Raw genomic sequence first — 41,927 nt, 5'->3', positions numbered from 1 at the left:
AAATAGTGGTGCCCATTAAGGTCCTTCTTTCTAATGGAATGTTGTGGTAACACCATTAAAGACCTTGATGGGTTTTTCTGTCTACTTAAATGTTCAACTTAAATTTTACAATCTGCCTTAAAAAATAAAATTAAAGTAATTTTACGTTATTACTAGTTGGAGGCAAAAAACATGAATGCAGAAATTATTTCAGTTGGTGATGAACTGCAGCGTGGTGAAATTGCGAATACTAATTCAGCGTTTTTAGCAAAAAAGCTCAATTCGTTAGGTATTACGGTGGCAACACAAGTAACAGTCGGGGATGATCCAACTGCCATTATTAACTGTGTGCGGGATGCGCAGGATCGCGCGGAGATTATTTTTGTTTGTGGCGGGTTAGGACCAACAGCAGATGATGTTACCTTGTCAGCTGTTGCACGGGGTGTTGGAGCACTGGTAAAGACTGATGATCAAACCTGGCACCACCTCTTGGGGATCTTTGCACAGCGACAAATTCCGGTTCAACCTGAAAATAAGCGACAGGCTCAATATATTGGTGAGCTGATTCCAAACTCGCGGGGACTCGCTTTAGGAAGCTGGTTTAAAGCGGAAAAGCACCGAGTGGTAATTCTTCCCGGACCCCCTGCCGAATTTCAAGCAATGGTGAATCAGGAGGTCCTTCCACGAATTATCAAGGAGTTTAGTATTCAAAAAACGATCAAAACACGAGCACTCCATTTTCTTGGTCGACCTGAATCGACCTTGATGAACGAGTTAAAGCCGATAATGGCAGACTACCCTAACGTTGCTATTACCTCCTATGTCAAACCAACTAATATCGAACTGCGGTTGACGATAATTACAGATGCACAAGCAGATATTAAGGCAATGTTTGATCAGGTGACTGAGGCAATTCTGAAAAAGGAGCAACAATACTATTTGGGAATGGGAAATGACTTTAATTTAGCGAATGAAGTTGTAGGTCTCCTGAAGCAGCAAAAGTTAAAAATTACGGGAGCTGAAAGCTTAACTGGCGGGCTCTTTCAAAGTACGGTTTGTTCAGTTCCTGGAGCTTCAGCAATCTTTGATGGCGGCTTTGTTACCTATGCTGCTGAAGCAAAAATCAGCTTGCTCGGTATCCCAGCTTCACTGATTAAACAAAACGGGGTTGTAAGTAGCGCAACTGCTCAGGCAATGGCAGATTACTCACGAAAAAAACTTGATGCAGATTTTGGAATCGGCTTTACAGGTGTAGCAGGACCCGATGAGCTAGAAGGACAACCAGCCGGAACGGTGTGGATTGGACTAGCACGCAAAGGACAACCTACTATCTCTAAGCAGTTGCGATTGGCTGGATATTTGGGACGACAAGAAATTCGGTTGTTGAGTGTCCAATATGGTCTACAGATGCTTTTACAAGAATTAAAAAAATAACCGAACTATTGTTTGCTAAAATTCTTGTTTTTTTGTCTAAAACTGTTATGATTATTAACGGATATTCCGTTTCAAAGGAGGAATTATTTTGGCTGATCAACGAAAAGCAGCACTTGATGTCGCAATTCGTAAAATTGAAAAGAATTTCGGTAAGGGCTCCATCATGCGAATGGGTGACGCTGCCGATATGAAGATTGCTACAGTTTCAAGTGGTTCATTAGCAATTGATAAGGCCCTTGGTGTAGGTGGTTATCCTCGTGGTCGAATTGTAGAAATCTATGGTCCTGAAAGTTCAGGTAAGACGACCGTAGCTTTACAGGCGGTCGCTGAAGTACAGCGTCAAGGCGGAACGGCTGCCTATATTGACGCGGAAAACGCCCTTGATCCTCAATATGCAGAGGCATTGGGTGTAAATGTCGATGACTTGCTTCTTTCCCAACCTGATACTGGGGAAGAAGGGCTAGAGATTGCAGATGCATTAATTTCCAGTGGAGCAGTTGATTTGGTGGTTGTTGACTCCGTGGCTGCGCTTGTTCCCCGTGCCGAAATTGAGGGTGAGATGGGTGATGCCCATGTTGGTCTTCAAGCACGATTAATGTCGCAAGCATTGCGGAAGCTTTCTGGAGAAATTAATAAGACGAAGACGATTGCCATTTTTATTAACCAAATTCGTGAAAAAGTTGGTGTGATGTTCGGTAATCCAGAAACTACTACTGGTGGTCGAGCATTAAAGTTCTACTCAACAATTCGGATGGAAATTCGTCGGTCTGAACAGATTAAAAACGGGACTAATGTTATTGGTAACCGGACTAAGATTAAAATCGTCAAAAATAAGGTTGCTCCACCATTTAAACGTGCTGAAGTTGACATTATGTATGGTGAGGGAATCTCTAAGACTGGTGAACTTCTTGACATGGCTGTTGAGCAAGATCTTGTTAAGAAATCTGGCGCATGGTACTCATATGGCGATGAACGGATTGGTCAGGGACGTGAAAATGCTAAGAAGTGGTTAGCTGAACACCCTGATAGTATGACCGAGCTGATGAACAAGGTTCGCGAAGCCAATGGAATGGAACCATTAAAGGATACTGCAAATAAGACTCAGAATGAGAAGCAAAGCGCTAATTCTGAAGCAAAGCAAGAAACCATTGAAGAAGCAAGCAAAAAGTAAGAAGTTAAATACTAAGAATTAGATTCTTTAAGTTTAATAACTATTGGTAATAGATAAAGACCGAGAAAATCATTTTGTTTTTCTCGGCCTTCTTTAATTATTGAAAGAATGGTTGACACTAATTAATGGCAAGCTTAAAATTTAATTTGTGTGGTATTTAATTTATCATACGGTTAAATTAAACTAATTAATTGAACCAATAATAAAAATAGTGAAAGCGGAGGTGAAATGATGGAAGCTTTCGGCTTAGTTTTCGCCGCGCTTGCTATGATTATCGGTATTATTATTGGATATGCAATTCATAAAGTTTCTGTTGAAAAGCAACTTAAAGCTGCTAATCAAAGTGCAGAGCAAATTCTTTCCACTGCAAAACAAGATGCAGCGACGGCGAAAAAAGAGGCTATTTTAGAGGCCAAGGAAGAAAGCCATCGTTACCGGGAAAGTGTTGAACAAGAACTGAAACAACGACGGAATGAGGTTCAAAAGCAAGAAGATCGTCTCTTACAACGGGAAACCTCATTAGATCGTAAAGATGATGCTCTTGAAAAGCGAGAAGGTGCTGTTGGTAAACGGGAACACCAACTTGAACAGCAAACTAACCAGTTAAAAGTATCTCAAGAAAAGGCAGATTCATTGATTGAACAGCGACAACAAGAATTGGAAAAAGTTGCTCAACTGTCTCATGATGAAGCGAAGACACAGGTTTTAGATCAGGTTAAGGAAGAGCTAAAGACCGAGCGGGCAATTATGATTCGTGATAGTGAACAAAATGCTGAATTAGTTGCTGATAAGACGGCAAAGAAGTTAATTGTTGAAGCAATTCAACGAAGTGCTGCGGATGTTGTTTCTGAAGCAACGGTTTCGGTTGTTAACTTACCAAACGATGATATGAAAGGGAGAATTATTGGTCGAGAAGGACGGAATATTCGGACCCTGGAAACGTTAACGGGAATTGACTTGATTATCGATGATACTCCTGAAGCCGTTGTGCTAAGTGGCTTTGATCCGGTTCGGCGTGAAATTGCTAAGATTGCCTTGGAAAAGTTGATTCAGGATGGACGGATTCATCCGGCAAGAATTGAAGAGGCTGTTGATAAAGCGCGTCAAGAAATGGATGCTAACCTTCGGGAAACTGGAGAACAGGCTCTGTTTGATCTCGGAATTCATTCAATGCATCCAGACTTGATTAAGACAATTGGACGAATGAAGTACCGGACTAGTTATGGTCAAAACGTTCTTGATCATTCGATTGAGGTTGCTAAGCTTGCTGGAATAATGGCAGCAGAATTAGGAGAAGATGTAACCCTTGCTAAACGGGCAGGTCTTCTTCATGATATTGGAAAAGCAATTGACCACGAAGTTGATGGTTCGCATGTTGAGCTAGGTGTTGAATTAACTACCAAATATAAAGAAAATAAAGTAGTAATCAACACGATTGCTTCACACCACGGTGACGTTCCGGCAAAATCAGTAATTGCTGCGCTGGTTCAGGCTGCTGATGCTATTTCTGGTGCACGTCCTGGTGCGCGGAGTGAATCGCTTGAACAATATATTCAACGCTTAAAGAAACTAGAAAGTATTGCAAATGACCATAATGGTGTCGATCATAGTTACGCAATTCAGGCAGGTCGTGAACTGCGAGTAATAGTCAAACCAAAGAAAATTTCAGATCTTCAAGCAGTTGCTTTGTCCCATGATATTAAACATGAGATTGAACAGGAGCTTGAATACCCTGGTCATATTAAGGTAACTGTTATTCGAGAAACTCGTGCGATCGACTACGCAAAGTAAATAACATGTTAGGGAAAATACTTTAATATGGTAAAGAGACTAGGTTATCTCCTGGCCTCTTTCTTTATTTTGGCGATTCTCTTTCTTGCACTTGAATTACGCAAAAAATATAATAAATAAAGTAAAGATAGGGTAAAAAAACGTTCTAAATTATATAGAGAGAAAATTTACGGGGTGAAATTAGGTGGCAAAGAAAACAACGCCAATGATGGAACAATACCAAAAGGTCAAGGATCAATACCCAGACGCATTTTTATTTTACCGGTTAGGGGACTTTTATGAGCTCTTTAACGATGATGCAATTAAGGGTGCTCAATTGCTTGAGTTAACGCTAACAACAAGAAATCATAGTGCTAAGAACCCCATTCCAATGTGTGGTGTTCCGCATCGAGCCGTAAATAGCTACATTGATGTACTGATTGATAAAGGGTATAAAGTTGCAATTTGCGAGCAAATGGAAGACCCTAAAAAGGCAAAAGGAATGGTTAAGCGGGCAGTTATCCGGTTAATTACTCCGGGAACTCAAATGGATCTGAATGGTGATCAGGCTAAAAATAACAACTACTTAGCGGGAATCATTCGTCAAAATGGTCATTATTATCTGGCTTATACTGATTTATCAACTGGGGAGTTAAAAACAACTGATTTTGCAAGTGAGGACGAAACGATTAACGAGTTGATTAATTTGCAGAGTCGGGAAGTTGTCCTTGATGATTCAGTTGAGGATGATTTTAAGCAGCAGCTAACTAAACGGAATATTTTACAATCACATCAGCCGGAAATTGTGAATGAAGCAGAAGTGAGTTACTTAACTCAAGACTTAACTGATGAGGGGCAGCAAACTGTTGTTTCGCTCCTGGTTTCATATTTGTTAACAACACAAAAACGGTCACTAGCTCATTTGCAAAAAGCAATTTCCTACCGGCCTAGCTCTTTTATGAAGATTGATCATTATTCAAAAACTAACCTTGAATTAATGACCAACATGCGGAGCGGTAAACGACAGGGAACGTTAGCCTGGTTACTTGACGAAACAAAAACAGCAATGGGCAGCCGGCTATTAAAACGGTGGCTAGATCGACCATTAATTGATCCAAAGCAAATTAGTGCTCGCCAGGATAAGGTTCAAGAACTTCTTGAACACTATTTTGAGCGAAATAATATTCAGCAAGAATTGATCAAAGTTTATGACTTAGAGCGCCTTGCTGGTCGTGTGGCATATGGAAGTGTTAACGGTCGAGATCTAATTCAGTTAAAGACTTCATTGCTCCAGGTACCAAAAATTAAATATACCTTAGAGACACTTGACGCACCGGCATTTGCTGACTTAGAAAAGCAGCTTGATCCGTTGAGTGACGTGGCATCCTTGATCGAAAAATCAATTGTTGAAGATCCGCCAATTAGCGTGACTGATGGTGGTGTAATTAAGGATGGTTATGATCAGCAGCTTGATGAGTATCGTGACGCGATGAATAACGGTAAGCAATGGATCGCAGATCTACAAAAGCACGAACGAGAGGTAACGGGAATTAATAACCTCAAGATCGGCTATAACCATGTTTTTGGTTACTACATCGAAGTGACCAAAGTTAACCTCAATAAAATTCCCCGTGACCGCTATGAACGGAAGCAAACACTGGTAAACGCAGAACGGTTCTCAACGCCTGAATTAAAGGAAAAAGAAGCATTGATTTTGGGAGCGCAAGAAAAATCAACCGCACTTGAATATGATGTCTTTGTTAAAATTCGTGAGAAAGTGAAGGGACAAATTAAACGGTTACAAAGCTTGGCTCAAGCGTTGTCGGAATTAGATGTTCTCCAAAGCTTTGCAGTTGTCAGTGAGGATTATCATTTTGTCCGTCCACAAATGAACACGGGGCACGTATTGAAAATCAAGGATGGGCGGCACCCTGTTGTTGAAAAGTTTATGGGGCATCAAGAATATGTTCCTAATGATGTACTGATGGATGAATCAACGGATATTCTTTTGATTACTGGACCGAACATGTCTGGTAAGAGTACCTATATGCGTCAATTAGCATTGACAGCAGTGATGGCTCAAATGGGATGCTTTGTCCCAGCGGAACAGGCAGAATTACCGATTTTTGACCAAATCTTTACCCGGATTGGGGCAGCTGATGACTTAATTTCTGGTGAAAGTACTTTTATGGTTGAAATGATGGAAGCTAATAATGCCTTAGTGCACGCCACTGATCGCAGTTTAATCTTATTTGATGAAATTGGTCGGGGGACTGCTACTTATGATGGGATGGCGTTAGCTCAAGCAATTATTGAATACATTCACGAACATTTGCGGGCTAAAACACTTTTTTCGACTCACTATCATGAGTTAACTGCTCTTGAAACGACTTTGTCGAGGCTAAAAAACGTCCATGTTGGTGCAACAGAAAAGAATGGCGAATTGGTTTTCTTGCATAAGGTGAGCGCCGGACCAGCAGATAAGTCATATGGGATTCACGTTGCTAAATTGGCTGGCATGCCTGAGACTCTACTTAAGCGTGCCGACAAAATTCTTAGCTCTTTAGAAAAAAAGGATGTGAAGTTGCCGACAATTTCTGACTCCGTTGAGCAGCAACCTGAGACAAGTAAGGTTAAAGAAAAGACTACTCATTCTGCTCCTCAGCCGCCATTAGTTGATCCAAATGGGCAACTAGAACTATTTGGATCTCCTACGCCAAAGGCAAAGGATCCGGCAGCTGCAAAAATTATTAAGCAATTAAAGAACCTTAACTTGATGGGGATGACACCGATGGACGTTATGAACCAAATTTATCAATGGCAGCAAAAGTTAAAGTAAGGTGGCATAGATGGGAAAGATCCATGAATTAACTAATGTCTTAGCGGATCAAATTGCCGCTGGGGAAGTAATTGAACGGCCAGCGTCAATTGTTAAGGAACTGGTCGAAAATTCGTTAGACGCCAACAGTAAGAGAATTGACATTATTGTAGAAAATTCTGGCCTAGATAGTATTAGAGTGATTGACGATGGATCTGGAATTGCGGATGATGATGTTGAAATTGCATTTAAACGTCATGCTACTAGTAAGATTACAACTCGGCGTGATCTTTTTAAGGTCCGGACGATGGGGTTCCGTGGCGAAGCTTTGCCAAGTATCGCCTCAGTCGCTGATGTTACTTTAACAACAGCGACACCAGGTAGTACGACTGGTTCCTTAATCCATATTCATGGTGGTGAATTAGTTGATGTAAAGCCAGGACCAGCGCGTCAAGGAACTGACGTGGTTGTTCGTGAGCTTTTCTTTAATACCCCAGCACGGTTAAAATATTTGAAATCACCCCAAACTGAATTAGCACGAATTACCGATATCGTGAATCGTTTGGCTCTGGCTAATCCGCAAGTAGCGTTTAGCCTGACGCATAATAATAAGGAACTATTCCGAACTGCGGGGAATGATAATTTGCAACAGGTTGTTGCTGCAATTTACGGGATTCAGGTCGGCAAGAAAATGCTTCCCTTTGCGGGAGAAGATAATGATTTTAAGATTAGTGGCCTAGTTTCCTTACCTGAACTTACGCGCGCATCACGTCAGTACATCACGATCACGATTAACCATCGTTATATTCGTAATTTTGAATTAACGAAAGCAATTATCAATGGCTACGAATCAAAATTGATGGTTGGTCGTTACCCAATTGCTGTCCTTAATATTCAGCTGGATCCAGTATTAGTTGATGTTAATGTGCATCCAGCAAAACGTGAGGTCCGGTTGAGTAAAGAACCGCAGCTGGCGGGGCTAATTGCTAAGGTTATTCGCCAACGGATATCAACAGAAAATTTAATTCCCGATGTGGACGCTAAGCAATTTATTCCTGACGAACCAGATGTGGACGATTTGGAACGACAACTGAATGAGGCAGCTAAACAGTACGAAACCCCATCGACTAGTTTTACTCATTCATCTACCGCTTCGTCTTCTGCAACTGTAATTACAAATGGGGGACCAGCGGATGTTGATGCAGCCGATAGCATTGTTCACGAACCAGTTGTTATCCATAAGAAAGGTGAACTGGTAAGTTTGCAGATGCAAAAATTTGATCAACGCTATCATGACGAGGGAATTGCTTATCCGTTTGGTAGTCCAGATGAGCAGGCTCCCCAGAAACCTACCCGGGCGGAAAGTATTGAACTAGATGTGCACGATAAAAGTGATCAATCGCAAAAACGTTTTCCTGATTTACAATATATTGGCCAGTTGCAAGGAACTTTCCTCTTAGCACAGGCGGGGGATGGGTTATATATTGTTGATCAACATGCTGCTCAAGAACGAATTAATTATGAAAAGTTTCGTAAAGAGATTGGTCAAGTAAGCGATGATCAACAAACCTTTTTAGTGCCATTAGTGTTAAATTATTCAACAGTTGATACGATGACCATTACTCAACACTTGGATACGCTTGAAGCAGTTGGTCTTCACTTAGAATCCTTTGGCCCGAATAGTTTTATTTTACGTTCTCATCCAACCTGGTTTGCAGAAGGGCAGGAAGAAGCAACTGCTAAGGAAATGATTGAATGGTTAATTAATGATGGAAAAATTTCAGTTCACGATTTTCGTCAGCGGACTGCAATTATGATGAGTTGTAAACGGGCGATTAAAGCTAATCATCACCTTGATGATCGTGAAGCTAAGGCACTTTTACAGCGATTGCCAAAATGTGAAAATCCCTTTAATTGTCCACACGGTAGGCCAGTGACGGTTCACTTTAACGACCGTGACTTAGAAAAAATGTTTAAGCGGATTCAAGATTCACATGTCCCATTTGCTCAAGATTTTGATGAACATGAATTTTAAAAGAGGAGTACAAGAGAATGTATGAATACCTAACCGGACTAGTTACAGTAGTCGAACCGCGTTACATTGTGGTCGAAGTAAACGGGATCGGCTACCGACTATTAGTTGCTAATCCTTACCGTTATCATATTGACAAGCAACAAAAAGTAACCGTCTATGTTTACCAAGCTGTTCGTGATGATGATATTTCGTTATTTGGCTTTAGTGATGAAGACGAGAAACAGTTGTTTATGCAGTTGATTAATGTTTCTGGAATTGGCCCCAAAAGCGCTTTGGCAATTTTGGCCAATCCGGATCATGAAGGGTTAATTAATGCAATTGCCAACGATGATGTTAAATACCTGACTAAATTTCCGGGAATTGGCAAGAAAACTGCTTCACAGATTTGCTTAGATCTTAAGGATAAGATTGAACGTTTGACACCGAGTGAGGCAAACCTGTTAAAGCCGCTATTGCCAGAGGGTGAAGATGGTAATGAGGCTTTACAGGATGCTCTAGAAGCGTTGACTGCTTTAGGTTATAAAGAACGGGAAGTTAAACGAATTAAAAAAGAACTGGCAAAAGAAGCAGAAACTTCTACGGAAGAATATCTTCGTCATGCTTTAAGGCTACTAAACTAGAGGAAGGGGGTTAGAGAAGATGGCAGATCAAGATGAACATGAACTAGTTTCCGGTAAGACAACAGGAAAAGCGGAGTCGGCGTTTGAATTAACTCTTCGTCCACAAAATTTAGCTGATTATATTGGTCAAGCCAAGATCAAGCATGAATTAAATATCTATATTAAGGCCGCAAAAGAACGGGAAGAAGCATTGGATCATGTTCTTCTATACGGCCCACCTGGTTTGGGAAAGACTACTCTCGCAATGGTAATTACCAATGAACTGGGAGTAAATATCAAAACAACGAGTGGCCCGGCAATTGAAAAGCCAGGAGACCTTGTAGCCTTGCTGAATGAATTGAAGCCAGGAGATGTCTTGTTTATTGATGAAATTCATCGCTTGCCCAAAGTAGTTGAGGAAATGCTATACTCCGCAATGGAAGATTACTATATTGATATTGTAATTGGTGAGGGTCCAACAGCCCACCCCGTTCATTTTCCCCTACCGCCCTTTACTTTAATTGGTGCAACAACTCGTGCTGGAATGCTATCTGCCCCGCTGCGAGATCGTTTCGGAATTGTAGAACATATGAGTTACTATAACCAAGATGAATTAACAAGGATTATTTTTCGTTCAGCTGGTATTTTTCAAACAAAAATTGAAGATGGGGGAGCGCATGAATTAGCCTTACGTTCACGAGGAACGCCACGAATTGCTAATCGCTTATTGAAACGGGTTCGTGATTTTGCTCAAGTGGCTGGAAAGGGCTCGATCGATTTAGTGAGTGTCCGTCAGGCATTAAAACTCCTTCAAATTGATGATCAGGGTCTTGACGAAATTGACCGGAAGCTTCTTTTGACAATGATTAACTATTATCATGGTGGTCCAGTAGGGCTAAAAACAATCGCAGCTAACATTGGTGAAGAAAAGTCAACAATTGAAGAAATGTACGAACCGTACCTTCTGCAAATCGGTTATTTGACGCGAACTGCACGGGGAAGAATGGTTACAGCAGCTGCCTATAAGCATTTAGGTTTGGAGTACCCGGCAAAGTGAGGTTGTTATGAATAGGTATTTTGAAATTAAGCAGACTGAGGAGGGATTACGCACCGGGAAATTGGTGGTTAATGGGCTAGAACTGAGGACGCCACTGCTTGTTCACTCGGAAAACGTAATTCGATACTTAAGGCCAGAACAAGTCCGCGCTACTAATACTAAGGCTTTATATTATGATCCAATAGTTCTTGCAAAAGAACTGGGCAAAAGAGATCTTGCCGATTTGCCTGATTTACACCGGGTACTCGGTTGGCAAGGGGTCCTTTTTACAACTTCTGGTGCTACTGAAATTGGTAAACTTGCCAAGCCACGAGGATACAAGGCTAATGGGGTTAATTTTCGACTGCCCAATCAGGGACAATTAATTAGCTTATCACCGAAAAAGGCAATCCAGCTTCAAGAACAATCGGGAGCAGACATAACTGAACAACTATATCGTGACGTAAATTATTATGCTCCGGTTGATGACTTAGCTGCCGCGGTGGAATTAACGGGACGTTGGCATTCAGCTAATCAGAATGAATTATTTCCAATTACTGGTGGCGGCTTGGAAAAGCTTCATCGGCAAAGTGTTGATTCTGTAACCGGACAGCAACCGTTTGGCTATTTTGTTACCCAAACTGAACAGATTGATTCACTTGCTGAAATTAAGCGTAATCTTGCAGCAATAATAAAGTTACTGCCGTTTGAAAGTCTGCGGGTAACGAAGACAAAGGCTAATTTCGAACAATTAATAACGGTAATTCGTTCAGGGATTGATGTAGTTTACTCTGATGTTGCTGTTCACGAAGCAGTAATGGGCAATGCGTTGGTGGATAAGGGAAAGCGCCTTGATTTTACTCGGGACTCCTTTAGTGATGACTGGGAAACTATTGATTCAGGATGTCAGTGTCCTGTATGTACCAGTCGCTATTCACGCGCTTATCTTCATTACCTTGCCAGAACAAATTCGCCACAATACACCAGTGTAATCTCGGAACATAATCTCTTCTGGCTAAACCAATTTGTAGCTAACCTTAGTTCGAAAATTAATTGATTTTGATCACTATTCTACCTAGTAGTGAGTAGCTTTTTACCGTGTTTTTTGTTACAGTTAAACTTGAAGAATTTTGAAGGGATGGATATTCAGTGAACGGGTTACAATTTATGAACCTTGGCGCTGCATCAAGCAGTGCTAGTAGTTATTCTGGAATGATTTTAATCATTCTAATGATTGCTTTAATGTATTTCTTTATGATTCGCCCACAACAAAAGCAACGGAAACAACATCAAGATATGATGAGTCAGTTGCACAAGGGTGATGAAGTTGTCACAATTGGTCGGATGCACGGTAAAATTGATTCAATTAACCGTGAAGACCGGACAGTTACTTTGGACTGTGAAGGAATTTACTTAACTTTTGATATGGTAGCAATTGCGCGGGTTGTTAAACCAGCGGATACTGCAGAAACTAAGGCTGAAGATAAGCCAGCCGAGGAAGCTACTGAAAAAGAAGAAACTAGCTCTGACACTAAGGAAGAACTAGCTGCTTCTGATTCAGCCAAGTCTGAAGCGCCAGCATCAGATGACAATAATGATGAAAAGTAATTGACACGTATAGCGAAACGTGGGAAACTTTTAAAGAACGTTATTGCAAGCCTTTTAGTTTGTAATTTCATAATGACAATAAGCTATTGCCATTATTATTGTTGAGTGTTCGCATTTTCGCTCATCACGACTGTAAAACAGGAGGGAATTTTAGAATGCAAATTGGATTGATTGGTTTAGGTAAGATGGGTATTCACCTTGCTCAAAACATGATGAACAATGGTAACGATGTTGTTGCCTTTGATTTGGATCAAGACCTTGTTGATGAAGCTGCATCTTATGGTGCAACTAAGTCAAGTAGTCTTGAAGACATGGTTGCTAAGCTTGACAAGCCACGTACTGTATGGGTAATGGTTCCAGCCGGAAAGCCAACTGACAGCACCATGGAAAAGTTAGCTGAATTGCTTGATGCTGATGATGTTGTTATTGATGGTGGTAATACTTTCTGGAAAGATTCTATGGGTCACAACCGTATGTTTACCGAAAAGGGTATTCACTACTTTGACTGCGGTTCCTCCGGTGGTTGGAAGGGTGCCCTTAAGGATGGTAACTTCATGATCGGTGGGGATGACAAGAAGGTCTTTGACGAACGTCTTGCTCCACTTTATGATGGTATCGCTGAAAAGGATGGTTACCTTTACACTGGTAAGGCTGGTTCTGGTCACTACCTTAAGATGGTTCACAACGCAATTGAATACGGTATGATGGAAGCCATGGGTGAAGGTTTCGAAGTTCTTGAAGCTTCTGACTTTGACTACGACAACGCAGCTGTTGCTAAGATGTGGAACCACGGTTCTGTTATCCGTTCATGGCTGATGGAATTGGCTCAAGAAGCCTTTGAAAAGGATCCTCACCTTGATAAGATTGCTGGCCGGATGCACAGTTCTGGTGAAACTCACTGGACTTTGATGGATGCTATGGACAAGCAAGTTCCAACTCCAGTTATCTACGAAGCATTAAGTCAACGGTTCCGTTCAATGCAAGATGACAGCTTTGATGGTAAGGTTGTTTCTGCATTACGGAATGGCTTCGGTGGCCACGCAATGGACAAGGCTAAGTAAACCTTAAATAATAATACAGAGTAGGAAGTTTAGTTTAATTATATAAATTTCCTAATCACAATGGGTCAGGCATTCACACTGTGAGTGCTTTGACCCATTTATTTTATTGGTTTAGTGGCAGTAGCCTAGACATTTAATTAACTTATCGGTAAAATTAATATTTTAATCAAACTGGTTAGCAGTGCTATAATTTTAAAGAGTACTAATTTAGAAACGGAGATATGACATGGCTGATCAATTAGAAGCAATTCTTGAACAAATCAAAAAATATAATAAGATTATTATTCATCGTCATCAACGACCGGATCCTGATGCTATTGGGTCGCAGATCGGTTTGGCTGAGATCCTTAAAGCATCATTTCCCTATAAGCAAATTTACGTTGTGGGGAAAGATATTCCTGGCTTAGATTGGATTGGTCAAATGGATGAAATTGACGGGCAAACTTTTGATGGCGCCTTAGTAATTGTTACTGATACAGCGAATGCTCCCCGAATCGATGATCGCCGCTTCGATAACGGTGACAAGTTAATAAAAATTGATCACCATCCGAATGATGAACCATATGGCGACTTAATGTGGGTTGAACCAGAAGCATCGAGTTGTTCAGAAATGATTTATTCTTTCTATCAACATTTTGCAAAGGATTTAAAGTTGCCAAAGAAGGCTGCTTCGGCGCTTTATGCAGGAATTATTGGGGATACAGGACGGTTCTTATATCCCGCCACTACCCCACGGACAATGTTGGTAGCGGGTGCACTAATGGCTGCGGGTGCTGATGCCTCAGCAATTAGTCAGCGAGAAAATGAAATTTCCGAACCAGTGGCGCGCTTATCAGCCTATGTTTATGAAAACTTAACGATCAATGAGAGTGGCGCAGCTTACATTGTTTTGGACAATGACACCTTGACCAAGTTTGGTCTTACTGAAGCTGGCACTTCAGCTGTCGTTTCACTTCCTGGACGAATTCAAAATGTTTTAGCGTGGGCAATATTCGTAGAACAAGAGGATGGCCATTTTCGGATTCGTTTACGTTCAAAGGGCCCGGTAATTAATGAGCTTGCTAAGAATCATGATGGTGGCGGACATCCACTAGCAAGTGGTGCTAAGGCGGCAGATCACGCTGAAATTAGTCAAGTTATAAAAGAATTAGATACATTGGTAAGTGAATACCAAAAGTAACGAAGGGAGGCCAATGATGGGTCAAACAAAAACATTTGCTGATTTTAATTTGCAACCATACCTTTTAGACGCGATTAAAGAGATTAACTTTCACCAACCAACTCCGGTTCAGGAAAAGGTGATTCCATTAATTCTAAAAGGTGAAAGTGTTGTTGGACAGTCAGCAACTGGTAGTGGAAAAACACATGCCTTTCTATTGCCGATCTTTTCTCAATTAGATCCTGCTAAACAAGAGGTTCAAGCAGTAATAACTACTCCAAGTCGTGAACTTGCCTACCAGATATATGCAGCCGCAAAGCAATTAAACAAGCATTTGCCTACACCAGTAACAATTCATAATTATGTTGGTGGAACTGATAAGCAACACCAGATTGAGCAACTGAAGCGTCAGCAACCACAATTAGTAATTGGAACTCCAGGACGAGTATTAGACTTGATCAAGAGTCAAGCACTTGATATTCATACCGCAACTAAGTTTGTTGTTGATGAAGCAGATATGACACTTGATATGGGATTTCTGGATCAAGCTGATCAAATTGCTAGTCATTTTCCTGATGATCTTCAGATGATGGTCTTTTCTGCTACGATACCGCAAAAATTGCGACCATTTTTGAAAAAATATATGGAAAATCCGGTAATGGAGGAAATCCCAACAGAGACCGTAATTAATCCTGACGTTAAAAACTGGTTAATGTCGACTAAGGGTCGGGATAAAAACCAGTTAATATACCAATTACTAACAATGGGCGAACCTTACTTGGCATTGGTTTTTGCGAATACTAAAGAGCGGGCAATTGAGCTGGCTACGTATTTAGGTGAGCAGGGATTGAAGGTTGCCTTAATTCATGGTGGCTTAGAAGCGCGGCGGCGGAAGAGAACGATGCGTCAGATTCGTGATCTTGACTTTCAATATGTTGTTGCAACAGATTTAGCAGCACGGGGAATCGATATTGATGGGGTTTCTTTGGTAATTAACGATGATATTCCAAGCGACTTGGAATACTTTATTCACCGTGTTGGCCGGACTGGCCGAAACGGAATGCCGGGAACTGCAATTACCCTTTATGCTCCTTCTGAGGATGAATTAATTGCTAAATTGGAAGACCGCGGAATTAAGTTTGTGCCAAAAGAAATTCGTCATGGTCGAATTGTTACAACTCATGATCGTAACCGTCGGCAAAATTATAGTCGCCGCCAAGCAAAACTTGATCCTTCAATGAAGGGCTTTGTGAAGAAGACAAAGAAGAAGATTAAGCCGGGTTATAAAAAACGAATTAAGCGGGCAATTCGTGAGGATGAGCAGCAAAAGAAAAAACAAGAATTAAGACATAAAATCCGGAAAGCTAAACGGGCACGACAACGACAACATCGTCGTGAACGAAATAGCCGTTGATTTTGCGATTATTATTCGTTATAATATGATTCGTCTGGGACATATTAGTCAAGGCCTGCATTCCAGAGACAACTGGGGTGGTGCGACAGTTGATGCGGTTTTAGCTAATGCTACCCATTCAGAAAATTTAATATTAAACTTACTTTTAAGTAAGAAATAAGAGGTTAACGAAATCCATCGTTGCAATCAGAGTGGTACCGCGTCTGTTCGGCGTCTCTGAAAGCAGGGATGGATTTTGTTTTTGAAAGGGAGATATTATGAAGCAGTTAAAGAAGCTGAACAGTGCCCAAGTACGACGAATGTACTTGAAGTTCTTTGAAGAACATGGTCACAAGATTATGCCAAGTGCTTCCCTTGTGCCGGTTAATGATCCAACCTTATTATGGATTAACTCTGGTGTTGCAACGATGAAGAAGTACTTTGATGGTAAGGTTGTTCCTGAAAATCCCCGAATGACTAGTTCACAAAAGAGTATTCGGACCAATGATATTGAAAATGTTGGGAAGACTGCGCGGCACCATACGATGTTTGAAATGCTCGGTAACTTTTCAGTTGGTGATTATTTCAAGAATGAAGTTATTCCATGGGCCTGGGAATTACTAACGAGTGATGACTGGTTTGGCTTTGACCCAGAACGGCTTTATATTACATACTACCCAAAGGATCATGATGCTTATAACAAGTGGCGTGAAGTTGGTGTGGCAAAGGATCACCTTATTCCTGATGAAGATAACTTCTGGGATATTGGTCAGGGTCCTTCTGGTCCGGATACCGAAATCTTCTACGACCGTGGTCAAGAATTTAACAATTTGGCTGACGACGATCCTGAAAATTATCCGGGTGGCGAAAACGAACGGTACCTTGAAATTTGGAACATCGTGTTTAGTCAATTTAACCACACTCCTGAAGACACCTATGAACCACTTCCACATAAGAACATTGATACCGGGATGGGACTTGAACGGGTTGTTTCAATTTTTGAAAACGCGCCAACTAACTTTGAAACTGACCTCTTTATGCCATTGATCAAGCAAACTGAAAAGTTTAGCGGTAGTAAAAAGTATGGCGAAAGCAAGGAAGATGATATTCAGTTCAAGATCATTGCTGATCATATTCGGACCATTACCTTTGCTATCGGTGATGGCGCACTTCCTTCGAATGTTGGTCGAGGCTACGTTATTCGGCGGCTTCTTCGGCGAGCAGTTGTTGCTGGAAAGAAGCTGGGCATTGACGAACCATTCCTTGCTAAGATGGTTCCAACCGTTGGTAAGATCATGGAAGATTACTACCCAGATGTACTAGAAAATGCTGACTACATTGCATCAGTAATCAAGTCTGAAGAGGATCGTTTCAGTGCAACGTTAAACGGTGGACTAAACCTTTTGAACAACGTGATCGCAAATGCCAAGAAAGATGGCAGCAATGAAATTGACGGCCGGACTGCCTTCAAACTTTATGATACTTATGGCTTCCCAATCGAACTTACTAAGGAATATGCAAGCGATGAGGGCTTAACAGTTGATGAAGATGGTTTCCAAGCTGCAATGACTGAACAGCAAAATCGGGCACGGAATGCTCGTGATATGGATAACGGAATGGGTGTTCAAACGGATCTGTGGACAGACTTTAAGGAAGCAAGTCGTTATGTTGGCTACACTGATTTAACTGTTGATGATGCTAAGGTAATTGGGTTGGCTCATGATGGCAAACAGGCTGACGATGCGCAACCGGGTGATAAGAACATTGAAGTAATCTTTGATGTAACTCCGTTCTATGCTGAGATGGGTGGACAAGTTGCTGATACTGGTGACATTATTGACAATTATGGAAAGAAAGTTGGTCGGGTTGTTGATGTTCAACATGCTCCTAACCAACAAAATCTTCACCGAGTTGAATTAAATGCTCCATTGAAAAAGGGTGCCCGTTACAAATTAGTTGTTGACCGGATTCGTCACTTAAAGATCGAAAAGAACCATACTGCTACACACTTGCTTGATCAAGCATTGCGGAATGTTCTTGGTGGTCATACTCAACAAGCCGGTTCCCTAGTTGAAGAACATTACCTTCGTTTTGACTTTAACCACTTTGGTCAAGTTACCGCTAAGGATCTAAAGGCAGTTGAACAAATGGTTAATGAACAAATCTGGAAGGAAATTCCGGTTAAAACTGTTGAGACCGATATTGATTCTGCTAAGGAAATGGGAGCGATCGCCCTCTTCTCTGATAAGTACGGTGATAAGGTTCGGGTTGTTAAGATTGGTGATTACAACACTGAATTCTGTGGTGGTGATCACGTTAAGAATACGAACGAGCTTGGCCTCTTTAAGATCGTTTCTGAAGGAGGTGTTGGTGCTGGAGTACGGCGAATTGAAGCGGTAACTTCAAGCGATGCCTTTAACTTCCTCCAGGATCGGGACGACCTTCTTAATAAGGTGGCTGCTGATTTGAAGGTTGCCCAAATTAAGGAAGTTCCTCACCAAGTTGAAGCTTTGCAAAGTGAGCTTAAAGATGCGCAAAAGCAAAGCACTGCACTTCAAGCTAAAATTGCTGCTCAACAAGCTAACAATGTCTTCGAAAATGTTCAGAAGACGGCTAATGGTAGTTTAATCGCTGCTGAAGTTCAGGTAGCTGGTATGGGTCAGCTTCGTCAATTAGCTGATAGTTGGCGGGCAAAGAGCCTTTCAGATGTTCTTGTCTTAGGAACCGCTAATGATGGTAAAGCTAATTTATTAGTTGCTGTTAGTGATGACAAGGTTAAGGACGGCTTAAAGGCCGGTGATTTAATTAAAGCAATTGCTCCTGCTATTAACGGGGGCGGTGGTGGACGACCAAACCTTGCACAAGCAGGTGGAAAGAAGCCAGAGGGAATCCAAGACGCCCTTAAGCAAGCAGCTGATTATCTGAATAATTAAATAGGTAACTGAAGCCTTCATTAATACTTGTTAATGGGCTACAGTTAACTTTAAGAGAGAGTGACCATTAAAAAGCCAGGAATGACTTTGGATGGTTGCTCCCTTTATTTTTCGAGCGAGTGAATTGTGATTTACCAATGATTATAGTAAAATTGAACTATGAATAGTCACTGGAGGTGATAAGTGTGTCAGGGAATAATGATAAGACGATGTTTTTTGATTTTGGTCAAAATGGTCAAGAAGATATCAAACAAACATTAAAAACTGTTTATGAAGCACTAGAAGAAAAGGGATATAATCCCATTAACCAAATTGTTGGTTACCTTCTTTCAGGTGATCCAGCTTATATTCCACGGTTAAATGATGCGCGGAACCTTATTCGTCAGCATGAACGTGATGAAATTATTGAGGAGTTAGTACGGTCATATCTTAAAAATAATGGGGAAACCAAATGAGGTTATTAGGATTAGATGTTGGTTCGAAAACTGTTGGAATTGCGGTTAGTGATCCCCTTGGCTGGACCGCTCAAGCAGTTGAAATTATCCCTATTAATGAAGATGAAGAAATCTTCGGAATTGATCGGGTTGCTGAAATCGTTAAGCAAAAGCAAGTTGCGGGATTTGTTGTTGGTTTACCGAAAAATATGAATAACACTGAAGGTCCCCGTGTCGAGGCTTCGCACCATTATGGTGAATTGCTCAAGAAGCGTTTTCCATCAATTCCGGTTGATTTTCAGGATGAACGGTTAACAACAGTGGAGGCTCACCGGATGTTAGTTGAAGAGGCTGATATTTCGCGGGCTAAGCAGAAGAAGGTAATTGATGAAGTGGCTGCCACCTTTATTTTGCAAAGTTACTTAGATCGACACGGCAAACTTGTCCAAGTATTGAAATGAGGTAAAGATTAATGAGTAAGCAACAAAATATAGATGACCAAATGATTACTCTAGTTGATGAGAACGGTAATGAACAGCTTTTTAAGGAATTGTTTACGTTTGATTCAGATGATTGGGGAAAATCATATATTTTTATTTATCCAGCTGAACAAGAAAATGATGATTCGGTAGATATTCAGGCCTATATCATTGCTGATAACCAAGATGGTGATGGTGAAGACTTGGTACCGATTGAAGACGATAAAGAATGGGATATGGTTGAAGAAGTTTTAAATACCTTCTTGGATAATGATGGAAACTTTAAGGCTTAAAGCTAACTGTATTCTATAAAGGGCTGGGTGGTAACCTGGTCTTTTTTCGATCTTAAATATCTTAAATTTTGATCTTGCTTAGAGGGGAAGCATTAGAAGCGTGACAGTTACTGTTCATAGCTTCGTTTTTTATCTATGGAATAGAAGAAATATCATAGCATTTGGCCTCTTGATTACCTTTAACGGGGGATTGACGATTGATTCTTTCAACAATTATTTTATTACTACTGATAGTTAGCATTATTCGTGGCTATCGAAATGGCTTACTGTCAATGATTATTACGGGATTAACGTTCTTTATTAGTTATTTTGGTGCTAAGTTTTTAGCACCAGTAATTGGCGACTGGTTGACAAACTTTTTTCCTGAAATTAATCATGGGACAACAATTTTGGGAGAAGTCCTGGCGAGTTTAAACCTTAGCCAATTCTTTTATCGGGGGATCGCTTTTACTAGCTGTTTTATTATCTTAATGATAGTTATTCGACTCTTGTTACGACGGTTAAAATGGTTTGCAAAGCTACCGATTTTAGGAACAGTTGATCGCTGGATTGGTGCAATATTAGATTTTATTATTTGCTATGTAATTATTTTTATTTTACTAATGGTTTTTCAGTTATGTCCCGTTGGTTGGTGGCAAGTTCAGTTAGCAAATTCGGAAATTGCTCAACTAATGATTAAGGAGACACCATTTTTGACGCAGACACTTATTAATTTTTTAGGTTAGAAAGGAAAGAAAAGTGGATCAAAAAACAATTTCAACAATGGAATTTGATCAGGTTAAGCATGAGCTGGGACGCTATCTGGTCTCAGCAGCAGGTAAACACGAACTATCAACGTTAACACCATCAGCCGATCATGATCAAATTCAGTATTGGTTAGATGAAACAACCGATGGTGCTGATATCTTACGCTTAACGGGTAGTATTCCTATTCCAAAATTAAAAAATATTCAGCCTCAGTTAAAACGGTTACGAATCAATGCCAATTTAAACGGAACCGAACTTGCGCAAATTACTAAGGTCCTTCAGACTAGTATGAGTGTCAAAAACTTCTTTGCTGAGTTTAAGGAACAACAAAAAATTGAATTACGAGTAATTAATGAATCTGTTCAGCAACTAATAACAATTCCAACAATTACCAAACGGTTAATTCAATCAATTGATCCTGATGGTCGAGTCACAGACGAAGCCTCAACCAAACTTCATGGGATTCGGCAACTGATTAGCAAGACTGAAGCAGAGATCCACCAACGGATGGAACGGTTTACCCAAGGGAAAAATGCCAAGTATTTGAGTGATGCAATTGTAACTGTCCGGAATGATCGATATGTTGTCCCAGTATTAGCACGTTACCGGAACAAGTTTGGCGGTGTCGTTCATGACCAAAGTGCAAGTGGGCAAACATTATATATTGAACCGGCCGCAGTTGTTGAGTATAATAACCGGCTGCGTCAGGCTCAAATAGAGGAAAAACAGGCCATTTTAGAAGTATTAGCGGAGTTATCAGCTCTTATTTCCCCATACCGAAGCGAGATTGCTGCAAATGCAAAAATCTTGGGGCACCTTGACTTTATCAATGCTAAGGCTCGTTTTGCCCGCGACCATAAGGATAGTTTGCCATTACTCAGTACGGATAATCAGGTAATTATTCGTCAGGCTCGACATCCTTTAATTGATCCGCAAAAAGTTGTTGCTAATGATATTAAAATCGGGGACGAATACCAGTCAATTGTAATTACCGGACCAAATACTGGTGGGAAGACAATTACACTTAAAACTTTTGGCTTGATTCAAATGATGGGTCAGGCAGGGCTGTTCATTCCAGCCCAAGAGGGAAGTACGATTGCGGTCTTCGATAATATCTATGCGGACATTGGTGATGAGCAATCGCTTGAACAAAACCTGAGTACGTTTTCCGGTCATATGGAGAACGTGAAGTCGATTCTTGAACGAATTACTAGTCGAAGTTTAGTTCTTCTTGATGAACTAGGTGCCGGAACTGATCCTAAGGAAGGGGCCGCTCTTGCAATGTCCATTCTTGACTATATTGCAAGTAAGGGGAGTACCGTAGTGATCACGACTCACTATCCAGAGTTAAAGGTTTATGGCTATGATCGTCCGGAAACAATTAATGCTAGTATGGAATTTGATCAGGAGACCCTTAAGCCAACCTATCACCTTCTTCTAGGTATTCCTGGGCGCTCAAACGGGATTGAAATTGCTCAACGGCTAGGAATTAATCAAATGATCATTGATGAATCTAAGTCCCTAGTGAGTGAAGATAGTCAGGATCTTAACCAAATGATTGGGGAGTTAGTTGAACAACGGAAAGCTGCTCGTGAAGAAAAGGAACGGTTAGAGAAACTATTAGTAGCTAACCGTAAAAAGCAAACCGATTTAACAACTAAGTTAGAGCGGTTTAACGAACAACGCGATTCGCTATTGGCAAAAGCGCGGAATGAAGCTAATCACGAAGTATCAGTGGCTAAGAAGAAAGCTGACCGGATTATCCACCGCCTGCGTCAGTTAGAAATTAGTCAAGCCGGAAATGTTAAGGAAAATGAATTAATTGATGCACAAGGAGCATTAAATGCCCTTCACCGTGAAGATCCGCGTTTGAAGAGAAATGCAGTACTGCGAAGAGCAAAGGAGAAGCACGATCTTCACGTTGGGGATGCAGTCCTTGTTAAATCTTATGGTCAACAGGGCGAACTACTGTCGAAACGTGGTAAACATAAGTGGGAAGTTCAAATTGGAATTCTGCGGATGGAAATTGATGAAAATGATCTTGAAAAAATTAGCCATAAGCAGTTACGAAAAGAAGAACGGGCAAAGGAAAAGGTTAGCTCTGGGGTTAGAACAACCCAAACTCGACAGACCAGTGCGCGGTTAGATCTTCGTGGTCATCGCTATGAACAGGCAATGAGTGAATTATCCGCTTTTATTGATCACGCATTATTGAATAACCTTTCAAGTGTAACAATCATCCATGGTAAAGGAACAGGTGCTTTACGGAAGGGAACCCAGGAGTATCTTCGGTCCAATCCGCGGGTAAAATCGTTTGATTATGCGGCACCAAATAATGGCGGTGATGGAGCAACAATTGTTAATTTATAAATACTTCTAAAAAGTAAGCATATTGTCTGACAAGATCGTAAGAGTTTGATACACTATGAGTAAATCAATCGAGGAGGAATTTGATATGACTGTTAAAGTAACAACGGATCAAACCTTTGAACAAGATACTTCTACTGGTGTAAGCTTAACTGATTTTTGGGCAACTTGGTGCGGCCCATGTCGGATGCAGTCACCAGTAATTGAAAACTTATCTGCAGAAATGCCAAATGTTCACTTTACGAAGATGGATGTTGACCAGAATCGTCAGGTACCTCAAGAGTTTCAAATTATGAGTATTCCAACCTTGCTGATTAAGAAAGATGGTAAGGTAGTGGATAAAGTAGTGGGTTATCACTCAAAGGAGCAATTGAAGCAATTGCTTGAACAATATGAGAATGCTTAAGTGAAGTATTCATTTAAAGAAGTTTTTTGCTTACCCATTCCTAAATAAGTCTATTCGAATTTCCGTGATTAAAATCGGTAAGTCCGAAGAATAATAAAAAGTCGGCTGAGAAAATTTTCTCAGCCGGCTTTCTTTAGCTTTTAATTATCCTGCTTCTTGTCGTTTGTGGATTGATGATTGTGAAGATCAAGGAACGTTATTAATTCTGTTCGTTCACTATCAGCTTTATTTTGTGGATCGTTTTTGACTTCGATGAAGATACAGTCCTTTTTTCGCTCACTAAGTTCAGCTTCAGCAACGGTCATTAATTGGAACTCAATTTCTTGGGCGATGAATCCAATTTCAAGACCAAAGGATGTCTGTTCGCCATTTTGCTTGATCCGCTCTTGAACAATGGGACCGCTTAGTTTCCATTGTTGACTAGTAGTGGTTTTCTTTTGTAGCGATAGTTCACCGAATCCCAATTGTCTGGTGATTAGTTGCAGATCCTCAAGCGAGCCAACGGGGAATTGCCTGGCGACATCTTTTCCAATCCAGTAAAGCATTTCATCGGTTTCTTTACCAAGAATTGCGGGGAGAATAACATCGCGAAGACTTCCGTTCATTAGTCCCCTGTGACTATTTAGCAGTGAATCATATAACTTTTGGCTCATTGATTAATACTCCTTTTGATAAATCACTACTATTATACTGAATAATCAGGGAAAAGACGGTGATTTTACTCGAAAACTTGCAAAAGATTTGAGAAAATTAAATAATATAGTTTCAAGGATTTCTAAAGAATGAGGTGCATAAAATGGATAATCGACCAATCGGGGTTATGGATTCAGGATTAGGGGGGCTTTCTGTTGTCCGAGTCATTCAACAAGAACTTCCAAATGAATCTGTTATTTTTGTTGGGGATGAAGGGCATTTTCCTTACGGTACTAAACCACAAGAGCTTGTCCGCCTACTAGTTTTAAGAATTGGCCGTTTTTTAGCAGCACAGCCAGTAAAATTAATGGTAATTGCCTGTAACACCGCCACGGCAGCTGCTTTATCAACGGTACAAAAAGAGTTGCCAATTCCAGTTATTGGCGTAATTAATCCCGGAGCAACCGCTGCAATTGAAAGTAAAGCAAAACGGATTGGTGTTATCGCAACTGAATCGACTACTAATGATGGTGCGTATGTACGAGAGTTACAGAAACTTAATCCTCGCGTTAAAGTGATTAGTAAGGCAACACAACCGTTAGTAGCAATTGTTGAGCACGGTAAGACCGGAACCGTGGAAGCACAGAAAACAGTAGATCAACAATTAGCATCCTTTGATCAGGAACCAGTAGATGCGTTAATCTTAGGGTGTACTCATTTCCCGTTTCTTACCCATGAAATTAATCAAAAGATGGGGAACAAAGTAAAGTTAATCGATCCCGCACTAGAAACGGTTAATCAAGTAAAAAAATTATTGACCACCGAGCACCGATTGGCACAACAAACTGCCAGCTATCAGCTCTATTCTACTGGAGACCGTAATGATTTGATTGCTGGTGCGGATAAGTGGTTGCATGGTCAATATGATAGTTGTAATAATTTGAATTTAGAAGGAGATAATTAATGGATTCCCTAGTAATCGCAACTAAAAATCAAGGAAAAGCACGTGAATATCGTGAAATGTTTGCTCCCTACAACATTGATGTGAAAACGCTAGCTGATTTTTCAGTACCGATTAAGATCAATGAAAATGGGACAACCTTTTTAGAAAATGCCACAATTAAGGCACAAACTGTGATGGCAAAGCTGGGCGTCCCTGTAATGGCGGATGATTCCGGGCTAGTAGTTGATGCGCTGAATGGTGCTCCAGGAGTTCATTCAGCTCGTTATGCTGGTGACCATGATGATCAAGCAAATAATGAAAAGTTGCTTCGTGAATTAGCAGAAGTACCTCCAATGAAGCGGACAGCTCACTTTCATACTACGATTGTTGCTTTAAAACCAGATGGTGCTAAGTTAATTGCTAATGGTCGAGTTGACGGACGAATCTTAACAAGTCCCCGTGGCAAAAATGGTTTCGGTTATGATCCATTATTCTATGTCGAAAAATTTGACTGTTCGATGGCAGAACTAACTGCTGAACAGAAAAATTCGATTAGTCATCGTGGACAAGCGTTAGAAGAATTTCTTCAACATTTTGCAGAATGGTGGAATAAATAATGAAAGCACTAATTGTTAGTGATAATCACGGTGATCAAAAAATCTTGAAGGATATCCAGGATCAGTTTGCTAAGCAGGTTGATGTTTTAATCCATTGCGGTGATTCTGAATTACCAAATGACTCTACCGAGATGACCCATTTTCAGGCAGTTAAGGGAAATAATGATTGGGGGCTAAATTACCCGCCACAGCTAACTTTGACGGTTAAAGACACTAAATTCCTAGTTGTTCATAGTGATCGCGATCGGGTTAATTATTCATTAACACCGCTAATGCTTAAAGCTCAGTCACTTGGTGTACAAGTAGTTTGTTATGGTCATACTCACCAGTTAGCAGTCTCAATGGATGCAGGAACCCTCTTCATTAATCCTGGGAGCATTAGTCTTCCTCGTGGTGAATACTCACGAATTGGGGGGCACATTTGCAATTGTAGGGATTACAAAGAAGCAATTTGTTGTTGATTACTATAACCGTAATTGTTCGCCAATTTCTGAATTACATTTTGAATTTAATCGTTCCTGAAATTAATTAAAGATGAAGGGTGGGCTAGTTAATGATTGAAGAACATCTCCAAAAGTTACTACTTCAGCGTCGGGGGAAATTTATGATTCCTGCAAGTTTGGTAGCAACGGTGAACGTTAATAACAGTCTTGATCATGCATTCTTAGTATTGACGAAGGATCGTTATGCGAAGATTATCGTGGTTGATAATGAAAATCATTATCGTGGTCAGCTGTCTTTAGCAATGATTACTGATCGGCTGTTAGAAACGGAGCAAATTAACGTTAATAAGCTGAATGAATTAACGGTTGCCGACGTAATGCAAACTAATACCCCTGTAATTCAGGATCCGTTTGATGTTGAAGAAAACCTTCGTTTAATGATTGATCAGTCATTTTTGGCGGTTGTTGATCGCCAAGATCAGTTTTGTGGGATTGTAACACGGCGAGAATTATTAAAGGCAGTTAGTTATACCTTGCATGAATTTGGAAAAAACTATGAGGTTATGTCCAAAAAACAGTTGGATAATAAATAGTAATATTTGGAAAAGAAGAGAGCGCAAAATAGGTCTCTAGAGTTTGAAATACCTTAAAATTGTTAGACAAACCTAACAATTTAAGATAATTCATTTTAGAGACCTATTGCATTATCTTTAGTTATTTGGATTTGGATTAGAATCATTAACCCAGCCTAGTGGAATTTTGTTTTTTCGTAATGCCTTTAAGTAATCTGAAAGAAAGCGGCTAGCAATTTTATCCTGAACACCGTTTTGGGTGGTAATTGTAACACGAAAAACTAGTTGACCACCGACATTAACGGGACCAACAATTACCGGTGTAGAACGAAGCTCAGGGATGGTGGCCACCAACTTTTTGTTTTCTGCACTAATAATTTCAGCAATTTTTTCTAATGGTGCCTTAGCAGAAATACGAATATCAACGTTAGCAACCATGTTATTTCGTGAAAAATTTTGCACGGTTGTAATATTTCGATTTGGAATGTAGTTAAGTGTTCCATCACTACTTGTAATTTGGGTCGTCCGAAGCCCGAGCGCGGTGACTGTTCCTTTGATTGAATCAACCTTTACAACATCACCAACGTCTAGCTGCTGTTCTAAAAGAATGAAGAAACCGGTAACCATATCACTGACAAATCCTTGAGCACCTAGCCCTAAAGCAATACTAAAGATTCCGGCTCCAGCAATTAATGTCCCGACTGGAACACCAATTTCCGATAAAATGGCGTAGAGTAGAAAAAAGTAACAGGTATAACGATAGATGTTTAGGGTAAGGGCATGGATAGTAGCAACCCGGTTACTTGATTGGAGAAATTTAACATGGTTTGATTCAACGAATAAGTGATCGATAATTAACCGTCCTAACCAGAGTAGGACACAAAATAATAAAAGGGTAACCACGATTAAGAGTAATCGACTGAAAAAATGTTGTGAAATTTCATGCCATGATAAATCAGTAAAAACTTTAGTAACTTGTTGGACTTGCTTGTTAAGCACCGAATTCATTATTTTCCTCCTTAAAAAGACTTATTTTATTGTACAAGCCATTGGATCAATTGTCGAATGGGAGTTAGGTATGCTATTCTACTAATGTGGGTAGAATTATCGAGATTTCTTGATAGGAAGGGGATAAATAATGACAATTGGTGAATTAGCTGGTCTTATTGCAGCAATTGCATTTGTTATTTTGGTTATTTTTGCTTGCATTTCACTTAGTCGAGTAAGTAAAGTTCTTAAGGAGACTAATGAATCAGTTAAAGTCTTATCGGATGATGTTGATACTTTGAGCAAAGAAACCGAAAAGCTGCTAGGAAATACTAATAGTTTATTGGAAGATTTGAATAAGAAATCTATTGAACTTGATCCGGCAGTGAAAGCAGTTGCTGATGTTGGTCAAAGCGTTTCAAATGTTAACGAAGCGGTTAATAACTTTGTTGAACGTCATGAAGAACGCCAAAGTAAATTTTCTGGACTTACTAAATTGGCAACTCAAGCTGTTGCCATGAGCGCATGGCGAAAAATACGTCAACACCGACAAACAAAAAAGGCAAAGGAGATGGATGAATAATGAGTAAGAATTTATTATTAGGAACCATCCTTGGTGGTGCCGCTACTTATGTTGTATGGAAGTGTTTATCTGATAAGCAAAAGAATGATATTAAGAAAAATGTTAATTCATATGTAAATGAAGTTGCTGACGCTTCCACTGACTATGCATTAAATGCTCTTGATATTATTGATGAGAAGCTAGCTGAACATGACGCAAGTGAAAAGTTAGATGATTTAAGCAGTCGTTTTAGCAAGACAGCAGATAAGGTTAAGAGCAAGGCAAACCACGTAGTTGATCACTTTACTAATGATGATTTTGATAAGGAAACGGCAGAAATTCGGCAACAACTTGCTAAAAGCGCCGATCCTGATATTATCATTGATGCTACAAGCCAGACCGATGCAGCAGCTAAACCAGACACTCAAGATTCTAAGGATGCCTCAGCTGAAGAAAGTAAAACTGATAAGGATTAGCCAGTGGCTTTTAAATTTAACGAAGAATTAATTAGCAATAAAGGTGATTAAGACTGATGATATCAAGAAGTGATGTTGTCGGCCTTTTTAGATCTGATAATTCTGCATAATTAATTAATTGAGATTTTAAAATTTTTTTATGATAACGTTTGCCAAAAGAATATTGATCTGCTATATTAATGTGGTTATGAAAAAATATGAAAACAAATAAAAACAGTAAAGAAAGGGCTATCAATATGGAGAAACAAGCAGTTACCATTTATACTGTAGCGCGAGAAGCACGAGTCTCAATGGCTACCGTTTCACGGGTGGTAAATGGGAACCCAAACGTTAAGCCGGAAACTCGTCAAAAGGTTCTTGATGTTATTAAAAAGTTAAACTATCGGCCTAATGCCGTTGCTCGTGGTTTAGCTTCAAAGAAGACAACAACGGTTGGGGTAATCATTCCTAGTGTTACTAACCCCTACTTTGCCGAACTTGCCTTAGGAATTGATGATATTGCAACCATGTACAAGTACAATATTATCTTAACTAATTCAGACTTTAACGACGATAAGATTCTAAAGGTTGCTCGTGGCTTGCTTGCAAAGCAGGTTGATGGGATTATCTTCATGGGTCATGATATGTCTGCTGAGTTACAGCAAGAATTTGCAGCTTCTAATACTCCGGTAGTTGTTGCTGGCTCTATTGTTAACGATGATAAGCTTGCTACAGTTCGGATTGACTACCAGAACGCTGCTAAAGAAGCAACAAACTATCTGTTAGATCATAACGATGATCGAGTTGCCTTTGTTGTTAGTTCCCTTGACTACTCAATTAACTCTAAGTACCGATTGGCCGGATATAAAGAGGCATTGGCAGAACATGGGATCCCATTTGAATCTAAATACGTAATTGAGACAAACGGTGATTATAATCGTGCTTATCAACAAGCTGATCACTTAATTGAGCAGGGAATTAAAGCTGCTTACGTTAGTGATGATGATTTAGCTGCCGGGCTCTTAAATGGCTTAACTGATAATGGGGTTAAAGTTCCCGATGATTTTGAAATTGTTACCTCGAATGATACAACATATGCCAAGATCACTCGGCCAACTTTAACTTCGATTACACAACCCCTTTATGATATTGGTGCAATTTCAATGCGCCTCTTAACGAAAATGATGGATGGCGAGGTTAGTGACACTGACGATGTAATTCTTGATCACGGAATTATTGAACGGCAATCCACGCGACGGGGTTAATAAGATCGTGGAAACGCGAAGTGCAATTCGGCGTAAACAGCAAAAATCGCTAAGTAGTGGTTCGGAACAGCCACACCGTCATCCGCTAGTGATTGTTTGGGGGACAATTTTAGTTGTCTTGTTAATGCTTTCGTTAATTTTAAACCAAACACTCCTGAATGCGCGGTTTGTTAACCACGAAATTTCTCGCTCAAACTTATCCTCAACGGTAATGGAAACCGTGAACAGTAACCTATCGCAGTATGGAATATCAACGACGGCTTTATCCGATAAGGAAGCAAATAAACTTGTTACTCAAGCTGTTGATCAGATTTATTCAGGAAAAGAGATTAACCTTAACTTGCAACCAGTAATAAATAATGTTGGCAACTCAGCCTCACAAACAGCTGCAAGGTATGGAATATCTGCTGAGGTTACTGATTCAATGACCGCTGGTGTTAGCGATGAAGTTGCGAATGCAATTAATAGTCAGTTAAATACTTCACAGGTTAAGCAATTTACTAGTATGATCTCAATTGCTAAAACGGTTGATCATGTAATTGCCTTAATTTCCGTAATCGGCTTAGGAATTATGGCCCTAGTTGCGGTTTTGAGGAAGTATTTTATTCGCTCGTTTTCGTGGGTTGGCTTGTGGAGTTCGTTAATTACTTATGCTTTAATCCTTGGTCTGGGAGCACTTATCAACCAGATCGGTAGTAATTATCCGGATTTTAGCTCCTTTACAGCTCAATTAGGGACGGATTTCCATTCTCAAGCAATTAGTTCTTGGTTAGTTATCCTAATATTCACGGTTATTTTATTTGGTTGGCGAATAGTTAGGGGAGTCCTAAAAAGACGGTGACCTTGAATTTCAGAAGGAGATCTGCTAAAATCTACCTGTTTATCACATTAATTAAGAAAAGAGGAGTCAGTAATGTCAGGACATTCAAAATGGCATAACATTCAGGGACGGAAAAACGCCCAAGATGCTAAGCGTGGTAAGATTTTCCAAAAGATTTCACGTGACTTATACCAAGCAGCTAAAGCAGGTGACCCTGATCCAGCGAACAACGCTCAATTACGTTTGGTAATTGATAAGGCCCACGCTGCTAACATGCCAAAGAAGAACATTGATCGGGCAATTGCTAAGGCTTCTGGTATTGATGGCGCGAAGTTTGAAGAAGTTACCTATGAAGGTTACGCTCCAGGTGGTGTTGCCGTAATGGTATCTGCCTTGACTGATAACAAGAACCGGACTGCTGCAGCGGTACGTTCAGCATTTACCCATGCAGGCGGTTCACTTGGCGCTAGCGGTTCAGTTTCATACATGTTTGACCGGAAAGGATTAATTGAAGTCCTTCGTGATGGTCTTGATAAGAGTGAAGATGATATGTTAATGGATGCACTTGATGCGGGTGCAGATGACATGAAGGCAACTGACGAAAAGTTCCAAATCTTCACAGATCCAAGTAATATGACTAGTGTTCGTGATGCCTTGCAAGAAAAGGGTTACGAGTTAGATACTGCTGAAGTAACCATGATTCCACAAAACCGGACTGCAGTTCCAGAAGATAAGGTTAAGCAATATAATCACCTTATTGACGAATTAACTGCTAATGATGATGTTGCGGATATCTATGAAGCTGGTCAGCTACCAGAAGATGCTGAATAGTAGTAATAAAGAGATTGGTATTCCCAATCTCTTTATTACTTTAAATAATTTCTTAATTTAATATGGGCTGTAGAGAAAAAGTCGACGATCAAGATTGAGAAGAGAAAATCTTGATCGTTTTTTCTTTTAAAAAATAGAATTTGAATTAAATTCCGTTCTTTTATATTGGAGGTGACTAAATGGAAAAGTTTCGAAAACTAATAAATAATGCGATTGAAAACCAGAGTTCTGATCTATTCATTCTTCCCTACCAGAATCGTTACCGGATCCTAACCTGTGTTCAAGGTAAAAAAAGTGTGGTTGAGGAATTAACGGCAAATGAGGGACATCAGATGATCGCCTACTTTAAATACCGCGGCAATATGATTATGAGTGAACATCGTCGTCCGCAAATTGGAGCACTCAAATGGTGGATTAGCCGTAATGAAGCAATTGATATGCGCTTATCGACTGTCGGAAATTATCAAGCGCAAGAATCAATGGTTATTCGTTTTATTTATTCATTAAAAGACATTAATTACCGGGTAAATCGACCGGAACAGTGGAACCTGATCACCAAATTAACTCAGTCACGTGGCTTAATATTATTTGCGGGACCAATGGGATCGGGAAAAACAACGACAATGTACCGGTTGGCTAAGGAACTTGCAAAGGAAGAACTTGTGATGACGATTGAAGATCCCGTAGAAATTGAGGAAGCAACATTTTTGCAGTTACAGGTCAATGATAAGGCAGCAATGGGATATCAAGAGTTATTAAAAGTCGGTTTACGGCATCGTCCAGATGATTTTGTTATTGGTGAGATTCGTGATCGGGAAACGGCAAAGCTAGCGATTCAAGCGGCTCTTAGTGGACACCTTGTCTTAGCAACGGTCCATGCGGCAAATGCTTACGGAGTAGTTGCTAGGATGCAACAATTAGGAATTGAAAAATATTATCTTCATCAAGGATTAACGGGAATTTGTTATCAGAGATTGCTTCCTCTCTGTGATGGAGCGGCTGTTTTATTTGATGTATTGAGTGGAAAAGAATTATCGACAGTAATTGAAGAACAGAAAATGCAGGGGATGAGTAATGCTTGGCGGCAACAACTCAAAAAATTACGAGAAGAAGGGAGAATCACGGTAGCAAACTATGAAAAACTTAAAAACGGGTAAATTTAATTATCGTGCTCAAGCAGAGTGGTTATTATTAGTTGCTGACTTATTAAAAAGCGGCTTCTCCCTACGCCATGCGGTTGAGTTTTCAGGAGCAATCTTAAAAAGATACCAATTTATTTTTCAGGAAATCAATTTGGCAATGCAAGATGGAAAATCATTTGCAGAGTGCTTAAAACCGCATATAAAGACAAATTTATATTACCAGTTGCTTTTTGCAGAACAGCACGGAAGCTTAGAAGAATGTTTGCAAGAAATTGGTAAGCTGATGCTCCATCAAGAAAAGCAACGACAAAAATTAATGACGTTATTGCAATACCCATTAATCTTACTGGGATTATTGGTAAGTTTAATGGTGACATTAAAAATGTTCATTTTTCCTGAACTATCTCAATGGGGAACGGTAAATCCACAGAATAAGACTGATTATTACTTGTTAGAAGTAGTTGCCTATCTTAGTGGGGGAATATTAGCTGGAAGCCTTTTAGTAGGACTACGGTGGCTGAAGTTAGATCAGTTGCAAAGGATCAATACATTATGTTCATTACCGGTAATTGGCAAATGCTATCAACTGTTTTACGGCTACTATGTGGTTACCAATCTTGCAATGATGATTCGCCATGGATTAACGATTAAAGAAATTTGCGCAATTGTTAGCGAAGGTGCTGAGCAAAGCTTCTTATCAATACTAGGAAATCTTACAAAAACTGCGGTTAATCAAGGACACGGATTAACAGAACCGTTTAAGCGTGCACGATTTCTGCCAGGAGAACTTAAAATAATTGTGGCAAAGGGATCGACCTTATCAGATCTAGGTAGTGATTTAACAGCCTTAGCTAATATTTTGTTTACTCGCTTAACTAGACGAATTGAGCGCTTATTAGCACTTATTCAGCCAATTATTTTTAGCATAATTGCGTTAATTATTATTGGACTTTATTTACGATTATTATTGCCGATTTATCATTCAGTGCAGGGGGTAATTTAATGTTACGAAAGCGAGAAGCATTTACTTTATTAGAAATGTCAATTGTCCTTTTTATTATTAGTTTGTTAATTTTGATCGTTTTGCCTAATTTAACGGCTCAACGAAAAAGTGCTAAAAGGATTCACCGTGATGCAATGGTTTCGGTTGTGCAGACCCAAGTTGATGAATACGCAAATGATGGTGGTAATGAGAATGTTAGTTTAGAAGAACTAAGGGATGCCAAGTACTTGACGGCTGCCCAAGTAAAGAAGGCTCATGAGCAACACATTGTAATTGTGGACGGAAAGGTTATTAAGCGGTGAAAAAAGAGGCTTTTACCATGCTTGAAGCAATTATTGTTTTGATATTAACTGCTATAATCATTACCTTTTCTTTTCCTAACTTGACGCGTAGTCGACGGGTAGTAGTGGAACACGAATTTTGGAATGATTTTCGTCAATCATGGCAAGCGGCCCAGGTTCGCTCCAAAACAAAACACATTGAAACGCTGGTGACTTTTGACCCCGTAAGTTATCAAATAGAATTTGATTGGCGCGAACAACGCAAGCTGGTTAAAGACAAGCTGGACATACCAGAAACCATCCTTGTTAGAAAATTTGATGACTTTAAAATACACGAAAATGGCTATACAAAGCCACGGACGCAGGAGTTTCAATCGTCAATTAATGGGCGGAAATATTTAATGCGAATTCAGTTGGCTTGGGGAGGGTATCGGATTGAAGAGAAATAAGCACTATGCATTTGTTTTAGCGGACAGTTTAATTGCGTTGACGATTATTTCCTTAGGGATCACGTTTACCTTAATTTGTCATCAGTGCCTGGTACGTCAATCTAAAAAACAATGCATTGATTTAGCAGCATATAGAATTGCTAAGGAAGCTACTGATGAATTAATAACGACTCACCGGCCGGTTTATATAAGGCGTGACAAGCTTAGTGCGGTTGCTTCTGAAGAGAAAGTAATAGTATCCCTTGGTGGTCAAACAATTTTAGAGGTTAGAAAATGATAAGGGAAAAGGGCTTTACCCTATTAGAGTGCTTAATTGCATTGATGATTATGGCGTTGATTACTACCCTGGTCTCACTTCAGATAAGAGTTATTAAATCGACTACTGTTAAATCGAGTAATCAGCCTCTTGATTGGTATGTTTGTTTGACAGAGTTGGAATCCACTGATCATCAATTTATGCTTGAGCGGGTTGAACGACAAAAATTATGGTTAACAAGCCAGCATTCCGGATTAACGTATGAATTACATGCAACGGATCGTTTATACCTGAGTCGTGAAAATCGTGGTGGCTATTTGCTACTTTTTGATGATATAAAGCCAGGATCAGTAATGTTTAGTAAGTTAGCTGGCTCACGAGTTGCAGTAAAGGCGCAACGCAAAAATGGATAAACGATATTAGGAGTAGTGAGGTTCTATGAAAAAACGAACTATCAGAATGAGGGCGGGGTATGCAATATTAATTAGTCTGATTTTATTGGCACTTTCAACTGGAGTGGTAGTGTTTGAATTTCAGTATCAAAAAAATCAATTAGCAGTTAATCGTGAATTAATGTTAAAACTGCAGGATCAAATTAGAGAAAACTTAAATGGAACAGCTGATTATGCAAAGGAAAAAGTTCACAATTTTAAGAACAAATAGGGCTATTTTAGCTTAAATGGTTAAATAATGTTCGTTAGTAAAGCGTTACCTTGAATTTAATAGACAGAATCGTTAAACTTAAAGATGATTGTAATGTAATGGAGGTGACCTACACTGTCACAGCAATCAGTTCAAAAACTATTTGAGTTGTTTGATCAGGGAACGATGCTTTTACAATCTGCATTAAATTGTTCCTACTTAGACGCAATGCTAGAGAATGCAGAGAATATTATTGATGACAATACTGTTCGGGTAGAGGATGGCGTTCCTGATAAGGAGACTCAAGAAAAACTGAAGAAGATCTACCAGCAACTTGATCTTCAAAATGTTAAAGCAGAGGCAATTCGTCAATTAATTCAGTTGAGTTTTTTGAAAGTTATTCGAAAAGATGCAATTCAAGCAAACCACCAAATGACGCCAGATACAATTGGTCTTTTGATGGCATTCTTGATCGAAAAGGTAACTCAAAACACAAAGCTTGAAACAATTTTTGATCCCGCGGTTGGGACAGCTAATTTATTAACGACTGTTATTAACCAGCTTGATAAAGATGAACATGATAACATTAAAGGCTTTGGGATTGACAATGATGATTCAATGCTTAGTGTCGCCAGTGTCAACGTTGCGTTGCAGCATGCTAATGTGGATTTATTCCATCAAGATTCCGTTAGCGCTTTAGATATTCCACAGTGTGATTTAGCAGTTAGTGATTTACCAATTGGTTATTACCCGCTTGATAACAATACTAAGGATTATCAGACGCGTGCGAAAGATGGGCACTCGTATGTTCATCACCTGTTAATTGAACAATCGATGAATTATTTAAAACCAGGTAGCTTTGGCGTTTTTCTTGTTCCAAGTAGTTTATTTCAAACGAAGGAAACTGAAGGATTTGTTAAGTGGATTCATTCAGTTGCTTATCTTCAAGGATTCGTTAATTTGCCAAGTGAATTATTTGCTAACCCAGCTGCACAAAAATCAATTTTACTATTGCAGCGTCATGGAGGAAACGGTAAACAAGCCGCCAAAGTTCTCCTTGGCGAATTTCCATCATTTAAGGATCAAAAAAACTTTGCTCGTTTTATGCAGGAAATTAATGATTGGGTTGCAACAAATATTAAAAAATAAAGGGGACGTTATCATATGTCAAAGACAATTGCAGTTAATGCCGGAAGTTCAACACTAAAGTTTAAGCTATTTGATATGCCAAGTGAGGATGTCGTTGCTGAAGGAACAATTGAACGAATTGGCGAAAAGATGGGCCATGCTAAGATTAAGTATGGTGATGGTCAAAAGCATGAAGAAGAACGGGTCTTTGCTGATCACGGTACTGCTGTTAAGTACCTATTGGATCAATTAATCAGTCTCAAGATTGTTAAAAGCTATGATGAGATTACTGCTGTTGGTCACCGGGTTGTTGCCGGTGGTGAATACTTTAAGGATTCTGCAGTAATTACTGATGATGTAATTGCCAAGATTGATAGTTTGGCTGAGTATGCTCCATTACATGATCCAGCTGAATTAGTCGGGATTAAGGAATTCCGTAAGGTGCTGCCAAATGCATTTGCAGTTGCTGTATTTGATACTTCATTCCATGTAAATATGCCAAAGAAGAATGCTCTTTATAGTGTTCCTTATGAATGGTACGAAAAGTATGGTGCCCGGAAGTATGGTGCTCATGGTACTAGTCACCGTTATGTTGCTGGACGGGCTGCTGAAATGCTTGGCAAGCCACTTGAAGATCTGAAATTAATCACAATGCATATTGGGGCGGGTGCTTCAATTACTGCTGTTAAGGATGGTAAGTCATACGATACTTCTATGGGCTTTTCACCATTGGCTGGGATTACAATGGCAACCCGTTCAGGGGATGTAGATCCTTCCTTAGTTGAATTTATGCAAGAAAAGTTGGGTAAGACTGCACCAGAAATGATTGATATTTTAAACCATGAGTCTGGGGTTAAAGGAATTTCCGGTATTTCTCCAGATATGCGTGATATTCTTGCTGCAGCTGATAAGGGTGACAAACGTGCTCAATTAACCATTGATATCTATGTAAACCGGATTGTTCGTTATGTCGGTGCCTACATTGCAGAAATGGGTGGAGCAGATGCAATTGTCTTCACTGCCGGTGTTGGTGAAAATAGTGTTCCAATTCGGAAGATGGTTACCGATAAGCTGGCATACTTCGGAATCAAGATTGATCAGGAAAAGAATAATTGTCATGGTGTTGAACGGGATCTTTCAACACCGGACGCTAAGATTAAGACGTTATTAATTCCAACTAACGAAGAATTAATGATCGTTCGGGATATTGAACGCTTGAAGAAGCAAAGCAAGTAATTTATTATAAAAACCGATAGTTGGGGAAGACTTTTTGCCCTAACTATCGGTTTGTTTTTATTTAAATTTGAATAAGGGGTGAAGAGAATGCAATTTGTTACGGCTGATACTCACTTCTTAGATGAGCATTTATTAGGAATTGATGATTTCGCACCACGGCCTTTCCTGACGGTTGATCAAATGGATCAAACGATTATTAAAAATTGGAATGAACGAGTTAGTGAGGATGATATTGTTTATCACCTTGGCGATATTGCTGTTTATTTTGCTAAGCCGCAGACTAAAGCGTATGAAAAAGTTTTTCAAATTCTTAACTCATTAAATAGTCATTTAGTATTAATCAAAGGAAATCATGACAGTAGAGGATTATTTAAATACTTAGCTAAAAACAACTATTTTTTTAATGGAAAGCCCAAGTTTGCTTTTCATGATGTTGGCGTATTGCTGAAATACGATCATCGTCAGTATTACCTAACTCATTATCCTTTGATGTTGGGAATAGCACCGCAAATTATTAATCTTCATGGTCATATTCATCATTATGCGGTTCCGGCGAAGGAAAACATTAATGTTGGGATTGATTCACCAGAATTTGATTATTTATTGCCTGAAAAAATACCATTTGGCGCACCACTTAGCTTTAGTCAAATCGAAAAGCTAATCAATGGTAAGACAGATGACTTTGCCAAGCGACGTTAAGAACGTGGTATTATGATAATTAGTAATTTTAAGTTTTAAATGAAACGAGGTGAAAAAATGAATCGTGCAAAAATTCAGGAGTATATTGATCAACGCGAAGAGCAACGAGTCGATTTATATCATTACGAGGAACAATCTGAAAATGATTTCCTTCTCAATGGTCATCAGTATAAATTATTAAAAAATTATCGTGAAGGATTCGATGGTGAGCAATTAGCTAATCGTTTTAGCAATGTTCTAAATAAGTATGACTATATTGTTGGTGATTGGGGTTACGATCAGTTACGCTTGAAGGGCTTTTACGATCTAGATAATCCACTATTTCGACCTGAACAGGGAGTTGAGACGATTGAAGACTACTTGTACGAAGATTGTAATTTTGGTTGCCCATACTTTATCGTTCAAAACTGTGATGTTCGCCTGCCTAAACGACGTAATCGGCGACACCGAAAAGAACATTCTCCGGCAATTAGGGAGCGGCGTCGGAAACTTAACCAACCAGAGCCACGGAAGCGTCGTCGCCAATCAGCAAAACGAGTTAAAGTTGGTAATCACCAACAAAAATTTGTTATCCATCAACGGGTAAAGAGGAATCAAAATGAAAAATAATTATCAAGGATATTTTATCGATCTTGATGGGACAATGTACAAAGGAACTAAGCGGATCCCAGCTGCGGCAAGGTTCATTAGTCGCCTTCAAAATGCAGGTAAGCAAGTATTATTCGTAACAAATAATAGTACAAGGTCACCAGAGTTTGTCGCTAATAACTTAACTATTAACCACGATATTCATGTAAACAGCGATAACGTTTATACGACTGCCCTCGCGACTGCTGATTATTTAGATCAAATTGCAGGAGAGAAACGACGGGTGTACGTAGTTGGTGAAAGTGGTCTACGAAATGCGCTTACTAATCGTCATTTTACTATTACAGATACATCACCAGACTATGTGGTTGTAGGATTAGATTCAGAGGTAACGTATGACAAGTTAGCAACTGCCGTTTTACTAATTCGAGCAGGAGCAACGTTTGTTGGAACCAACTCAGATAGTAATTTGCCAAATCAGCGGGGAATGGTTCCTGGAGCAGGCTCCTTAGTGAAATTAGTAGAATACGCTACCCAAAAGCAACCAATTATGATTGGCAAGCCAGAAAAAATTATAATGGCAATGGCGCTGAAGAAAAGCGGCCTTAATAAAGAGCAGGTTGTGATGGTCGGCGATAACTACAATACGGATATTAAAGCGGCAATTAATTTTGGAATTGATAGTTTATTAGTATATTCAGGTTTATCTACAAAATCAGAGGTTAGCAAGGAAGCTATTCAACCGACTCATCAAGTTGATAGTTTGGATGATTGGCAGGTTGAGCGATGAAAATAGGACTAAAGAGCATCCTGGAGGTGTTAGTATATTTCTTTGCAGCTGCTTCTATTGCAGTAATCATTACGACAAACATCTCGATTAATTTATTGTGCCCATTTGCCGTTAACGGATTGAACTGGGGAGAAATTATGAGTGATTATCGTCGCTTAATAATTTATCTTCAGTCCCCAATAGCTAATCAGTTAACTTTTCATTATTTACCGATTAGTAACAATGCAATTGAACATTTTTCAATGGTACGGTACTTCTTGATAGTTAATGAGGGAGTATGCTTTGTCAGTTGGGGATTAGTTATTAGCAAAATCAAACAAGAAAAAAAGCGAAGCCAGCTGATAACGTTGGTTTCGCTTATTGATTATCTATGTCTTGGATTGTTAATATTTAGCGGGTTAGCGGCAATTGACTTTGAGAGAACATTTATTTCGTTCCATTACTTACTATTTAGTGATAATAAGTGGATCTTTAATCCGCAGACTGACCCAATCATTATGGGAATGCCACCAATTTTCTTTTTGAAATTATTCGGTATTTGGCTGGTAGTTACTGTTGCGATTCTTAGTTGGTTGCGGTTTTATAATCGGCAAAAATTATTTAGCGGTAAATTTAGATTTTAGATAGCTGACCACTGCTGGTATTAACGTAACGACAATGATGGCAATAATAATTACTGAGAAGTGTTCCTGAACGAATGGAAGATTGCCAAAGAAATAGCCAGCTGCACAACAAATGGTTACCCAGGAAAGACAGCCAATGACGCTGTAATGAATAAATTTCCGGTAAGGGAATCCAGAACCAGCTGCTGCAAATGGAGCAAACGTTCTAATTATTGGCATGTAGCGGGCAAGAATGATTGCCGGAGCGCCATGCTTTTCAAAGAACTGCTCAGCTTTTGTAAGACTATCTTTATCAATTAATTTTCCAAATAATGAATGGTTAGATAGTCCTTTGCCAATTCGATGGCCAATATAAAAGTTTAGTGAATCACCAAGAAGGCAGGCAACAAGGAAAACAAAAACAAATATCCAAATATTAAGGTGATATTGTGCGTTAGCTGCTAGAGCACTTGCTGCAAATAGTAGTGAGTCACCGGGGAGAAATGGAAGAATCACTGCACCAGTTTCGATAAAGATGATCGCAAAGAGAATAAGGTAGGTTGAATCACCAAAGTTATTTACGATCTGAATAAGGTGAGTATCAATATGTAAAACAAAATCAATTAATGTTGAAATCATTGACTAGCTCCTTTTAAAAATTCACAATACTTAGTAAGTTTATCAACCGTTGTTAACTTTGTGAAGTGCAATTTAAAGGCTTTGTTAAAGCTTAATAATGACTAAAATAATATTGCAAAATATTTTTTAGAAATTCTGTTGACATAGTATTAAGAACAAGGTATAGTAATTAACGTTGTCTGCGAGGCAATGATTTCTATCAAATGTTGATTGAAATTAATTGTTGACTTAAGCGAGACAACATGATATATTATAAAAGCTGCTTGTTAAAAAGTATGACAGCTAGTTAAAATATTAAAATTAGTTGTTGACATTACAAAGAGCATCTGATATAATAAGTTCGTTAGCCAGCGCTTGTTGCTGGCTAAGGTAGACCTTTGAAAACTGAACAAAGTTTCGACGAATCAAATGTGTAGGGTCTTCAATCATTATGATTTGAAGCAAAACATTTGCGAAGTCAATTCGCTTAATTAATTTGAATTAGAGCTATTCAAGTTCTTGTATTTTATATGAGAGTTTGATCCTGGCTCAGGATGAACGCCGGCGGTGTGCCTAATACATGCAAGTCGAGCGCACTGGCCCAACTGATATGACGTGCTTGCACTGAATTGACGTTGGATTC

45 protein-coding genes are annotated in these 41,927 nt (G+C 39.6%); 42 read left to right on the top strand and 3 right to left on the bottom strand.

The window, feature by feature from the left end; genetic code table 11:
* The first annotated feature begins 171 nt into the window (after positions 1-171).
* The 20 genes from HUK49_RS07850 to trxA all read left to right on the top strand — a co-directional run bounded on the left by HUK49_RS07850 (position 172) and on the right by trxA (position 23,722).
* A complete protein-coding gene (locus HUK49_RS07850) occupies positions 172-1,413 on the top strand; it encodes a competence/damage-inducible protein A (RefSeq protein ID WP_191913298.1) in 1,242 nt (413 codons plus the stop codon).
* 88 nt (positions 1,414-1,501) lie between these two features.
* Positions 1,502-2,584 carry a recombinase RecA gene (gene recA, locus HUK49_RS07845; RefSeq protein WP_191913297.1) on the top strand — a complete coding sequence of 361 codons (1,083 nt, stop codon included), beginning with the start codon at positions 1,502-1,504 and terminating at the stop codon, positions 2,582-2,584.
* A 231-nt stretch (positions 2,585-2,815) separates the two neighbouring features.
* The gene (gene rny / locus HUK49_RS07840; RefSeq protein ID WP_191913296.1) at positions 2,816-4,375 is read left to right on the top strand and encodes a ribonuclease Y; all 1,560 of its coding nucleotides are present in this window, start codon (positions 2,816-2,818) and stop codon (positions 4,373-4,375) included.
* A gap of 184 nt (positions 4,376-4,559) precedes the next feature.
* Positions 4,560-7,193: a DNA mismatch repair protein MutS gene (gene mutS / locus HUK49_RS07835; RefSeq protein ID WP_191913295.1), complete on the top strand. Its 2,634-nt coding sequence runs from the start codon at positions 4,560-4,562 to the stop codon at positions 7,191-7,193.
* A gap of 10 nt (positions 7,194-7,203) precedes the next feature.
* Positions 7,204-9,207 (top strand): DNA mismatch repair endonuclease MutL, encoded by a 2,004-nt coding sequence (mutL, locus tag HUK49_RS07830; protein WP_191913294.1) that lies wholly within the window; start codon positions 7,204-7,206, stop codon positions 9,205-9,207.
* A 17-nt stretch (positions 9,208-9,224) separates the two neighbouring features.
* The gene (ruvA, locus tag HUK49_RS07825; RefSeq protein ID WP_191913293.1) at positions 9,225-9,827 is read left to right on the top strand and encodes a Holliday junction branch migration protein RuvA; all 603 of its coding nucleotides are present in this window, start codon (positions 9,225-9,227) and stop codon (positions 9,825-9,827) included.
* Positions 9,828-9,846: 19 nt separating this feature from the next.
* Positions 9,847-10,863 carry a Holliday junction branch migration DNA helicase RuvB gene (ruvB, locus tag HUK49_RS07820; RefSeq protein WP_191913292.1) on the top strand — a complete coding sequence of 339 codons (1,017 nt, stop codon included), beginning with the start codon at positions 9,847-9,849 and terminating at the stop codon, positions 10,861-10,863.
* Positions 10,864-10,870: 7 nt separating this feature from the next.
* Positions 10,871-11,899 (top strand): tRNA-guanine transglycosylase, encoded by a 1,029-nt coding sequence (locus HUK49_RS07815; RefSeq protein WP_191913291.1) that lies wholly within the window; start codon positions 10,871-10,873, stop codon positions 11,897-11,899.
* A gap of 110 nt (positions 11,900-12,009) precedes the next feature.
* Positions 12,010-12,450 (top strand): preprotein translocase subunit YajC, encoded by a 441-nt coding sequence (gene yajC, locus HUK49_RS07810; RefSeq protein ID WP_191913301.1) that lies wholly within the window; start codon positions 12,010-12,012, stop codon positions 12,448-12,450.
* A 155-nt stretch (positions 12,451-12,605) separates the two neighbouring features.
* Positions 12,606-13,511: a phosphogluconate dehydrogenase (NAD(+)-dependent, decarboxylating) gene (gnd, locus tag HUK49_RS07805; protein WP_191913290.1), complete on the top strand. Its 906-nt coding sequence runs from the start codon at positions 12,606-12,608 to the stop codon at positions 13,509-13,511.
* Positions 13,512-13,737: 226 nt separating this feature from the next.
* Positions 13,738-14,691 (top strand): DHH family phosphoesterase, encoded by a 954-nt coding sequence (locus HUK49_RS07800; RefSeq protein WP_191913289.1) that lies wholly within the window; start codon positions 13,738-13,740, stop codon positions 14,689-14,691.
* A 16-nt stretch (positions 14,692-14,707) separates the two neighbouring features.
* Entirely contained in the window at positions 14,708-16,084 is a 1,377-nt protein-coding gene (locus tag HUK49_RS07795; RefSeq protein ID WP_191913288.1) for a DEAD/DEAH box helicase, read from the top strand.
* On the top strand, positions 16,065-16,244 hold the full coding sequence (locus tag HUK49_RS07790; RefSeq protein WP_191913287.1) for a hypothetical protein: 180 nt from the start codon (positions 16,065-16,067) through the stop codon (positions 16,242-16,244). Before HUK49_RS07795 ends, HUK49_RS07790 begins: the two co-directional genes overlap by 20 nt.
* A 97-nt stretch (positions 16,245-16,341) precedes the next feature.
* Complete coding sequence (gene alaS / locus HUK49_RS07785) at positions 16,342-18,996, top strand: alanine--tRNA ligase (protein ID WP_191913286.1); 2,655 nt, start codon at positions 16,342-16,344, stop codon at positions 18,994-18,996.
* Between the two features lie 209 nt (positions 18,997-19,205).
* Complete coding sequence (locus HUK49_RS07780; protein ID WP_102169422.1) at positions 19,206-19,451, top strand: IreB family regulatory phosphoprotein; 246 nt, start codon at positions 19,206-19,208, stop codon at positions 19,449-19,451.
* Positions 19,448-19,891: a Holliday junction resolvase RuvX gene (ruvX, locus tag HUK49_RS07775; RefSeq protein ID WP_102169399.1), complete on the top strand. Its 444-nt coding sequence runs from the start codon at positions 19,448-19,450 to the stop codon at positions 19,889-19,891. The genes HUK49_RS07780 and ruvX overlap by 4 nt, the downstream gene beginning before the upstream one ends.
* Before the next feature lie 11 nt (positions 19,892-19,902).
* Positions 19,903-20,202: a DUF1292 domain-containing protein gene (locus HUK49_RS07770; RefSeq protein ID WP_191913285.1), complete on the top strand. Its 300-nt coding sequence runs from the start codon at positions 19,903-19,905 to the stop codon at positions 20,200-20,202.
* A 197-nt stretch (positions 20,203-20,399) separates the two neighbouring features.
* Entirely contained in the window at positions 20,400-20,927 is a 528-nt protein-coding gene (locus HUK49_RS07765; RefSeq protein ID WP_191913284.1) for a CvpA family protein, read from the top strand.
* A 13-nt stretch (positions 20,928-20,940) separates the two neighbouring features.
* Positions 20,941-23,319, top strand: coding sequence for an endonuclease MutS2 (locus HUK49_RS07760; RefSeq protein ID WP_191913283.1), 2,379 nt, complete (start codon positions 20,941-20,943; stop codon positions 23,317-23,319).
* Between the two features lie 85 nt (positions 23,320-23,404).
* Positions 23,405-23,722: a thioredoxin gene (trxA, locus tag HUK49_RS07755; protein ID WP_040531681.1), complete on the top strand. Its 318-nt coding sequence runs from the start codon at positions 23,405-23,407 to the stop codon at positions 23,720-23,722.
* Between the two features lie 140 nt (positions 23,723-23,862).
* Here trxA and HUK49_RS07750 read toward each other — a convergent pair whose 3' ends face one another.
* Complete coding sequence (locus HUK49_RS07750) at positions 23,863-24,375, bottom strand: DUF2507 domain-containing protein (RefSeq protein WP_191913282.1); 513 nt, start codon at positions 24,373-24,375, stop codon at positions 23,863-23,865.
* Positions 24,376-24,518: 143 nt separating this feature from the next.
* Between HUK49_RS07750 and murI the strand changes: the two genes are divergently transcribed.
* From murI to cbpB, 4 genes are all read left to right on the top strand, one after another.
* Positions 24,519-25,319 carry a glutamate racemase gene (gene murI, locus HUK49_RS07745; protein WP_191913281.1) on the top strand — a complete coding sequence of 267 codons (801 nt, stop codon included), beginning with the start codon at positions 24,519-24,521 and terminating at the stop codon, positions 25,317-25,319.
* Positions 25,319-25,915, top strand: a complete 597-nt coding sequence (locus tag HUK49_RS07740) for an XTP/dITP diphosphatase (RefSeq protein ID WP_191913280.1) — start codon at positions 25,319-25,321, stop codon at positions 25,913-25,915. Before murI ends, HUK49_RS07740 begins: the two co-directional genes overlap by 1 nt.
* On the top strand, positions 25,915-26,376 hold the full coding sequence (locus HUK49_RS07735; protein WP_235981059.1) for a metallophosphoesterase: 462 nt from the start codon (positions 25,915-25,917) through the stop codon (positions 26,374-26,376). Before HUK49_RS07740 ends, HUK49_RS07735 begins: the two co-directional genes overlap by 1 nt.
* 92 nt (positions 26,377-26,468) lie before the next feature.
* Complete coding sequence (cbpB, locus tag HUK49_RS07730; protein WP_102169406.1) at positions 26,469-26,951, top strand: cyclic-di-AMP-binding protein CbpB; 483 nt, start codon at positions 26,469-26,471, stop codon at positions 26,949-26,951.
* A 117-nt stretch (positions 26,952-27,068) separates the two neighbouring features.
* Here the strand turns inward: cbpB and HUK49_RS07725 are convergent, their stop codons facing one another.
* The gene (locus tag HUK49_RS07725) at positions 27,069-27,938 is read right to left on the bottom strand and encodes a mechanosensitive ion channel family protein (RefSeq protein ID WP_102169407.1); all 870 of its coding nucleotides are present in this window, start codon (positions 27,936-27,938) and stop codon (positions 27,069-27,071) included.
* 130 nt (positions 27,939-28,068) lie between these two features.
* On the opposite strand from HUK49_RS07725, the gene HUK49_RS07720 reads away from it, so the two are divergent.
* The 18 genes from HUK49_RS07720 to HUK49_RS07635 all read left to right on the top strand — a co-directional run bounded on the left by HUK49_RS07720 (position 28,069) and on the right by HUK49_RS07635 (position 40,687).
* Positions 28,069-28,500, top strand: coding sequence for a DUF948 domain-containing protein (locus HUK49_RS07720; RefSeq protein WP_102169408.1), 432 nt, complete (start codon positions 28,069-28,071; stop codon positions 28,498-28,500).
* Positions 28,500-28,955: a hypothetical protein gene (locus tag HUK49_RS07715; protein ID WP_102169409.1), complete on the top strand. Its 456-nt coding sequence runs from the start codon at positions 28,500-28,502 to the stop codon at positions 28,953-28,955. Before HUK49_RS07720 ends, HUK49_RS07715 begins: the two co-directional genes overlap by 1 nt.
* A 236-nt stretch (positions 28,956-29,191) precedes the next feature.
* On the top strand, positions 29,192-30,199 hold the full coding sequence (gene ccpA, locus HUK49_RS07710) for a catabolite control protein A (protein ID WP_102169410.1): 1,008 nt from the start codon (positions 29,192-29,194) through the stop codon (positions 30,197-30,199).
* A gap of 7 nt (positions 30,200-30,206) precedes the next feature.
* A complete protein-coding gene (locus tag HUK49_RS07705; protein ID WP_191913279.1) occupies positions 30,207-31,040 on the top strand; it encodes a hypothetical protein in 834 nt (277 codons plus the stop codon).
* A gap of 72 nt (positions 31,041-31,112) precedes the next feature.
* A complete protein-coding gene (locus HUK49_RS07700) occupies positions 31,113-31,850 on the top strand; it encodes a YebC/PmpR family DNA-binding transcriptional regulator (protein ID WP_191913278.1) in 738 nt (245 codons plus the stop codon).
* Between the two features lie 179 nt (positions 31,851-32,029).
* The gene (gene comGA, locus HUK49_RS07695) at positions 32,030-33,007 is read left to right on the top strand and encodes a competence type IV pilus ATPase ComGA (protein WP_191913277.1); all 978 of its coding nucleotides are present in this window, start codon (positions 32,030-32,032) and stop codon (positions 33,005-33,007) included.
* On the top strand, positions 32,985-33,995 hold the full coding sequence (locus HUK49_RS07690; protein WP_191913276.1) for a type II secretion system F family protein: 1,011 nt from the start codon (positions 32,985-32,987) through the stop codon (positions 33,993-33,995). Before comGA ends, HUK49_RS07690 begins: the two co-directional genes overlap by 23 nt.
* Complete coding sequence (gene comGC / locus HUK49_RS07685) at positions 33,995-34,297, top strand: competence type IV pilus major pilin ComGC (protein ID WP_102169415.1); 303 nt, start codon at positions 33,995-33,997, stop codon at positions 34,295-34,297. The genes HUK49_RS07690 and comGC overlap by 1 nt, the downstream gene beginning before the upstream one ends.
* A gap of 17 nt (positions 34,298-34,314) precedes the next feature.
* Complete coding sequence (locus HUK49_RS07680; protein WP_191913275.1) at positions 34,315-34,725, top strand: hypothetical protein; 411 nt, start codon at positions 34,315-34,317, stop codon at positions 34,723-34,725.
* Positions 34,712-35,002, top strand: coding sequence for a hypothetical protein (locus tag HUK49_RS07675; RefSeq protein ID WP_191913274.1), 291 nt, complete (start codon positions 34,712-34,714; stop codon positions 35,000-35,002). Before HUK49_RS07680 ends, HUK49_RS07675 begins: the two co-directional genes overlap by 14 nt.
* Positions 34,999-35,394: a prepilin-type N-terminal cleavage/methylation domain-containing protein gene (locus tag HUK49_RS07670; RefSeq protein WP_191913273.1), complete on the top strand. Its 396-nt coding sequence runs from the start codon at positions 34,999-35,001 to the stop codon at positions 35,392-35,394. The genes HUK49_RS07675 and HUK49_RS07670 overlap by 4 nt, the downstream gene beginning before the upstream one ends.
* A gap of 25 nt (positions 35,395-35,419) precedes the next feature.
* Positions 35,420-35,644 carry a hypothetical protein gene (locus HUK49_RS07665; RefSeq protein WP_191913272.1) on the top strand — a complete coding sequence of 75 codons (225 nt, stop codon included), beginning with the start codon at positions 35,420-35,422 and terminating at the stop codon, positions 35,642-35,644.
* Between the two features lie 147 nt (positions 35,645-35,791).
* Positions 35,792-36,772, top strand: a complete 981-nt coding sequence (locus tag HUK49_RS07660; RefSeq protein WP_326515904.1) for a class I SAM-dependent methyltransferase — start codon at positions 35,792-35,794, stop codon at positions 36,770-36,772.
* A gap of 15 nt (positions 36,773-36,787) precedes the next feature.
* Positions 36,788-37,987: an acetate/propionate family kinase gene (locus HUK49_RS07655; RefSeq protein ID WP_191913271.1), complete on the top strand. Its 1,200-nt coding sequence runs from the start codon at positions 36,788-36,790 to the stop codon at positions 37,985-37,987.
* Positions 37,988-38,074: 87 nt separating this feature from the next.
* A complete protein-coding gene (locus HUK49_RS07650) occupies positions 38,075-38,686 on the top strand; it encodes a metallophosphoesterase (protein WP_191913270.1) in 612 nt (203 codons plus the stop codon).
* A gap of 57 nt (positions 38,687-38,743) precedes the next feature.
* Positions 38,744-39,295 (top strand): YutD family protein, encoded by a 552-nt coding sequence (locus tag HUK49_RS07645; protein ID WP_191913269.1) that lies wholly within the window; start codon positions 38,744-38,746, stop codon positions 39,293-39,295.
* Positions 39,285-40,064, top strand: a complete 780-nt coding sequence (locus HUK49_RS07640; RefSeq protein ID WP_191913268.1) for a TIGR01457 family HAD-type hydrolase — start codon at positions 39,285-39,287, stop codon at positions 40,062-40,064. Before HUK49_RS07645 ends, HUK49_RS07640 begins: the two co-directional genes overlap by 11 nt.
* Entirely contained in the window at positions 40,061-40,687 is a 627-nt protein-coding gene (locus HUK49_RS07635; protein ID WP_191913267.1) for a TIGR01906 family membrane protein, read from the top strand. Before HUK49_RS07640 ends, HUK49_RS07635 begins: the two co-directional genes overlap by 4 nt.
* Here HUK49_RS07635 and HUK49_RS07630 read toward each other — a convergent pair.
* The gene (locus tag HUK49_RS07630; RefSeq protein WP_191913299.1) at positions 40,661-41,302 is read right to left on the bottom strand and encodes a VTT domain-containing protein; all 642 of its coding nucleotides are present in this window, start codon (positions 41,300-41,302) and stop codon (positions 40,661-40,663) included. The genes HUK49_RS07635 and HUK49_RS07630 overlap by 27 nt on opposite strands.
* Positions 41,303-41,927: the final 625 nt, after the last annotated feature.

Origin of the sequence: Limosilactobacillus portuensis, from assembly GCF_014838735.1 — a bacterium.
Lineage (GTDB): Bacteria > Bacillota > Bacilli > Lactobacillales > Lactobacillaceae > Limosilactobacillus > Limosilactobacillus portuensis.
The sequence above is the reverse complement of the archived record's forward strand: the minus strand, read 5'-3'. Positions and strand labels throughout refer to the sequence as shown.

Coding starts and splice junctions, on each gene's coding strand:
- HUK49_RS07720 (WP_102169408.1), top strand. CDS start 28,069: ATGACAATTGGTGAATTAGCTGGTCTTATTGCAGCAATTGCATTTGTT.
- HUK49_RS07680 (WP_191913275.1), top strand. CDS start 34,315: ATGCTTGAAGCAATTATTGTTTTGATATTAACTGCTATAATCATTACC.
- trxA (WP_040531681.1), top strand. CDS start 23,405: ATGACTGTTAAAGTAACAACGGATCAAACCTTTGAACAAGATACTTCT.
- HUK49_RS07715 (WP_102169409.1), top strand. CDS start 28,500: ATGAGTAAGAATTTATTATTAGGAACCATCCTTGGTGGTGCCGCTACT.
- HUK49_RS07770 (WP_191913285.1), top strand. CDS start 19,903: ATGAGTAAGCAACAAAATATAGATGACCAAATGATTACTCTAGTTGAT.
- HUK49_RS07640 (WP_191913268.1), top strand. CDS start 39,285: ATGAAAAATAATTATCAAGGATATTTTATCGATCTTGATGGGACAATG.
- HUK49_RS07850 (WP_191913298.1), top strand. CDS start 172: ATGAATGCAGAAATTATTTCAGTTGGTGATGAACTGCAGCGTGGTGAA.
- murI (WP_191913281.1), top strand. CDS start 24,519: ATGGATAATCGACCAATCGGGGTTATGGATTCAGGATTAGGGGGGCTT.
- HUK49_RS07735 (WP_235981059.1), top strand. CDS start 25,915: ATGAAAGCACTAATTGTTAGTGATAATCACGGTGATCAAAAAATCTTG.
- HUK49_RS07650 (WP_191913270.1), top strand. CDS start 38,075: ATGCAATTTGTTACGGCTGATACTCACTTCTTAGATGAGCATTTATTA.
- HUK49_RS07655 (WP_191913271.1), top strand. CDS start 36,788: ATGTCAAAGACAATTGCAGTTAATGCCGGAAGTTCAACACTAAAGTTT.
- HUK49_RS07740 (WP_191913280.1), top strand. CDS start 25,319: ATGGATTCCCTAGTAATCGCAACTAAAAATCAAGGAAAAGCACGTGAA.
- HUK49_RS07700 (WP_191913278.1), top strand. CDS start 31,113: ATGTCAGGACATTCAAAATGGCATAACATTCAGGGACGGAAAAACGCC.
- HUK49_RS07645 (WP_191913269.1), top strand. CDS start 38,744: ATGAATCGTGCAAAAATTCAGGAGTATATTGATCAACGCGAAGAGCAA.
- ruvB (WP_191913292.1), top strand. CDS start 9,847: ATGGCAGATCAAGATGAACATGAACTAGTTTCCGGTAAGACAACAGGA.
- ccpA (WP_102169410.1), top strand. CDS start 29,192: ATGGAGAAACAAGCAGTTACCATTTATACTGTAGCGCGAGAAGCACGA.
- HUK49_RS07780 (WP_102169422.1), top strand. CDS start 19,206: ATGTTTTTTGATTTTGGTCAAAATGGTCAAGAAGATATCAAACAAACA.
- HUK49_RS07815 (WP_191913291.1), top strand. CDS start 10,871: ATGAATAGGTATTTTGAAATTAAGCAGACTGAGGAGGGATTACGCACC.
- mutL (WP_191913294.1), top strand. CDS start 7,204: ATGGGAAAGATCCATGAATTAACTAATGTCTTAGCGGATCAAATTGCC.
- HUK49_RS07750 (WP_191913282.1), bottom strand. CDS start 24,375: ATGAGCCAAAAGTTATATGATTCACTGCTAAATAGTCACAGGGGACTA.
- ruvA (WP_191913293.1), top strand. CDS start 9,225: ATGTATGAATACCTAACCGGACTAGTTACAGTAGTCGAACCGCGTTAC.
- HUK49_RS07725 (WP_102169407.1), bottom strand. CDS start 27,938: ATGAATTCGGTGCTTAACAAGCAAGTCCAACAAGTTACTAAAGTTTTT.
- HUK49_RS07795 (WP_191913288.1), top strand. CDS start 14,708: ATGGGTCAAACAAAAACATTTGCTGATTTTAATTTGCAACCATACCTT.
- HUK49_RS07670 (WP_191913273.1), top strand. CDS start 34,999: ATGATAAGGGAAAAGGGCTTTACCCTATTAGAGTGCTTAATTGCATTG.
- HUK49_RS07635 (WP_191913267.1), top strand. CDS start 40,061: ATGAAAATAGGACTAAAGAGCATCCTGGAGGTGTTAGTATATTTCTTT.
- comGA (WP_191913277.1), top strand. CDS start 32,030: ATGGAAAAGTTTCGAAAACTAATAAATAATGCGATTGAAAACCAGAGT.
- comGC (WP_102169415.1), top strand. CDS start 33,995: ATGTTACGAAAGCGAGAAGCATTTACTTTATTAGAAATGTCAATTGTC.
- HUK49_RS07665 (WP_191913272.1), top strand. CDS start 35,420: ATGAAAAAACGAACTATCAGAATGAGGGCGGGGTATGCAATATTAATT.
- HUK49_RS07690 (WP_191913276.1), top strand. CDS start 32,985: ATGAAAAACTTAAAAACGGGTAAATTTAATTATCGTGCTCAAGCAGAG.
- alaS (WP_191913286.1), top strand. CDS start 16,342: ATGAAGCAGTTAAAGAAGCTGAACAGTGCCCAAGTACGACGAATGTAC.
- HUK49_RS07800 (WP_191913289.1), top strand. CDS start 13,738: ATGGCTGATCAATTAGAAGCAATTCTTGAACAAATCAAAAAATATAAT.
- cbpB (WP_102169406.1), top strand. CDS start 26,469: ATGATTGAAGAACATCTCCAAAAGTTACTACTTCAGCGTCGGGGGAAA.
- ruvX (WP_102169399.1), top strand. CDS start 19,448: ATGAGGTTATTAGGATTAGATGTTGGTTCGAAAACTGTTGGAATTGCG.
- yajC (WP_191913301.1), top strand. CDS start 12,010: ATGAACCTTGGCGCTGCATCAAGCAGTGCTAGTAGTTATTCTGGAATG.
- gnd (WP_191913290.1), top strand. CDS start 12,606: ATGCAAATTGGATTGATTGGTTTAGGTAAGATGGGTATTCACCTTGCT.
- rny (WP_191913296.1), top strand. CDS start 2,816: ATGGAAGCTTTCGGCTTAGTTTTCGCCGCGCTTGCTATGATTATCGGT.